The 56,021-nt window shown below is 71.8% G+C and carries 50 protein-coding genes, 1 pseudogene and 1 riboswitch (1 of these 52 running past the window's edge); of the genes and pseudogenes, 26 read left to right on the top strand and 25 right to left on the bottom strand.

Translation table 11 applies throughout. The features are described from left to right. The 5 genes from ACIBKX_RS02590 to ACIBKX_RS02570 all read left to right on the top strand — a co-directional run. A protein-coding gene (locus tag ACIBKX_RS02590; protein WP_399375612.1) for a helix-turn-helix domain-containing protein crosses the window boundary here: on the top strand, positions 1-337 show its 3' portion. It extends 650 nt beyond the left edge of the window; the window shows 337 of its 987 coding nt (coding positions 651-987); its start codon lies off the left edge, out of view; the stop codon is at positions 335-337. Between the two features lie 5 nt (positions 338-342). Then, a complete protein-coding gene (locus tag ACIBKX_RS02585; RefSeq protein WP_363270809.1) occupies positions 343-825 on the top strand; it encodes a VOC family protein in 483 nt (160 codons plus the stop codon). A gap of 7 nt (positions 826-832) precedes the next feature. After that, positions 833-1,019: riboswitch (cobalamin riboswitch) on the top strand. Positions 1,020-1,111: 92 nt separating this feature from the next. Continuing rightward, positions 1,112-2,152, top strand: a complete 1,041-nt coding sequence (locus ACIBKX_RS02580; protein WP_363270810.1) for an ABC transporter substrate-binding protein — start codon at positions 1,112-1,114, stop codon at positions 2,150-2,152. Continuing rightward, entirely contained in the window at positions 2,149-3,177 is a 1,029-nt protein-coding gene (locus ACIBKX_RS02575; protein WP_363270811.1) for an iron chelate uptake ABC transporter family permease subunit, read from the top strand. Before ACIBKX_RS02580 ends, ACIBKX_RS02575 begins: the two co-directional genes overlap by 4 nt. After that, entirely contained in the window at positions 3,174-3,965 is a 792-nt protein-coding gene (locus tag ACIBKX_RS02570) for an ABC transporter ATP-binding protein (protein WP_363270812.1), read from the top strand. The genes ACIBKX_RS02575 and ACIBKX_RS02570 overlap by 4 nt, the downstream gene beginning before the upstream one ends. A 74-nt stretch (positions 3,966-4,039) precedes the next feature. Here the strand turns inward: ACIBKX_RS02570 and ACIBKX_RS02565 are convergent, their stop codons facing one another. Together ACIBKX_RS02565 and ACIBKX_RS02560 are read right to left on the bottom strand one after the other, a co-directional pair. Then, complete coding sequence (locus tag ACIBKX_RS02565) at positions 4,040-6,841, bottom strand: substrate-binding domain-containing protein (RefSeq protein ID WP_363270813.1); 2,802 nt, start codon at positions 6,839-6,841, stop codon at positions 4,040-4,042. A gap of 118 nt (positions 6,842-6,959) precedes the next feature. Beyond that, positions 6,960-7,745, bottom strand: coding sequence for an MBL fold metallo-hydrolase (locus ACIBKX_RS02560; protein ID WP_363270814.1), 786 nt, complete (start codon positions 7,743-7,745; stop codon positions 6,960-6,962). A gap of 83 nt (positions 7,746-7,828) precedes the next feature. Here ACIBKX_RS02560 and ACIBKX_RS02555 point away from each other — a divergent pair, with 83 nt between their 5' ends. Continuing rightward, a complete protein-coding gene (locus ACIBKX_RS02555) occupies positions 7,829-8,449 on the top strand; it encodes an ABATE domain-containing protein (RefSeq protein ID WP_363270815.1) in 621 nt (206 codons plus the stop codon). Here ACIBKX_RS02555 and ACIBKX_RS02550 read toward each other — a convergent pair. Then, entirely contained in the window at positions 8,340-9,749 is a 1,410-nt protein-coding gene (locus ACIBKX_RS02550) for an MFS transporter (protein WP_399375663.1), read from the bottom strand. The genes ACIBKX_RS02555 and ACIBKX_RS02550 overlap by 110 nt on opposite strands. 347 nt (positions 9,750-10,096) lie before the next feature. Here ACIBKX_RS02550 and ACIBKX_RS02545 point away from each other — a divergent pair, with 347 nt between their 5' ends. The 4 genes from ACIBKX_RS02545 (at position 10,097) to ACIBKX_RS02530 (ending at position 13,211) form a co-directional block, all read left to right on the top strand. Beyond that, positions 10,097-10,879, top strand: coding sequence for a helix-turn-helix transcriptional regulator (locus ACIBKX_RS02545; RefSeq protein WP_363270817.1), 783 nt, complete (start codon positions 10,097-10,099; stop codon positions 10,877-10,879). A 209-nt stretch (positions 10,880-11,088) separates the two neighbouring features. Further along, positions 11,089-11,895 carry a hypothetical protein gene (locus tag ACIBKX_RS02540; RefSeq protein ID WP_363270818.1) on the top strand — a complete coding sequence of 269 codons (807 nt, stop codon included), beginning with the start codon at positions 11,089-11,091 and terminating at the stop codon, positions 11,893-11,895. 84 nt (positions 11,896-11,979) lie between these two features. Then, a complete protein-coding gene (locus ACIBKX_RS02535; RefSeq protein ID WP_363270819.1) occupies positions 11,980-12,567 on the top strand; it encodes a hypothetical protein in 588 nt (195 codons plus the stop codon). Then, positions 12,564-13,211: a class F sortase gene (locus tag ACIBKX_RS02530; protein WP_363270820.1), complete on the top strand. Its 648-nt coding sequence runs from the start codon at positions 12,564-12,566 to the stop codon at positions 13,209-13,211. Before ACIBKX_RS02535 ends, ACIBKX_RS02530 begins: the two co-directional genes overlap by 4 nt. A 1-nt stretch (position 13,212) precedes the next feature. Here ACIBKX_RS02530 and eno read toward each other — a convergent pair whose 3' ends face one another. Then, positions 13,213-14,514, bottom strand: coding sequence for a phosphopyruvate hydratase (eno, locus tag ACIBKX_RS02525; protein WP_363270821.1), 1,302 nt, complete (start codon positions 14,512-14,514; stop codon positions 13,213-13,215). A gap of 205 nt (positions 14,515-14,719) precedes the next feature. Here eno and ACIBKX_RS02520 point away from each other — a divergent pair, with 205 nt between their 5' ends. Then, positions 14,720-15,142 carry a MarR family transcriptional regulator gene (locus ACIBKX_RS02520; RefSeq protein ID WP_363270822.1) on the top strand — a complete coding sequence of 141 codons (423 nt, stop codon included), beginning with the start codon at positions 14,720-14,722 and terminating at the stop codon, positions 15,140-15,142. 91 nt (positions 15,143-15,233) lie between these two features. Continuing rightward, entirely contained in the window at positions 15,234-16,001 is a 768-nt protein-coding gene (locus tag ACIBKX_RS02515; RefSeq protein WP_363270823.1) for a methyltransferase domain-containing protein, read from the top strand. Positions 16,002-16,099: 98 nt separating this feature from the next. On the opposite strand, the gene glnA is transcribed toward ACIBKX_RS02515, so the two are convergent. Further along, on the bottom strand, positions 16,100-17,509 hold the full coding sequence (gene glnA / locus ACIBKX_RS02510) for a type I glutamate--ammonia ligase (RefSeq protein WP_362997793.1): 1,410 nt from the start codon (positions 17,507-17,509) through the stop codon (positions 16,100-16,102). Between the two features lie 216 nt (positions 17,510-17,725). On the opposite strand from glnA, the gene ACIBKX_RS02505 reads away from it, so the two are divergent. Next, positions 17,726-18,193 carry an RDD family protein gene (locus ACIBKX_RS02505; protein ID WP_363270824.1) on the top strand — a complete coding sequence of 156 codons (468 nt, stop codon included), beginning with the start codon at positions 17,726-17,728 and terminating at the stop codon, positions 18,191-18,193. 178 nt (positions 18,194-18,371) lie between these two features. Here the strand turns inward: ACIBKX_RS02505 and ACIBKX_RS02500 are convergent, their stop codons facing one another. From ACIBKX_RS02500 to lipB, 4 genes are all read right to left on the bottom strand, one after another. After that, positions 18,372-19,073 carry a DUF4191 domain-containing protein gene (locus ACIBKX_RS02500; protein WP_363270825.1) on the bottom strand — a complete coding sequence of 234 codons (702 nt, stop codon included), beginning with the start codon at positions 19,071-19,073 and terminating at the stop codon, positions 18,372-18,374. A gap of 30 nt (positions 19,074-19,103) precedes the next feature. Next, complete coding sequence (locus tag ACIBKX_RS02495; protein ID WP_160504648.1) at positions 19,104-19,307, bottom strand: hypothetical protein; 204 nt, start codon at positions 19,305-19,307, stop codon at positions 19,104-19,106. A 250-nt stretch (positions 19,308-19,557) separates the two neighbouring features. Next, positions 19,558-20,523: a lipoyl synthase gene (locus tag ACIBKX_RS02490; RefSeq protein WP_399375611.1), complete on the bottom strand. Its 966-nt coding sequence runs from the start codon at positions 20,521-20,523 to the stop codon at positions 19,558-19,560. Between the two features lie 101 nt (positions 20,524-20,624). After that, the gene (gene lipB / locus ACIBKX_RS02485) at positions 20,625-21,449 is read right to left on the bottom strand and encodes a lipoyl(octanoyl) transferase LipB (protein ID WP_363277668.1); all 825 of its coding nucleotides are present in this window, start codon (positions 21,447-21,449) and stop codon (positions 20,625-20,627) included. 220 nt (positions 21,450-21,669) lie between these two features. Between lipB and ACIBKX_RS02480 the strand changes: the two genes are divergently transcribed. Continuing rightward, entirely contained in the window at positions 21,670-23,115 is a 1,446-nt protein-coding gene (locus tag ACIBKX_RS02480) for a regulator (protein WP_363277669.1), read from the top strand. A gap of 143 nt (positions 23,116-23,258) precedes the next feature. On the opposite strand, the gene ACIBKX_RS02475 is transcribed toward ACIBKX_RS02480, so the two are convergent. The 3 genes from ACIBKX_RS02475 to ACIBKX_RS02465 form a co-directional block, all read right to left on the bottom strand. After that, positions 23,259-25,394: a family 20 glycosylhydrolase gene (locus tag ACIBKX_RS02475; RefSeq protein ID WP_363277670.1), complete on the bottom strand. Its 2,136-nt coding sequence runs from the start codon at positions 25,392-25,394 to the stop codon at positions 23,259-23,261. Between the two features lie 276 nt (positions 25,395-25,670). Next, positions 25,671-27,011, bottom strand: coding sequence for an NAD(P)/FAD-dependent oxidoreductase (locus ACIBKX_RS02470; protein ID WP_363277671.1), 1,341 nt, complete (start codon positions 27,009-27,011; stop codon positions 25,671-25,673). 275 nt (positions 27,012-27,286) lie between these two features. Further along, positions 27,287-28,222, bottom strand: a complete 936-nt coding sequence (locus ACIBKX_RS02465; protein WP_363277672.1) for a TIGR01777 family oxidoreductase — start codon at positions 28,220-28,222, stop codon at positions 27,287-27,289. Positions 28,223-28,285: 63 nt separating this feature from the next. On the opposite strand from ACIBKX_RS02465, the gene ACIBKX_RS02460 reads away from it, so the two are divergent. Beyond that, positions 28,286-28,774, top strand: a complete 489-nt coding sequence (locus ACIBKX_RS02460; protein WP_363277673.1) for a GNAT family N-acetyltransferase — start codon at positions 28,286-28,288, stop codon at positions 28,772-28,774. An 82-nt stretch (positions 28,775-28,856) separates the two neighbouring features. Then, the gene (locus ACIBKX_RS02455) at positions 28,857-29,963 is read left to right on the top strand and encodes a PP2C family protein-serine/threonine phosphatase (RefSeq protein ID WP_363277694.1); all 1,107 of its coding nucleotides are present in this window, start codon (positions 28,857-28,859) and stop codon (positions 29,961-29,963) included. On the opposite strand, the gene ACIBKX_RS02450 is transcribed toward ACIBKX_RS02455, so the two are convergent. Next, positions 29,960-30,619: a TetR family transcriptional regulator gene (locus ACIBKX_RS02450; RefSeq protein WP_363277695.1), complete on the bottom strand. Its 660-nt coding sequence runs from the start codon at positions 30,617-30,619 to the stop codon at positions 29,960-29,962. The genes ACIBKX_RS02455 and ACIBKX_RS02450 overlap by 4 nt on opposite strands. Before the next feature lie 195 nt (positions 30,620-30,814). Here ACIBKX_RS02450 and ACIBKX_RS02445 point away from each other — a divergent pair, with 195 nt between their 5' ends. The 3 genes from ACIBKX_RS02445 to ACIBKX_RS02435 all read left to right on the top strand — a co-directional run bounded on the left by ACIBKX_RS02445 (position 30,815) and on the right by ACIBKX_RS02435 (position 33,490). After that, a complete protein-coding gene (locus ACIBKX_RS02445) occupies positions 30,815-31,606 on the top strand; it encodes an SDR family NAD(P)-dependent oxidoreductase (RefSeq protein WP_363277674.1) in 792 nt (263 codons plus the stop codon). Between the two features lie 43 nt (positions 31,607-31,649). Beyond that, positions 31,650-32,537: an SDR family NAD(P)-dependent oxidoreductase gene (locus ACIBKX_RS02440; RefSeq protein ID WP_363277675.1), complete on the top strand. Its 888-nt coding sequence runs from the start codon at positions 31,650-31,652 to the stop codon at positions 32,535-32,537. Between the two features lie 65 nt (positions 32,538-32,602). After that, positions 32,603-33,490, top strand: a complete 888-nt coding sequence (locus ACIBKX_RS02435) for a peptidoglycan recognition protein (protein WP_363277676.1) — start codon at positions 32,603-32,605, stop codon at positions 33,488-33,490. Here the strand turns inward: ACIBKX_RS02435 and ACIBKX_RS02430 are convergent. Continuing rightward, positions 33,487-34,386 (bottom strand): NAD(P)H-binding protein, encoded by a 900-nt coding sequence (locus ACIBKX_RS02430; protein ID WP_363277677.1) that lies wholly within the window; start codon positions 34,384-34,386, stop codon positions 33,487-33,489. The two genes, ACIBKX_RS02435 and ACIBKX_RS02430, sit on opposite strands and share 4 nt — an antisense overlap. A 162-nt stretch (positions 34,387-34,548) precedes the next feature. On the opposite strand from ACIBKX_RS02430, the gene ACIBKX_RS02425 reads away from it, so the two are divergent. Beyond that, positions 34,549-35,649, top strand: coding sequence for an AraC family transcriptional regulator (locus ACIBKX_RS02425; protein ID WP_363277678.1), 1,101 nt, complete (start codon positions 34,549-34,551; stop codon positions 35,647-35,649). Here the strand turns inward: ACIBKX_RS02425 and ACIBKX_RS02420 are convergent. Then, positions 35,610-36,134, bottom strand: coding sequence for a DUF4240 domain-containing protein (locus ACIBKX_RS02420; RefSeq protein WP_363277696.1), 525 nt, complete (start codon positions 36,132-36,134; stop codon positions 35,610-35,612). The genes ACIBKX_RS02425 and ACIBKX_RS02420 overlap by 40 nt on opposite strands. Before the next feature lie 133 nt (positions 36,135-36,267). On the opposite strand from ACIBKX_RS02420, the gene ACIBKX_RS02415 reads away from it, so the two are divergent. Continuing rightward, positions 36,268-37,206, top strand: a complete 939-nt coding sequence (locus tag ACIBKX_RS02415) for an SDR family oxidoreductase (RefSeq protein WP_363277679.1) — start codon at positions 36,268-36,270, stop codon at positions 37,204-37,206. Between the two features lie 31 nt (positions 37,207-37,237). Then, positions 37,238-38,209, top strand: coding sequence for a WYL domain-containing protein (locus ACIBKX_RS02410; protein WP_363277680.1), 972 nt, complete (start codon positions 37,238-37,240; stop codon positions 38,207-38,209). A gap of 119 nt (positions 38,210-38,328) precedes the next feature. On the opposite strand, the gene aceE is transcribed toward ACIBKX_RS02410, so the two are convergent. The 5 genes from aceE to ACIBKX_RS02385 all read right to left on the bottom strand — a co-directional run bounded on the left by aceE (position 38,329) and on the right by ACIBKX_RS02385 (position 47,225). After that, positions 38,329-41,034, bottom strand: coding sequence for a pyruvate dehydrogenase (acetyl-transferring), homodimeric type (aceE, locus tag ACIBKX_RS02405; protein ID WP_363277681.1), 2,706 nt, complete (start codon positions 41,032-41,034; stop codon positions 38,329-38,331). 355 nt (positions 41,035-41,389) lie between these two features. Further along, the gene (locus ACIBKX_RS02400; protein WP_363277682.1) at positions 41,390-42,013 is read right to left on the bottom strand and encodes a GntR family transcriptional regulator; all 624 of its coding nucleotides are present in this window, start codon (positions 42,011-42,013) and stop codon (positions 41,390-41,392) included. A 137-nt stretch (positions 42,014-42,150) separates the two neighbouring features. Beyond that, complete coding sequence (gene sucB, locus ACIBKX_RS02395) at positions 42,151-43,902, bottom strand: 2-oxoglutarate dehydrogenase, E2 component, dihydrolipoamide succinyltransferase (RefSeq protein ID WP_363277683.1); 1,752 nt, start codon at positions 43,900-43,902, stop codon at positions 42,151-42,153. Positions 43,903-43,964: 62 nt separating this feature from the next. Beyond that, on the bottom strand, positions 43,965-45,353 hold the full coding sequence (gene lpdA / locus ACIBKX_RS02390) for a dihydrolipoyl dehydrogenase (RefSeq protein WP_363277684.1): 1,389 nt from the start codon (positions 45,351-45,353) through the stop codon (positions 43,965-43,967). A gap of 321 nt (positions 45,354-45,674) precedes the next feature. After that, the gene (locus ACIBKX_RS02385) at positions 45,675-47,225 is read right to left on the bottom strand and encodes a leucyl aminopeptidase (RefSeq protein ID WP_363277685.1); all 1,551 of its coding nucleotides are present in this window, start codon (positions 47,223-47,225) and stop codon (positions 45,675-45,677) included. Between the two features lie 283 nt (positions 47,226-47,508). Here ACIBKX_RS02385 and ACIBKX_RS02380 point away from each other — a divergent pair. Continuing rightward, positions 47,509-48,252, top strand: a pseudogene (locus ACIBKX_RS02380) (endo alpha-1,4 polygalactosaminidase); the annotation flags it as partial. 3 nt (positions 48,253-48,255) lie between these two features. On the opposite strand, the gene ACIBKX_RS02375 reads toward ACIBKX_RS02380, so the two are convergent. Next, complete coding sequence (locus tag ACIBKX_RS02375) at positions 48,256-49,038, bottom strand: adenosylcobinamide-GDP ribazoletransferase (protein WP_363277686.1); 783 nt, start codon at positions 49,036-49,038, stop codon at positions 48,256-48,258. Between the two features lie 85 nt (positions 49,039-49,123). On the opposite strand from ACIBKX_RS02375, the gene ACIBKX_RS02370 reads away from it, so the two are divergent. Beyond that, positions 49,124-49,882: a hypothetical protein gene (locus ACIBKX_RS02370; protein WP_363277687.1), complete on the top strand. Its 759-nt coding sequence runs from the start codon at positions 49,124-49,126 to the stop codon at positions 49,880-49,882. Here the strand turns inward: ACIBKX_RS02370 and ACIBKX_RS02365 are convergent. From ACIBKX_RS02365 to cobT, 3 genes are all read right to left on the bottom strand, one after another. Beyond that, the gene (locus ACIBKX_RS02365; protein WP_363277688.1) at positions 49,828-50,535 is read right to left on the bottom strand and encodes a hypothetical protein; all 708 of its coding nucleotides are present in this window, start codon (positions 50,533-50,535) and stop codon (positions 49,828-49,830) included. The two genes, ACIBKX_RS02370 and ACIBKX_RS02365, sit on opposite strands and share 55 nt — an antisense overlap. After that, positions 50,532-52,322: a phosphatidylglycerol lysyltransferase domain-containing protein gene (locus tag ACIBKX_RS02360; RefSeq protein WP_363277689.1), complete on the bottom strand. Its 1,791-nt coding sequence runs from the start codon at positions 52,320-52,322 to the stop codon at positions 50,532-50,534. The genes ACIBKX_RS02365 and ACIBKX_RS02360 overlap by 4 nt, the downstream gene beginning before the upstream one ends. 88 nt (positions 52,323-52,410) lie before the next feature. Beyond that, positions 52,411-53,481 carry a nicotinate-nucleotide--dimethylbenzimidazole phosphoribosyltransferase gene (gene cobT / locus ACIBKX_RS02355; RefSeq protein ID WP_363277690.1) on the bottom strand — a complete coding sequence of 357 codons (1,071 nt, stop codon included), beginning with the start codon at positions 53,479-53,481 and terminating at the stop codon, positions 52,411-52,413. A gap of 157 nt (positions 53,482-53,638) precedes the next feature. On the opposite strand from cobT, the gene ACIBKX_RS02350 reads away from it, so the two are divergent. Continuing rightward, positions 53,639-54,376: a class I SAM-dependent methyltransferase gene (locus tag ACIBKX_RS02350; RefSeq protein WP_363277691.1), complete on the top strand. Its 738-nt coding sequence runs from the start codon at positions 53,639-53,641 to the stop codon at positions 54,374-54,376. Here the strand turns inward: ACIBKX_RS02350 and ACIBKX_RS02345 are convergent, their stop codons facing one another. Further along, positions 54,377-55,576, bottom strand: a complete 1,200-nt coding sequence (locus ACIBKX_RS02345) for a bifunctional adenosylcobinamide kinase/adenosylcobinamide-phosphate guanylyltransferase (RefSeq protein ID WP_363277692.1) — start codon at positions 55,574-55,576, stop codon at positions 54,377-54,379. It abuts the gene before it with no gap. An 89-nt stretch (positions 55,577-55,665) separates the two neighbouring features. Here ACIBKX_RS02345 and ACIBKX_RS02340 point away from each other — a divergent pair, with 89 nt between their 5' ends. After that, positions 55,666-55,887, top strand: coding sequence for a hypothetical protein (locus ACIBKX_RS02340; RefSeq protein WP_363277693.1), 222 nt, complete (start codon positions 55,666-55,668; stop codon positions 55,885-55,887). The last annotated feature ends 134 nt before the right edge of the window (positions 55,888-56,021 follow it).

Here is a 56,021-nt window from a genome sequence, read left to right as displayed (position 1 = left end):
GGCCAGACACCGGGGCGCGGGCACGATCGGCGGTCTCTCCCGGCACGTCGCGCTCAGCGAGCGCCGACTGACCGCGCTGTTCCGCGCCGAGACGGGCGTGACCCCGAAGCAGGCGGCCCGCCTGATGCGCTTCCAGCGGGCCCGCACCGCGATCGTCCGCTCCGTCGCCGCGGGTGCCGCGCCCGATCTGGCGGGGGTCGCCGCCGACTGCGGCTACTACGACCACTCCCACCTCGTACGGGACTTCCGGCAGTACACCGGCACGAGCCCCACCGGCTGGGTGGCCGAAGAGTGCCGGAATATCCAAGCCGGGAGCCACGGCGGGGGCGAAGAGTAGGAGCCATGGACACCACTGAGAACGCCACTGAGAACACCACCGAGAACACCACTGAAGACCGGCAGCCCCGGTCCGCCTCCGCCGAGCGCTCTCCGGACGTCTGGCCGACGCTCCAGGCCCATGACGCACCCGCCCTGATCGACTTCCTCGTCGGCACCGTCGGCTTCCTGCGCACCGCCGTATACGAAGACGGCGACAAGGTGGCCCACGCCGAGCTCGACTGGCCCGAGGGCGGCGCGATCATGCTCGGTTCGTACGACGAGACGTCCCAGGACTGGTGCCTGAAGCCGGGCACCTTCGGGGCGTACGTCGTCACGGACCACGTCGACGACCTGTACCGGCGGCTCACCGACGCCGGAGTGAAGATCATCCGGGAGATCGAGGACCAGCCGTACGGCAGCCGGGAGTTCGCGATCGCCGATCCCGAGGGCAACAAGTGGTCCTTCGGGACCTACCGGGGTGCCCCGAGGCCCCAGAAGGCGCCCTGACCTCGCGTGGTAACTTGCGCAAGCCAGTCAACCCACACCAGGGCCAGGGAATCCGGTGCGAATCCGGAACTGACGCGCAGCGGTGAGGGGGAACGGGCGGGGCAACGGCCACTGGGCGTCCGCGGACGCCTGGGAAGGCGCCCCGTCCGGCCGATCCCCGAGTCCGAAGACCTGCTGGCACCTCCGTCCGCGCACCGGGCGGCGGAGGTGACGAAGCAGGCCAGGCTCCGCGTATGAGCCGTGAGACTCAAGGGATCGTGTGTCCTCCACAGCCCGTCAGGTACGTGTGTCCTCCACCGCCCGTCATGTGCGGATATCCGGCGTCCTGGCCGTTTGCCTCGCCCTCACCCTGACCGCCTGCGGCGGCGGCTCCTCCGCGACGTCGGACGGGAAGAAGGCCGCCGGCTATCCGCTGACGCTCACGTCCTGCGGCAAGAAGTCGGAGCTGAAGGCGCCGCCCCGGCGGGCCGTCTCCCTGGACCAGGGCTCCACGGAGATCCTGCTCTCCCTCGGCCTCGCGGACCGCATGGCCGGCACCGGCACCTGGACCGATCCGGTGCTCAAGGGTCTGGAGAAGGAGAACGCGAAGGTCGAGCGGCTCTCCGACCGTTATCCCTCCTTCGAGAAGGTCCTGGACAAGGAGCCGGACTTCGTGACCGCCTCCTTCCTCGCGACGGTCGGCAAGGGCGGCACCGCCGACCGCGCCAAGTTCGCCGAACTGGGCGTCCCCTCCTACGTCTCGCCCACCGACTGCGCGGGCAAGGACAACACCGGCGACGGCGACGGCAGCCGCGTCAAGGCGCTCACCATGGACACCGTCTACGGCGAAGTGCGCGACCTGGCGCGGGCGTTCGGGGTGGAGAAGCGCGGCGAGCGTCTGGTCGCCGACCTGAAGGCGCGGCTCGCCAAGGCCAAGAAGGGCATCGACGCCTCCGACGCGACGCTCCTCTACTGGTTCTCCGACTCCAAGGCCCCCTACATCGCGGGCTGCTGCGGCGCCCCCGGCATCATCACCCGCGAACTCGGCGCGAAGAACGTCTTCGACGACACCCGCGAGGAGTGGCCCCAGATCAACTGGGAGACCGTGGCCGACCGCGACCCCGACGTCCTGGTCATCGGCGACCTCACGCGCAAGGCGCAGAGCGCCGAGTCCGCGAAGAAGAAGATCGAGTTCCTGGAGTCCAACCCAGTCACCAAGAACCTGACCGCCGTGAAGAAGAAGCGGTACGTCCTGCTCAGCGGCCAGGCGATGAACCCCACGATCCGTACGGTGGACGGGGTGGAGCAAGTCGCGGACGCGCTGCGCGAGTTCGGGCTCGCGAAGTGAGGGCCGCCGCCGCGGGCGGCGGGGTGCTCGCCTGGGGAGCGGGTGTGGCGGCGCTCGTGCTCTCCGTGGCGGTCACCGTCACCATCGGCCCCGCCGACATCTCCGTACCGGACGTGTTCTCGGCCGTCATGGCGCACCTCGGCGGCGGAGAGACGGGTCTGACGCCGATCCGGGACGGCATCGTCTGGAACCTGCGGATGCCGCGCACGCTGCTCGCGGCGGTGTGCGGCGCGGGGCTCGCGGTGTGCGGGGCGGTCCTGCAGTCGCTGCTGCGCAATCCGCTGGCCGACCCGTTCGTGCTCGGCGTCTCCTCCGGGGCGTCCACGGGGGCGGTCGCGGTGGTCGTCCTGGGCGTCGGCGGGGGAGTCGTGTCGGTCTCCGCGGGGGCCTTCGCCGGGGCGCTGTGCTCGTTCGCCCTGGTGCTGCTGCTCAGCCACGCGCTGGGCGGGAGCGCCGACCGGGTCGTGCTCTCCGGGGTGGCGGCGATGCAGCTGTTCTCCGCGCTCACCTCGTTCGTGGTCCTCACGGCGTCCGACGCGGAGACGACGCGCGGGGTGCTGTTCTGGCTGCTCGGCTCGCTCAGCGGGGTGGGCTGGACCGACGTATGGATCGGCTCGGCGGTCCTCCTGGTGACGCTCGCCGTGTGCCTGACGCAGGCCCGCACCCTGGACGCGTTCGCGTTCGGCCAGGACGCGGCGGCCACCCTCGGCGTCCACGTGGCCCGCACCCGTCTCATCCTCCTCACCGCCACGGCCCTGCTCACGGCGGTCCTGGTCAGCAGCGCGGGCGCGATCGGCTTCGTGGGCCTGGCCCTGCCGCACGCGGCCCGCGCGGTGGTCGGACCGGGGCACGCCCGGCTGCTCCCGGTCACGGCGCTCGCGGGGGCGGTGCTCCTGGTCTGGGTGGACACACTGGCCCGTACGGTCCTGGACCCGCAGGAGGTGCCGGTGGGTGTCGTCACGTCCCTCATCGGGGTCCCGGCGTTCGTCCTCGTCCTCTACCGCACGCGGAAGGCGATGACATGAGGTCAGACGGCGAGGGCCTGCGGGCGGACCGGGTCAGTCTGCGGGCGGGCGGCCGGCTGATCGTCGACGGGGTGAGCATCGCTCCGCGGCCCGGCGCGACGGTGGGCCTGCTCGGCCCCAACGGCTCGGGCAAGTCCACCCTCCTGCGCCTGCTGTCCGGCGTCCTGTCCCCGGCGTCGGGCGTGGTCACCCTGGACGGCAGCCCGCTGCCGGAACTCGGCCGCAGGACCGTGGCGCGCAGACTGGCCGTGGTCGACCAACACGCCGACACACAGGTCGAACTGACGGTACGTGATGTCGTACGTCTGGGCCGTGTCCCGCACCGCAGGGCCTGGTCGGCGCCCGCCGCGCGGGACGACGAGGCGGTCTCCGATGCGCTGGCCCGCACCGGCCTCGCCGACCGCGCCGCCCAGTCCTGGCACACCCTCTCCGGCGGTGAACGCCAACGCGTCCAGATCGCCCGCGCCCTGGCCCAGGAACCCCGCGAACTCCTCCTGGACGAGCCCACCAACCACCTCGACATCCAGCACCAGCTGGACCTCCTCGCCCTGGTGACGGACCTGCCCGTGACCACGGTCGTCGCGCTGCACGACCTCAACCTGGCGGCGATGTTCTGCGACCACCTCCTCGTCCTGCACGAGGGCACCGCCCATGCGGCGGGCACCCCGGCGGAGGTGATCACCGAGGAGCTGATCGCGAAGGTGTACGGGGTACGGGCGGTGGTGACGCGGGAGCCGGACGGCGCGGGTCCGGACGCCCGGCCGTCGGTCCGCTTCCTGCGGGGCTGAGGTGGTCCGCTTTCCTGCGGGGCTGAGGGCATCGGGCATCGGGCATCGGGACCGGCCGTATCAGGAGCGAGGCGTCAGAAGTTGGAGATCACGCTCGTGATCACGTCATGGATCAGCTTCGGGTTCTTCGCGTCGTACGCCCGTCCGCCGGTCGCCGACGCGACCTCCTCCAGGACGGTCCTGCCACCGGCGTCCTTCTTGTCCGCCTTGTCTCCGTAGGCGATGGTGAACACCCGGATCTGCGGCTGCCCGCGATCACCGATCCGCTTCAGGAGGGCGGGCAGCGAGATGCTGTTGCCGTCCTCGTTGACGCCGTCCGTCAGCAGGACGACGGCGTTGATGGCCCCCGGGTCGTAGTCCTTCCGCAGCGTCCGCACCGCCGCGTCCAGGGTGTCGTACAGACCGGTCGCACCACCCGGTTCGAGCCCGGCGACGTTGTCGGCCAGCTTCTTCGAGCGGGTGCCGCCGGACAGCCGGCCGTCGAACGGGCCGACCGGCACCAGCTCCTTGTAGTCATGGCCGCCGCCCAGGACGTCGGAGTCCGAGAACTTCCAGAGGCCGACCCGGTCGCTCTTGTGGAACTCCCCGAACAGGGCGGGCTCGGCCCGTTTCAGGAGCTCCATCTTCGTGTCGCCGGTGCCGGGCACCTCGCTGTTCATCGACTCGGACGTGTCGATGACGGTGAGGACGTTGGCGCGCCTGCGCAGCGTCGGCCAGCTCTCCAGGATCCGGTCGAGCACGCCGCCTTCCGGCATGTGCATGGGGGTGATGGGGGCCTCGGGAAGGGCGCCGTTGGCCTCGGAGACCTTGTCGGTCCCCTTGAGCACCTTGCCCTCGTGGGTGCGGTAGCCGAACGGCTCGAAGTGCTTCTTGAACACCTCGGGCGTGCGCAGATAGCCGAGGAAGTCGGCGGAGACCGCCCGCTGCGCCGCGTTCATCCCGTTCAGCTCGATGTAGGGGTGCTCGGAGAACATGACGCCGTCCTTCGGATAGAAGGCGGCCAGCGGGGTGTGCGGCTTGCCGGTCTTCCCGCAGCCCTTGTCCGGGCTCGGGGCCCCGCACGGGTATCCGGCGTTGTACGCCACGACGGTGTTCTCCTCGAGCGTCACCGCCGAGATGTACGACATCGCCTTGTCCGGGCCCGCCTGGCTCGCCTCGCGGAGGTTGGCGAGGAACGTCAGCGTCGTGTCGCCGTAGTGCACCGCGGACTGCTCGATGCTCTTGACGAAGTCCTGGTTGGCGGGCTTGTCGACGTGTTCGAGGGCCAGTTCGCCGCTGGTGCCGGTCTTGGCGAAGAAGGCGGCGACCGTGGCGTTAAGACCGGACGTCGAGTACGCGGGATTCGTCTTCCCGAGCTTGAAGTCGCCCCACTCCGGCTGGTTGTGCTCCTTCCAGAACCCGTCGGCGTCCTTCGACCAGTCGGCGAGCTCCTTCCAGCTGATCGTCCGCTCGGGCCAGCCGAGCTCCTGGGCCATGGGCTTGGGCATGGCGATGGTCAGCGGGCTCTGCACGATCGGCTTCGCCTGGTCGAGGGCGGGGAACAGCCCTTTCGTCGACCCCTTCGCGCGGCTGCGGGCCAGCGGCAGCCAGGACGTCCCGGCGGGCGACCACACGTCGGGCTTCTCCCCGTCGGACTCGTCCCAGCCGTCGGCGAGGGCGCGCATCGCGGTGCCCGAGTTGACCCCCATGACCTGGACGCGGGTGCACTTGCCCTGGCCGGAGCGGCTCCCGTACTCGTCGGCCGCCGCGCGCAGCGACTCCGAGAGGTCGACGGAAGCGGCGATCCGCACGGTGGCGTCCGCGTCCGCGCACCTGGGGAGCGCGGCCTGCGACGCGGAGCCCTTGCCGTCGTCGCCGCCGCCCTGAAAGGAGGCGAAGATGCCGGCGCCGACGCCGAGGAGGGCCACCGCGGAGGCGGAGTACAGCAGTTGTCTGCGTCTGCGGCGCAGGAACGGCAACGGCACCGGCGCCGGCACGGGAACTGACGTCGGTGTCGGTGTCGGCTCCTGTGCCGGCGGGACGCTGCCGACTGGGGCGCTGCCGACCGGGGCGCTCTGCGGCTTCTCGGGAATCGGCTCGCTCCGCGCCTGGCCGTCGGGCGATGCCGCGGGGGTGCGCTCGTGGCCGGTTTCGCCGGGCGGCGCGGGCTTGAGCACGCTCAGTACGGCGAAAGCGGCCTCGGCGGCCTTCGTGGCCGCGCTCTTCTGGGAGCCCCCGGCGTCGGCGAGGTGCTTGTGGCCGTCGGCCTTGTCGCTGATGCCGCGGATGGTGAGCCAGAGCGCGCTCGCGAGGTGCGCGGCCTCGGCGACACCGGCGCTCTCCATCTCGATGGCCACGGCGTCGTTGTAGTGCGTGTCGAGCTGCGCGGCCAGCGCGGACTCCGCGCTGTTGAGCACGACTTCACCGGCCGCGACCGGCTTGAAGTGCGCGGTGCCGTTCCACTCGGAAGGACGCAGGGCGAACCTCGCGGCCTGCAGCAGCCGGTGCGAGGCCTCCCAGCTGTGCGGGCGCGCCTTGAAGCCCTCCGCGGACTCCTTGCCCCCGTGGTACGCGTGCACGCGGGTCGCCACGACGACGTCATCGAGCTCGATGTCGTCCTTCAGGCCACCGGCGACCCCGACGAAGAACATCGCGTAGGGCTGCAGCCAGGACTGCAGCCGGCCGGTCAGCGCGGCGGCGGCCTGGTTGCCGTCGCCCAGTTCGGCCAGCGCGACCTGCCACGTGGCGTGCTGGCCCTGGTGCCGGCCCACTTCCACGCCCGTGCCGTCGGGGTGCCACTTCGTCTCGAGGTCGGCGAGACGTTCTCGTACGGCGTGGTACTCGAGCGGGAGCGCCGTGAGGATGACCACCGTGTGAACCGGAAGAGCTGCTGCCACCTGACCAACCGAATCTCGATGCCGATCTGCCCAAGAGACTCACCGTAGAGCATCTGTCACGGTAACTCCGCCTGTTGAAAGGGGACATGGGTGATCGGCGACGGATTCGGCCGGGGCTTCAGCGGGAGTCGAGGCGGTCGGCGAGTCCCGCGGCGGCGAAGGCGGCCGCCACGGCGTCGCGGCCCTCGGTGAAATGGGACCAGCTGTCGCAGTGCACGGGGACGACATGGCGCGCCCCGAGGATCTTGGTGGCCTCGGCGGCCTGGGCGCTGTCGAGGACGATCGGGGCGCCGTCGAAGAGGAACGGGAAGCGGGGCGCTCCGGCGAACAGGACGGCGGTGTCGACCGACCCGAAGCGGTCCGCTATCTCCGTGACCACGTCGAGCGAGGCGTTGTCGCCGCTGACGTACACCGTGGGCAGTCCCTGCCCGGTCAGCACGAAACCGACGACCTCGCCGGTCAGCGGCTCGACCTGCTCGCGCGGTCCGGGTCCGTGCACGGCGGGTACGCCGGTCACCGTCACCCGGCCGCCGCCGGGCCGGTCGAGCTCGACGGACTCCCAGTCGGCGAGGCCCTTCGCGCTGCCCCCGAGCCGGCGGCCGCCGCCGGGTGTGGTGAAGGTGAGCGGCACGTCGGCGAGGAGCGCGCGCCCGGAGTCGTCGAGGTTGTCGGGGTGTTCGTCGTGCGAGAGCAGGACCACGTCCACGCGGCCGAGTTCGGCGGGGGTGGCGGCGGCGGGCGCGGTCTTGGTCAGGCCGGGGCCGCCCGACACCGGGAAGTACTCGCCGGGCTCGTCGAAGGTGGGGTCGGTGAGGAAGGTGAGCCCGCCGTAGTCGAAGAAGGCGGTGGGCCCGCCGATGACGCGGACGTGGAGCTGGTCGGGGGGCGTGCCGGCAGCAGTCATGAAGGAACAGCACCTCACGGATGGTTGTCGATGTATCCGTGAGAGACCGTAGTCCTGTCTCACGGATAAGTGCAAGGCGTACCATGAGACGCGTGACCGAGACAGTGACTGCTGAGCCAGCCTTGCCGCCCGCGCCGGGGGCGGAGCGGTACGCCGCCCTGGATCTCGCCAACAGCGCGGTCGCCCTGCCCGGCGGCCAGTTCACCGATCTGCTCGGCACCCCGGCCGCCGCCAACCACTGGCTCCACGAACGCGACCTCGCCCCGGTCGACGCGGGCCTCGCGGAGATGTGTACGGCGCAGCTGCGCACCCTGCGCGAGCAGATCAGGGCGCTGCTGGCCGCACGGGTCGACGGCTGCCCGCCCCCGGCGAGCGCGATCGCCGCCGTCAACGAAGCCCTGACCAGGGCGCCCGCCGCCTCCTTGCTGCACTGGGACCCGGCCCGCGGCCTGCACCGCGCCGCCGCGCACCCCACGACACAGATCGTCGAGCACGCCCTGGCGACCCTCGGCGCGGACGTCGCCGACCTGCTCACGGGCCCTGACGCCGAGCGCCTCACCGCCTGTGGCTCCCCGCCCTGCAACCGCTACCTGCTCAGGCACGGCCGCCGCCACTGGTGCTCGACCCGCTGCGGCGACCGCGCCCGAGCGGCCCGCGCCTACGCCCGGCGGACTCGTCCGGCGGACCCGGCCGACGGAGCATGACGGCGACGAGCACCGCCCCCGCGGCGAGCAGCGCGGCGCCCACGGTGAGCCCGAGCGAGAACCCCTCGGTGGCCGCGGCCGGGGAACCGCCGGCCTCCGCGCCCCGCCGCGCGGCCAGGGCGACGAGCACTGCCAGCCCCACGGCTCCGCCGACCTGTTGGACCGCGCTGAGGACGGCAGAGCCGAGCCCCGCGTCGTCCTCGGTGGTGCCCGTGACCGCGGCGATCGCGAGCGCGGGATGGCTGAGCCCGCAGCCGAGGCTCGTGACGACGAGACCGGGCAGCACCCCAGAGACGTAACCGTCGTCCGGCACCACACCCGACAGGAGCAGCAGACCCGCGGCACTGACCGCGAACCCGGCGACAAGCGTCGTCCGCAGCCCGAGCCCGATCACCGCGCGGGACGAGAGCCACATCCCGGTGAGGATGCCGCCCCCGAAGGGGAGATAGGCCAGCCCGGCCGCGAGCGGGCCGTAGCCGAGCACGGTCTGCAGGTGCAGCATCAGCAGGAACGCCATCGCGAAGAAGGCGGCGGAGAACAGCAGGGACGCGCCGTTCGCGACCGCGCGGACCCGGAAGGACAGGAACGCCGGCGGCACGAGCGGCTCGGCGGTGCGCCGCTCGACCACGACGAACGCGGCAGCGAGGACGACCGCCAGCAACAGCGGTCGTACGGTGGCAGGTTGACCCCAGCCCGACTCCCCGCTCCGCAGCAGCCCGTAGACCAGGGCGAGCAGGGCACCGGTCCCGAGCAGCGCGCCCGGCACATCGAGCCGCGTCCGGCGGGGCGCCCGGCTCTCGCCGACCAGACGCGGCATCAGTACGAGGGTCACCAGCGCCACCGGCAGATTGATGAGGAAGATCCAGCGCCAGGACGCCAACCCGGTCAGCGCCCCCGAGATCACCAGGCCCGCGGAGCCGCCGAGGCCCGCGATGCCGCCCCACAGACCGAGCGCCTTCGCCCGCTCCTCCGGGCCGGGGTACAGCAGCGTGATCAGCGCGAGCGCGGCGGGACTGGCCAGGGCGGCGCCGGCCCCCTGCACGAACCGCCCGGCCACCAGCTGCCACGGCTCCTGGGCGACCGCGCAGCCCAGGCTCGCGAGACCGAACAGCGCCACACCGCAGAGGAAGACCCGGCGCCGCCCCAGCAGATCTGCCGCGCGGCCGGAGAGCAGCAGCAGTCCGCCGAAGGCGAGGAAGTACGCGTTGGAGACCCAGGCGAGGCCGGCGACCCCGAACCCGAGGTCGTCCCGGACGCTGGGGAGCGCGACGCTGACCACGGTGTCGTCCAGGACGAGCATGAACTGCACGAAGCAGAGGACGACGAGGGCGGCCCGTCGGCGGCCGGTGACGGCGGTTTCCGAGGGGGCGGTTCCTGCGGCAGTGGGTGTGGGTCCTGGGGCGGCGGGTCCTGGGTCGGCGGGGCCTGAGGAGGCGGGTCCCGAGGAGGCGGATCCCGAGGAGGCGGATCCCGAGGGCGTGGTGATCGGCATACGTCGACGCTATGGACCGGCCGCGCTGGCCGCGATGCGCTACAGGGCCACGTCGTATCGCCTTGAGGACACTCGTCGCCTTGAGCACACATGTCGCCTTGAGCACACACGCAGCCTTGACGACACACGCTGATCGCGGGCCTACGCTGAGGCGCATGCCCGAAGAGGTGCTGCGCGCCCACCCCACCGCAGCCCCGACCGGCGTCGGGGCGATCGTCGTGGGGAGCTTCCCGCTGTCGTCGGGCCAGTGGTTCGAACCGCACAGCCATCCCCAGCATCAACTGGCCTGGACCCGCAGCGGAGTTCTGGGCGTCGCCGTCGGCGAGGCCTACTGGGTGCTGCCGCCCACGCGGGCACTGTGGCTGCCCGCGGGCGTCGTCCACCGCACGGGCGCGACGCGCGACGCCGTGCTCTGCAGCCTCTACCTCGAACCGGACCGATGCCGCCTCGACTGGACCGAGCCCACCCCGGTCGGCGTCGACGGCCTCCTCGCCCATCTCATCCTCCACCTCGCCCGCGAGGACCTCACCGACGACGTACGGCTGCGGGCCGAGGTGGTCGCCCTGGACCTGCTGCACCCGCTGCCGACCACCCCCATCGACGTACCGGAACCGGCCGACGAACGCGTCAGGGCGGTGACCGACGCGCTCCTTGCCGACCCGGCGGACCCGCGCGGACTCGAGGCCCACGCCCGCGCCGTCGGGGTCAGCAGGCGCACCCTCACCCGGCTGTTCGTGGCCGACACGGGCATGGCCTTCGACCGCTGGCGCACCCACGCCCGGCTGCGCGCCGCCCTGCCGCTGCTCGCCGAGGGGCAGCCCGTGTCGAGGGTCGCGCACACCGTGGGGTACGCGACGCCGAGCGCGTTCCTCGCGGCGTTCCGGCGCACGGTCGGCACATCGCCGAGCCGCTATCTCGGGGGCGGGACGCTGAGCTGACGCGGGGCGCGGCGCAGCGGCGCAGGCCGTCAACCTGACGCTCCGGCTCGGGGCCGTACGGCTCCGTCCCGGCACCCCTTTCGAGGCGGCGGCACGCGTCGCCACGGCGGTGGCCCGGCCTCGCCGATCAAGATCATAATTATGTCTGCCGCACTGTCTGCCGCACTGTCTGCCGCCCCCGCCGCTCCTCGTTCCCCGGGAGCCGGCTCATGATCACCGTACTGATCGTCGCCGTCCTCGCCCTCGTCGGCAGCGTCGCCGCCAACCACTATCTGCGCCCGCGCATCGTCGACGAGGACGACGACAAGGGCATGAGCGTGCGCGACCTCGTCGGCCCGCTACAGACCCTGACCATCCTGCTGCTCGCCTTCACCCTGGTCTCCGCGTCCGCCTCGTACGGAAAAGCCGAGAACGCGGCCCGTGGCGAGGCGCACGCCCTCGACCATCTCGCGGAGATCGCCGAGTTCGCGCCGCGGCAGCAGACGGAGCGGCTGCAGGCCGACGCCATCTGCTACGCCCGCGCCGTCCGTACCCAGGAGTGGCCCGAGATGTCGGACGGCAAGGGATCGACCGCGCCCAACGTATGGACGAAGGACTTCCGGCGTACCTTCGCCGAGCTCAAGGGGCAGCCCTCGTTCGGGATGCTGGTGGCCTCCGACAACAAGCGCTCGGAGGAGCGCGAGGAGCGCCTCGTGCAGTCCAGCGCCTCCATCGCCAACCCCATCTTCTACTTCCTCCTGGTTGCGCTGGCCCTCACGATCATCGCCCTGGGACTCTCGCTGCCCCGCCGCAACAACCGCGGTCAACTGGCCGCGCTCATCGTCATCACGGCCCTCCTGACGACGACCCTGATCATCATCCGCGACGTGGACCGCCCCTTCGGCGGCATCATCGACGTCTCTCCGACGGCCCTCTCGGACGTCGAGCGCCAGATCACGAAGGACCTGACCGCGCATGGCGCCGTGTCGGACATCCCGTGCGACGAGGACGGCGACAGGACGAAGAAGTCGGCCTGAGCCGTCCCCGCCGGCCAATCGACGAACCCGCAAACCGATGAACCCGCAAACCGACGAACCTGCAAACCGACGAACTGGAGACCCATGAAGAAGTTCCTCACGGGCATGGGGGTCGCCCTCCCCCTGGCGGCGACCCTCGTCGCCGTACCCGGCGCGCAGGCCGCGCCCGGTGACGACGGAGACATCAAGGTCCACAAGGTCACCACGGGGATCGACGACGAGCGCAACGACCCGCAGGTGTGCCGCTTCTACCTGGACGCGTTCAACTTCGACGGGGTCCGCCGGGTGCTGTGGCGGATCTACGAGATCGCGCCCACCGGCGACGACCGGGTGATGCGCGGCACGCTGCGCATCCGCGACGGGCGGGGCTACACCTATCCGATGACGCTGCCTCAGGGGCACTACAAGGTGACGTGGACGTATCCGCGCGAGAACGGCGCGGGCAAGTCCAAGGTCTTCCAGGTGACGTGCGACAACCCGTGGACGCCGCCGAGACCGAACCCGCCGGTGCCTCCGAACCCGCCGAACCCGCCGAACCCGCCGACCCCTCCGGGCCCTCCGGGCCCGAATCCGCCCACACCGGACGGTGGCGGCGGCACCGACGGCGGCACCGACGGCGGCTATCCCGCGGGCGGCGTGGACGCCGGCGGGGGCGGCCTGGCCGCCGGGTGACCGAGCCCCGCACCGGCACGCGCGCCCCCGTCCGCCGGGCGGGGCGCGCCCTGGCCGTACTCCTGACGGCGCTGGTCCTGGCGCTGACGGTACCGACGGGCACGGCCCGCCACGAGCACGCGACGACCGCGGCACCTCCCGCGCAGGCGGCTGCCGCCCTGCCCCGCTCGGAGCCGCGCCGCATCGTCATCCCGCGGATCGGCGTCGACGCCCCGCTGACGCCGGTCGGCCTCGACCGGGCCCGCCGCCTGATGCCGCCGCCACTGGACCGCCCCGCGCTGGCCGGCTGGTACACCGGGGCGCCGACGCCCGGAAGCGCGGGCACGGCGGTGACCGTGGGCCACCTCGACAGCGCGACGGGCCCCGCGGTCTTCCACCGGCTGCACCGACTGCGCCCCGGCGACCGGCTCGACGTACGCCGCGGGGACGGCCGCACGGCCGTGTTCCGGGTCGACGCGGTACGTACGTACGCCAAGAGCGCCTTCCCGACGGTCGAGGTCTACGCCCCCCGGCACGGCAACCGCCCCGAACTGCGCACGATCACCTGCGCGGGCCCCTACGACCCGGCCACCGGCTACGCATCGAATGTCGTGGTCTTCTCCCACCTCGCCGGGGTACGGCCGACCGCCGCCTCGGGGCAGTAGCTCAGGAGCGCCGGAGGACCGATCCGCCCGCGTACACCGCGGAGTCCCCCAACTCCTCCTCGATCCTGATGAGTTGGTTGTACTTCGCGGTGCGGTCGGAGCGGGAGAGCGAGCCCGTCTTGATCTGGCCGCAGCCCGTCGCCACCGCCAGGTCCGCGATCGTGGTGTCCTCCGTCTCGCCCGAGCGGTGCGACATGACGACCGTCCAGCCCGCCCGGTGCGCGGTGGTGACGGTGGCGAGGGCCTCGCTGAGGGTGCCGATCTGGTTGACCTTGACCAGCACGGAGTTGCCGACGCCGGTGCGGATGCCCTCGCGCAGCAGGCCCTCGTTGGTGCAGAACACGTCGTCGCCGGTGAGCTGACAGCGCTCGCCGACCCGCGCGGTCAGCTCGCGCCAGCCGTCGAGGTCGTCCTCGGCCATCGGGTCCTCGACGGAGACGACCGGGTACGCGTCGATCAGCTTGGCGAGGTGCTCCGCGTGCTCGACGGGCGTACGGCGCACGCCCTCGCCCTCATATACGTACACACCGTCCCGGAAGAACTCGGACGAGGCCGGGTCCATCACGAGCCCGATGTCGGCGCCGGGGCGGTACCCGGCGCGTTCGACGGCCGCCATGACGAAGTCGAGCGCCTCCTCGGCGGTACGCAGCGCGGGCGCGAAGCCACCCTCGTCACCGACGCCCGTGGAGTGCCCGGCGGACAGCAGGTCACGGCGGAGCGTGTGGAAGACCTCGGATCCCATGCGGACCGCTTCCGCGAAGGTCTCCGCGCCCACCGGCGCGATCATGAACTCCTGGAAGTCCAGCGGATTGTCGGCGTGGGCACCGCCGTTGACGATGTTCATCATCGGCAGCGGGAGGAGCCGGGCGCCGGCGCCGCCGAGGTAGCGGTAGAGCGGCTGGCGGTGGGCCGCCGCGGCGGCCTTGGCGGTGGCGAGGGAGACGCCGAGGAGCGCGTTGGCGCCGAGCCGCGCCTTGTCGGGGGTGCCGTCGAGGGCCACGAGGGCGGCGTCGAGGCCCGCCTGGTCGTCGGCGTCACGCCCCACGACCGCCGCCGCGATCTCGCCGTTGACGTGGGCGACGGCACGGTCCACGCCCTTGCCGTGCCAGCGGCCGGGGTCGCCGTCGCGCAGCTCCACGGCTTCCCGCGCGCCGGTGGAGGCGCCGGAGGGGACGGCCGCCCGGCCGAGGGAACCGTCGGCGAGGCGGACATCGGCCTCGACGGTGGGGTTGCCGCGACTGTCGATAACCCGGCGGGCGGTGACGGACTGGATGACGGTGGAGCCAACTGCGTTGCTGAACATGGGAGTTCCTTCGCATCGCTGCACGCCGCGGCTTGCTGCGACGACGCTGGCGCGTGCCGCGGCAGAGAAAACTCTACAGCAAGGCTGTTCAGTTCAGCTGTTCAGTTCTGCTGTACATCCTCTCTGCACGCTGCTCATCAAGGGTTAATGCGCGCTGCTCATCGAGGGTTTGATGCACGCTGCTCATCACGGGTTAAGGTGCCTCATGCCCACCCCGGAACCCGCCGCTGTCGCCGCTGAACTGCGTACCGCGATGGGCAGGCTCACGCGGCGCGTGAAGCACGAGGACCTGATCCCGCTCGGCCAGGTGGCCGTGCTCGGCACCCTCGACCGCAACGGGGCGATGACGACCAGCGATCTCGCCGCGGACCAGCGCGTACGCCCTCAGTCGATGGCCCGCGCCGTCGGACTGCTCATGGAGCAGGGCCTGGTCTCCCGCCGCGCCCACCCCACGGACGGCCGCAAGTCGCTGGTCGAACTCTCCGACGCGGGACGGGCCGCCCTCGACGCGGAGCGCGGCCGCAGGGTCGGCTGGCTGGCCCAGGCCATCGAGACCGAACTCACCGCCGAGGAGCGCGAGACGCTGGCCCGCAGCGCCGCCTTGATGGAACGCCTCGCGGCCCGCTAGGCGGCGGTCGTCCCGGGGCGGAGACATCGCCCCCGCCCCCGGCTCCGGTTCCGGTTCCAGCTCCGGCCCAGGCCCGTAAGGCGAGGTCCCCATGGTCATGCGCACCTACGACAGCAGTGCCGACGGAGTCGACCACCGTGCTCCCGCCGCCGTCCACCACCGCCCCGACGAGCGCATCGCCCGCGTGATCGCCAGGGCCCTCGGCGGGGCCCGCACCGTCCTGAACGCCGGGGCCGGCACCGGCGCCTACGAGACCGCGGCGCACACGGTGACGGCGGTGGAACCCTCCCTGGCCCTGCGCGCCCAACGCCCCGCGCAACTCACCGACGCCATCGACGAGCCCCCCGACGAACTCCCCTTCGACAACGGCCACTTCGACGCCTCGATGGCGCTCTTCAACGTCCACGAGTGGCCCGACGTCGAGGCGGGCCTGCGCGAGATGCGCCGCGTCACCCGCGGCCCCGTCGTAGTCCTGACCCGCGACCCGGCCCGCGTCCGCGACTTCTGGCTCTACGAATACGCCCCCGAGGTCCTGGACACCGAGGCCCGCCGCCACCCACCCCTGGACCGGCTCACCGCGGCACTCGCCGGCACCACCACGATCGAGCCGGTCCCCATCCCGCTGGACCGCGCGGACGGCTTCAACGAGGCGTACTACGGCCGCCCCGAAGCCCTGCTCGACCCGGCGGCCCGCCAGCCCTGCCCGACCTGGAGCTTCATCGACGACCGCGCCCGCCGGGACTTCGACATCTCCCTGCGCCGCGCCCTGACGTCCGGAGCCTGGGACGAGGCCTTCGGCCACCTCCGCAACCGCCCCACCCACAACGGATCCCTCGTCCTGCTCCGCTCACTGCCCTGACCCCACCCCCAGAACAACGCCCGAAGGCCGCCACCTGACGGTGACGGCCTTCGCGGGTGAGGCTGACGCGGCGGACATCCGCGTCTTGGGTCCTCGATTTAGATGTCGAAGTAGAGCTCGAACTCGTGCGGGTGCGGCCGCAGCTGGATCGGGGCGATCTCGTTCGTGCGCTTGTAGTCGATCCACGTCTCGATCAGGTCGGACGTGAAGACGCCGCCCGCCTGCAGGTACTCGTTGTCCGCCTCGAGGGCGTCGAGGACCGCGGGGAGGGAGGTCGGGACCTGCGGGACGCCCGCGTGCTCCTCGGGCGCCAGCTCGTAGAGGTCCTTGTCGATCGGCTCCGCCGGCTCGATCTTGTTCTTCACGCCGTCCAGGCCGGCGAGGAGAAGGGCCGAGAAGGCGAGGTACGGGTTCGAGGACGGGTCCGGCGCGCGGAACTCGACGCGCTTGGCCTTCGGGTTCGAGCCCGTGATCGGGATACGCATGGCCGCGGAGCGGTTGCGCTGCGAGTAGACCAGGTTGACCGGGGCCTCGAAGCCGGGGACCAGGCGGTGGTACGAGTTCACCGTGGGGTTGGTGAAGGCGAGCAGCGACGGGGCGTGCTTGAGGATGCCGCCGATGTAGTAGCGCGCGGTGTCCGAGAGACCGGCGTAGCCCTGCTCGTCGTAGAACAGCGGGTCGCCGTTGGCCCACAGCGACTGGTGGACGTGCATGCCCGAGCCGTTGTCACCGAAGATCGGCTTCGGCATGAAGGTCGCGGTCTTCTCGTTGCGCCAGGCGACGTTCTTCACGATGTACTTGAAGAGCATCAGGTCGTCGGCCGCGGCGAGCAGCGTGTTGAACTTGTAGTTGATCTCCGCCTGGCCGGCCGTGCCGACCTCGTGGTGCTGGCGCTCGACCTGAAGGCCGTTCTTGTCCAGCTCCAGGGAGATCTCCGCGCGCAGGTCGGCGAAGTGGTCGACCGGCGGGGCCGGGAAGTAGCCGCCCTTGTAGCGGACCTTGTAGCCGCGGTTGTTCTCGACCGCACCGGTGTTCCAGGCGCCCGCCTCGGAGTCGATGTGGTAGAAGCTCTCGTTCGCCGACGTCTGGAAGCGGACGTTGTCGAAGACGTAGAACTCCGCCTCCGGGCCGAAGTACGCGGTGTCCGCGATGCCGGTCGAGGCCAGGTACGCCTCGGCCTTCTTCGCCACGTTGCGCGGGTCACGGCTGTACTGCTCGCCCGTGATCGGGTCGTGGATGAAGAAGTTGATGTTGACAGTCTTGTCGCGGCGGAAGGGGTCGACCCGGGCGGTCGACAGGTCCGCGCGCAGCGCCATGTCGGACTCGTGGATGGCCTGGAAGCCGCGGATCGACGAACCGTCGAAGGCCAGCTCCTCGTCCGGGTCGAACGCCGCCGCCGGGATCGTGAAGTGCTGCATCACACCGGGCAGGTCGCAGAAGCGGACGTCGATGAACTTGACGTCCTCGTCCGCGATGAACTTCTTTGCGTCGTCGGCGTTCTGGAACATCCAACTCCTCCTACTCCCGGCCCGGGGTGGGACGGGGTTGCAGCTCGTTGTGCGGCCAGTGCGGTGGCACACGCTGGGACCCGACCATAGGGACGGGGGATTTCTCAAGCATGACCCATTTGTTTCGCCGAAGTTAACCGGGCCGGGGCCGGGCGGGGTGCCATTCGCCCTACCCCGCCCGTCCTCGTACGAAATCGGGCGCAGTACCGTGGACGGGTGGACAACAGGCAAGCAATCGGATCGTGGCTCTCCGGCCCGCGCGCGGCCGCGGAGGACGCGGGCGTCGACTTCGGCTATCGGGGTGAGCAGCTCGGCCTGCCGGAGGAGGGGCCGGGCTCGATCGCGCGGCCCGGCCGGCGCATCGGCGCCCTCGCCGTCGACTGGGCCCTGTGCATGGTTATCGCATACGGCCTGTTCGCTCGCGGTGACCAGCAGGCGATGGGCAACTGGGCGCTGGGGATCTTCTTCGTGCTCAACGTACTGACCGTGGGCACGGTCGGCTGCACCCCGGGCAAGGCCCTGTTCAGGCTCCGCGTGGTCGCCGAGAACGGCGGCCGTCTCGGCTTCGGCAAGGTCCTCGCCCGCAGCGTGCTGCTCTGCGTCGCCATCCCGGCGCTGATCTGGGACCGCGACGGCCGGGGTCTGCACGACCGCCTCGCCCGTGCGGTCCAGGTGCGGATCTAGAGGACCTAGAGGACCTAGAGGACCTAGAGGAGCTAGAGGCGGATCTAGAGATCGGGATCGGGAAGAAACTCCCGCCGTACGTAGATCGGGCTCGGGAGAAACTCCCGCCGTACGTAGATGGGGCGCCCGGAACCAATCGGTTCCGGGCGCCCCATTGTCAGTGAAGCCGGCGGCAGCCTTACCGCATCTTCGGGCCACCACGAGGCATCCGCATGCCCTTCGGCATCGGACCCTTCGGCAGCGGCATGTTGCTCATCAGGTCGCCCATCGCGCGCAGCCGGTCGTTGGTCGCCGTGACCTGCGGGCCCTGGAGGACGCGGGGGAGCTTCAGAAGCGTCGTACGCAGCTTCTTCAGCGGGACCGTGCCCTCGGCGGTGCCGACGATCACGTCGTGCACCGGGACGTCCGCGACCACGCGCGCCATCCGCTTCTTCTCGGCGGCCAGCAGGCTCTTCACCCGGTTCGGGTTGCCCTCGGCGACGAGCACGATGCCGGCCTTGCCGACCGTGCGGTGCACGACGTCCTGGCTGCGGTTCATCGCCACCGCCGGAGTGGTCGTCCAGCCGCGGCCGATCTTGTCGAGCACCGCGGCCGCCGCACCGGGCTGGCCCTCCATCTGCCCGAAGGCGGCACGCTCGGCCCTGCGCCCGAAGACGATCGCCATCGCGAGGAAGGCGAGCACAAAGCCGAGAATGCCGAGATAGATCGGGTGACCGATCAAGAAGCCGATCGCGAGGAAGACACCGAAGGTGACGATTCCCACAGCCGCGATGACAAGCCCGATCCGCGGATCGGCCTTGCGGGTCATCTTGTAGGTCAGGGCGATCTGCTTGAGTCGCCCGGGGTTCGCGGCGTCCGCCGCGGTTTCCTTCCTCGCCATGTCCTGAAGTCTACGTGTCCCTGGAAGTGACTACGACGTGCGGGTTGTCATCGCCTCTTCGAGCACGCGCAGCGCCTCGGCCCGGTCCTTGGCGCGGCGCCGGTCGTCGAGCACGGACGTCCAGGCGTTGCGGCGCGCGGTGCGCTGACCGCTGCTCATGAGCAGCGACTCGACGGCGCGCAGTGCGTCGGTGACGGACGGGATGGCGGTGGCGCGTACGGGCGCGGCCTGCATGGTGGGCCCCTCCTGAGCGGCTATGGGTAGGGCTGTACGTGGGGTAATTCCAGGGTCACTGATTGGTGTTACCAGGGCGTGACCGACCGGTCAAACACCGATGAAACCTTGACGCGGAGCCCCCGAACGCTGACGCGGCCCGTACGGCCCCCCTCACCTGCGGGGACCGTACGGGCCGCGTCATATCGGCCGCTACCCAGCGGTAGCCACTTGTGCGCCGATTCACACAGTCCTTGTGTACGTACGCGGATCAGACCGCCTGCGCCGCCACGTACGAACCGCGCTTCTCGATCGCCATCTGGTAGAGGCGTCCGGCACGGTAGGAGGAGCGGACCAGCGGGCCGGACATGACTCCGGAGAAGCCGATCTGTTCGGCCTCCTCCTTCAGCTCCACGAACTCGGCGGGCTTGGCCCAGCGCTCCACGGGGTGGTGGCGCGGGGTGGGGCGCAGGTACTGGGTGATCGTGATGAGCTCGCAGCCCGCGTCGTGCAGGGCGTGCAGCGCCTCGCTGATCTCCTCGCGCTCCTCGCCCATGCCCAGGATGAGGTTGGACTTGGTGACCAGACCGGCCTCGCGGGCCTTCGTGATGACCTCAAGGGAGCGCTCGAAGCGGAAGCCGGGACGGATCCGCTTGAAGATCCGCGGCACCGTCTCCACGTTGTGCCCCAGGACCTCGGGGCGCGAGGAGAACACCTCGGCCAGCTGGTCGGGATCGGCGTTGAAGTCGGGGATGAGCAGCTCGACCTTGGTCTGGCCCTCGGCCCGGTCGGCGGTCATGGCGTGGATCTGGCGCACGGTCTCGGCGTACAGCCAGGCGCCGCCGTCCGCCAGGTCGTCGCGGGCGACGCCGGTGATGGTGGCGTAGTTCAGGTCCATCGTGACGACGGACTCGCCCACGCGGCGCGGCTCGTCACGGTCCAGGGCCTGCGGCTTGCCCGTGTCGATCTGGCAGAAGTCGCAGCGCCTGGTGCACTGGTCGCCGCCGATGAGGAAGGTGGCCTCGCGGTCTTCCCAGCACTCGTAGATGTTGGGACAGCCCGCCTCCTGGCAGACCGTGTGCAGGCCCTCGCTCTTCACGAGGTTCTGCATCTTGGTGTACTCGGGGCCCATTTTCGCCCGGGTCTTGATCCACTCGGGCTTGCGCTCGATGGGGGTCTGGGCGTTCCGGACCTCCAGGCGCAGCATCTTGCGTCCGTCGGGTGCGACTGCGGACACATCGGCTCCCTGTAGCTTCGATTCTTCGGCGTACATCAGGGTACGCCCGTGATGTCGTGGGGTGTACGTCCGGCCAACCTCTCGCCGAACGGGTCCATTCCCTAGACGGCGGCCTTCTCGGTCTCGGGCTGCTCGGCGGGCTTCTCGATGAGACGCGGCTTGAGCTCCGCGTTCTCCAGGATGTCCCGCAGGTGCCGTTCGGCGACAGGCAGTACGTCGGCGATCGTGACCTCGCGGCCCAGTTCGTACGAGAGCGAAGTCACGCCCGCGTCGCGGATGCCGCACGGGATGATCTTGTCGAACCAGGTGCTGTCCGGGTTCACGTTGAGCGCGAAGCCGTGCATCGTCACGCCCTTGGCGACGCGGATGCCGATCGCGGCGATCTTGCGGTCCTCGCGGCGCTGGCCCGCGTTGGACGGCGCGTACTCCGGGCCGTTGAGCCGGGGGTCGAACTCATCGTCCGCGACCCGCGGGTCGAAGTCGAGGTTCAGCCCGCCCAGCGCCGCGCGCTGCTCCACCGGGTCGCCCAGGACCCATACGCCGCTGCGGCCCTCGACCCGGGTGGTCTCCAGGCCGAATTCCTTACACGTACGGATAAGTGCCTCTTCCAGGCGGCGCACGTGTGCTACGACGTCCACCGGGCGCGGCAGCTTCTGGATCGGGTAGCCGACCAGCTGTCCCGGACCGTGCCAGGTGATCTTGCCGCCGCGGTCCACGTCGATGACGGGGGTGCCGTCCAGCGGGCGCTCGCTGGGGTCGGTGCGGCGTCCCGCCGTGTAGACCGGCGGGTGCTCGAGGAGCAGACAGGTGTCGGGGAGCTCGTCGGCGAAGCGGGCGGCATGCACCCGGCGCTGCTCGTCCCAGGCCTCCTGGTACTCGACGGAGTCTGGCCCGAAGCCCATCCGGACGAACTCAATCTCACTCACGGCTAGTGCCTCCCTAGAACCTTCACCGTGCACATATCGCGCCCCCAGCCACTGTACGGGCAGCGGATTCCCGTCAGTCCTCCGGTCAATCCTCACACGATCGGATGAATGCGGGTCGAACGTCGCGATGAGGGCGGTGAGGGTCGCTACATTCACGCCGTTCACAGGGCCATAAGGGCTGCTCAAGGCAACGCCCGAAAGGCAGGAGACCGCACAGCTGATGACGGAACGACCTCCGCAGCGCACCCCCAACCGCCAGCTAGCCGCGCTCATCTCAGAAGCCGGGTTCTCCAATGCGGGGCTCGCGCGCCGCGTCGATCAGCTGGGGCTCGAGCACGGACTCGATCTGCGGTACGACAAGACATCGGTGACCCGCTGGCTGCGCGGGCAGCAGCCGCGCGGCACCACGCCCGCGCTGATCGCCGAGGTCTTCACCCGGCGGCTCGGGCGGCGCCTCTCCGCGCAGGACCTGGGGCTCGACGCGTGCGCTCCGGTGTACGCGGGGCTCGAGTTCGCCGCCACCCCCGAGGAGGCCATCGACATCGTCGGCGGGCTCTGGCGCAAGGACTCCGGGAGCCATGCCGAGCTGCGGAAGATCGCGTTCACCCCGGCCGGGCTCGTCGTCCCCAGCAGGGACTGGCTGATCGGCCGCGCCGACGACCGGGTGGGCCGCGGCGACCAGGGGCCGCACAGCGGCCGGGTGCCCACGCAGGGCCGCCCCGCCATACCGCGTCAGCGCAAGGAGCCCGAGCGCGGCGTCGGCGCGAGGGTGTCCAGCGGCGACATCGCCGCCCTGCGCTCCGTCGGCGAACTCTTCCGCGCGCTCGACCACGCGTACGGCGGCGGCCACGCCCGGCAGGCACTCGTGCGCTATCTGGAGCACGAGGCCGAGCCGATGCTCCGCGGCAGCTACGGCGAGCAGGCCGGGCGGCGGCTCTTCGCGGCGGCCGCCGACCTGACCCGGCTCGCGGGCTGGACCTCGTACGACATCGCGGCGCACGGCCTGGCCCAGCGGTACTACGTGCAGGCGCTGCGGCTCTCGCAGGCGGCGGGCGACCGGGCGTACGGCAGTTATGTCCTGGTCACGATGAGCCGCCAGGCCGTCTATCTCGGGCACGGCCGCGAGGCGGTGCAACTGGCGCGCGTCGCCCAGCAGGGCGTCGGCTCCTCGGCGCCGCCCGTCGTGCAGGCCCTGCTGCACTCCGTGGAGGCGCGCGGGCACGGGGTGCTCGGCGAGGTGCGGGCGTGCACGGCGTCGATGGTGCGGGCCGAGCGGGCCCTTGAGGCGGCGCGGCCCGGCGATGAAGTGCCCTACTGGGCGCGGTTCTTCGACGAGGCCCAGCTGGCCGACGAGTTCGGCCACTGCCACCGCGACCTCCAGCAGTACCGGGTGGCCGCCCAGCACGCGGAGCGCTCGCTCCAGCTGCGGGCGGCCGGCTACGCACGCAGCCGGCTCTTCTGCCGGGTGGTGCTCGCCACCGCGCGGCTCGGCCTCGGCGAGCTGGAGCAGGCCTGCCAGCTGGGCGCGGAGGCGGCGCAGGCGGCGGGCGAGATGCGCAGCGTCCGGGCGGTCGAGTACGTACGGGACTTCGAGCGGCGGCTCGAGCCGTACCGGGACGCGGCGCCGGTGCGGGGCTATCGGGACAAGGTGGCGGCGCTGGGCTGAGGTCCGGGGTGCCGGCATGCGGCGCGATGTAAGGGGCGGGGCACCAGGTGCCCCGCCCCTTACACGTCATTCCGTAGTGCGTCACTCTGTGGTGCGCGACTCCGTAGTACGTAACTCCGTAGTACGTGGTGTCTGAGCGCGCCTCACTTCAGCTTCGCCACCGCCTCCGGAGTCAACGCCTCGTCCCACGTGACCAGTTCGTCGAGGTCGCCCCGCAGGCTCGCGGTCTCCGTGCCGATGGACCGCAGGGGAAGCGGAATCGACGCCGCGACCGACCCGACCCGCTCCCCGTCGGCGTACAGAGTGGTGTGATCCGGGGCCGTCACCCAGGTCAGCCGTGTCCAGCGGTCCAGCGGGAGCGTGTAGTCGAAGCTGTGGTCGGCCGCTCCGTAGCGGGTGAAGCCGACCTTGCCGGTGCCGTGCTGCATCAGCTTCAGGGCGCCCGCCCTGGAGCTGAGGAGCACCTGGTCGGCGGTCCTCGCCGACGGGCGGACCTGGACCGACACCGTCCACGGCTCGGCTACGTCGAGACCGCCGAAGCCCACGCCGTCCCGGTCGGAGTCGAAGCGCCAGGCCTGGCCGCTCACACCGGGCACGGGCGTCGGGTTGTTGATGATGTAGGAGGTGCCGGGCAGGTCACCCGCCTTGTCCTCGGCGAGGATCGTGTTGCCGGGGCTTCCCGCGTACGTCCAGCCACTGGGGTACGTCGCGTCGTCGAAGGTCCAGTGGTGGCTCGGCCGCCCCTCGACGCGCGGCGGAACGGGCGCCGGTGTCGTGCCCGGCGGGTCGCCGATCAGCGCCGCGCGGGCCCTGAAGTCCGCGAGGGTGTCCGGGGTCGGGGACTTGTTCCACGCGCGGTCGGCGAGGATCGCCCGGGCGCCCGCCATGCTCTTCTCGAAGTAGCCGTCGTCGGCCCAGAAGTTGTAGTCGGCCCAGTTGGGGAGGCCGGAGCCGAGCATGTCGGGCTCGGTGCTGGGAGCCCACTCGTCGTACATCCAGGACTCGTCCGGGTAGAGGTGGTGGTAGTTGTTCGGGGTGTCGTAGAAGGGGCCGATGGCGATCTCGTCGTGGCCGGGGACCACGGGCTCGGCCTCCGAGCCCTCCCAGGTGAGGAAGACGACGGGGGCGTGCACCTTTTGCTGGGGCGCCGTCAGGTGCTCGGAGCCGTTGTAGACGGCGGTGCGCTTGCCGCGCGAGGCGACCACGTCGTCCAGGGTGTTGATGTAGCGGTTGAGCAGGTCGCCGAGCGTGGAGACGTCGGGGGCCGACGCCAGATAGTCCTTGACGCGCGGGCACTCGGCCAGCTGCCCCGGGACTTCCTCCGCGCCGATGGAGAAGAGCGGCGCGTCGAACCAGCCGGCGAACTCCGCCACGATCTCCTTCGACTTCTTGATCGCCTTCTCGCTGGTCATGTCGATGATCCAGTCGGGCGTGAGATGCGAGTGCGTGTGCGCCCCCGTGCAGGGGTTCGCGCCGGACCCGAAGCCGATGCCGAAGGCCTCGCTGATCACGGTGGCGTGGCCGGGCATCTCGAGACCGGGCATCAGCTGGACGTGGTGGCGCGCCGCGAACGCCTTCAGATGTTCGATGTCGGCGCGGCTGTAGCTGTGGTCGGGGTCGGCGAGGCCCGGGAACTTGGGGCTGTAGAGGCGGAAGCCCTCGGACTCGGAGAGGTGCAGGAGGAGGGTGTTGAGCTTCTGGTCGCCCATCCTGCGGATGAGGTTCTCCAGGTAGGGGATCTTCCAGTACTTGCGGCCCGCGTCGAGATGGACCATGCGGACGGCCTGCGCGGGGCGGTCGGTGGAGCGCGCGCGGGGAACCTGTCGGTGGTCCTTCTGGTCGGTGGCGCGCAGGAGTTGGAGCAGCGTGCGCGTGCCGTAGTAGAGGCCGTGCGTGGAGGCGGCCTTGATGTGGACGGGGCCCGTGCTGTCGAAGGTGTAACCCTCGGCGCCCAGTTGTCCCTCGGCGGTGAGGCCGAGGGTGATGTCGCCGTCGGCGGGGCGCCCGGTGTCGTCGCTGATCCGGGGCTCGATGCCGGTGACCTGCTTGATCTCCGTACGGAGCTGGGTGGCGAGCTGGCGTACGGACTGCCGCGCGGGGCCCGGCAGTTCGGCGCGCCCCGCGGGGAGCCCGGTGCTGGAACCGGTGCCGGGCGCGATCAGGATGCGGGTCCGCTCGGTCAACTCCGTGCGGCCGTCGAGTGCCGTCCAGTCGGTGGGGCGGGGCACCACGGAGGGGGCGTTCGGAGCTGCTGTCGTGTCGGCGTGGGCGGTTGGCAAAGCTAGACCTCCCATGAATAGGCCGAGGATGAGCGATATCACCGGCATGGTGCGACGCACGTCGAGTCCTCCCGCGGCTTGGCGATCCGGTGGGACCGTAGCCGTGGGATACCGGTGTGGCAAGGGGAGTTGCAGAGGTGGCTGGGGTCCTTTTCGGTGTACGTCGACAGAGTGCACGGCGATGACCGGGCAGAGGGAAGCCCTCGCGTGGGGGCGCGAGGGCTTCCAGGGGTTGGCCTATAGATCGGATGGGTTGTGTGCGAGGGGGCGCTGCGGTCAGGCCGCGAGGGGCAGGGTGCCCGTCCCGTGCGAGGGGTCCACCCCGAAGTCCGCGAGCGCGGCCCGCGCCGCACGGCGGCCCGAGTGCAGGGCGCCCTGCACCGTGCTGGTGTCCCGGTGGTCGCCGCACACGTAGAGCCCGGAGAGCAGCCGCACCGGGCGGTGCAGGTCGTGCGGGGGCGGCATCGCGGGCACGGCCTCGCGGGTGTGGTGGACGGCCAGGGTCTCCCAGCGGGCGGTCGACGTGCCGTAGAGCACGGCGAGATGGGCGAGGACGGCGCGCTCGTCGGGCGGCGGGCCGAGGACCGTCGACGAGACCAGGGTGCGGCCCCCAGGCGCGCGCGAGGGGTCTACGTGACTGACGACGGCCGTGTGCGCGACGGGCCCCGAGCGGTCGGCGTCGAGCAGCAGCGCGGGCTCGGTGAGCGGCGGCTCGGGAGCCGCGTGGTGCAGGACGCTCACCTGGTGGAAGGGCGGCACGCGCAGGCCCGGCAGGAGCTCGGCGGCGGCCCGTGCGTCGGTCGCCAACAGGACGGCCCGGCAGGACAGTTCGCCGTGTTCCGCCGTCGTGACCGAGGTGGTGGAGACGTCGGTTACGCGTACGCCGGTGCGCACCGTCCCCGGCGGCAGCGCGGCGGCCAGGAGCTCGGGCAGCATCTCCGCGCCGCCCTCCGGCAGGCAGAGGCGGCCGCGGGCGTAGGCGTGCAGCGCGAGGTCGGCGCACCGGCTCGACGTCGTCAGGCCGGGGTCGCAGAGCAGCGCCGAGAGCAGCGGGCGCAGGAAGCCGTTGATGGTGCGGGACGGCAGGCCGCGCGCGAACAGGGCCTCCGCCGCCGGGAGTTCGGGGCGCGCGAGCAGCCGCTCCACGGGCGTCGCCGCCAGCCTCGCGAGCGCCGCGCCCAGGCGGGCCTGGTCAAGGGCGCCGCCGAGCGGGGCGGCGCGGGGCGCGGTCCTTGCCGCTCGCGGCACCCGGGGGGCGCTCGCGAGGGCGCGCGCCGCCGTGAGTGCGCCCCTTGCGCCCCGTGCACTCGCGGGCTCGACCGCGCGGTGGTGCCTTCCGTCGCTGTGCACCAGGATGCCGGGGGCGAAGGGCCGCAGCACGAGGGCGTCGAGCGCGGGCGTATGGCGCAGTTCGGGGTACGACGTCGTGAGCAGCTGGCCGATCCTGTCGAGCCGGAACCCGTCGACCTTCTCCGTGGACATCCGACCGCCCACGTAAGGGGCGGCCTCCAGGACTACGGTCGTTACACCGGCGCTGGTCAGCTGGTGGGCGGCCGCCAGTCCCGCGACCCCCGCTCCCACGACGACGACATCCGCTTGGTGCGCAGGGTGTAGCACGTGCCCCTCCCCGACGTTGCGCGGCTGCTGGGGACGTCATGCCCTCAACAGGGCTCCGGAATACCCGAGTTCCGCACGAGGGTAGGAGCCGGACCGGTCGGCGGCAGTCGCGCATCGACCGGGCACGGTCGCACGACGGTCGCACGCCGGGCGACGGCTCCGCAGCGCCGATACCGCGGTGCCGCGCGGACGGACCCTCCGCGGATGGACCCCTACTACCGCAATTCCGCGCGGATGGACCCTGACTGCCGCGGTGCCGCGCGGACGGACCCCGATTACCGCAGTGCCGCGCGGATCGTCTCGTCGATGCCCGGGAACGCGAACGAGAAACCGGACTCCAGGAGCCGCGTCGGCAGCACCCTCAGGCTGCCGAGCACATCGCCGGCCATCTCGCCGAGGACGATCTTCAGCGCGGGCTTCGGGGCGGTGAAGAGCGTCGGCCGGTGCAGCACCCGCCCCATGGCGGCCGTCACCTCGCGGTTGGTGAGCGGATCGGGCGCCGTCAGGTTGAACGGGCCCGACAGATCGTCCCTGTCGATGAGATGCCGCAGCGCGGCGACCTCGTCGTGCAGCGAGATGTAGCTCCAGTACTGCCGCCCGTCGCCCATGCGGCCGCCAAGACCCGCCTTGAAGAGCGGGAAGAGCCGTCCCCAGGCACCGCCCTCGCGCGCCACCACCAGGCCGTTGCGCGCGAAGACCGTACGGATGCCCGCCTCCCGGGCCGGGGCCGCAGCGCCCTCCCACTCCACGCACAGGGACGGCAGAAAGCCCTCTCCGGAGGGTGCGCTCTCGTCCACCGCGTGCTGACCGGTGTCTCCGTAGTACCCGATCGCGCTCGCGCACAGGAACACCCTCGGAGGCTCGTCGAGGGCCGCCGCCGCGGTCGCGAGCGTCGCCGTGCCGAGCACCCTGCTGTCGCGGATCTCCCGCTTGTAGGCGGCCGTCCAGCGGTGGTCTCCCACCCCGGCCCCCGCCAGGTTCACGACCGCCTCGCAGCCCGCGAGCCCCGCCGGGTCGACGTACCCCTCCTTGGGGTCCCAGCGCACCTCGTCCCGCGTCCGGGGCGCCCGGCGGACGAGCCGCACCACCTCGTGCCCGTCGTCGGCGAGGGCGCGCGTCAGCGCCGTCCCGATGAGGCCGGACGCGCCGGCCACCGCGATGCGGAACCGCCGCGTGGACGGTGCTGACTGCCTGGGCTCGGTGGGCTCCATGGGGGCCATCCTGCCGTGAAACCGCCCCGTCGGGCCTCAGGGAGCCGCCGTACAGTGGCGCTCATGCCGGAAACGCACATACGCACCGCACGACCGGACGACGAAGAAGCCCTCGGCCGCATCGACCGCGTCACCTGGTCCACGCTGCACGCGGTGCAGCCGCGGCCGCAGCCGCCCCATCCGCCCTTCTTCAACGAGCGCTTCGGCCCCCGCGACCATCTGGTCGCCGAACTCGACGGCGAAGTCGTCGGCTACATCCGCATCGGCTACCCCACGCCCCTCCTCGCCAACGCCCACGTACGCCAGATCCTCGGCCTCGCCGTCTCGGACGCGGCGCGCGGCACGGGAATCGGCCGCGGGCTCGTCCGGGCCGCGGTGGCGGAGGCCCGGCGGCAGGGCGCGCGGCGCATCACGCTGCGGGTGCTCGGCCACAACAAGCCGGCCCGGACTCTCTACACGTCCGAGGGCTTCGTGGTGGAGGGCGTACTGCCCGGCGAGTTCTTCCTGGACGGGGTCTACGTGGACGACGTGCTGATGGGCCGGTCCCTCTGAGCCTCCGAAGGACCGGCCCGGCGTGCGCTCTCCACGCGCGCGTAGGAGCGTGAAGACGGACCCCGGAAGGAGCGAACCGATGATGAGGGCCGCGGCCAGTCGTCGGGAGAGGGAGGAGCCGAGCCGGCTGCACGGCGCGCCGCGTCCGCGCTGGCTGCGCTGGCCCCCGCCCGTGCTCCTGGCCGTGATCTGCGCGATCCAGCTGGCCACTCCGGAGACCGTCGATCTCAGCTTCCTGCTCGCGGCCGTCCCGCCGCTGGCCGCTCTGTCGTACGGCGCGTCCGCCACCGCCCTGTTCGGCGGCACCGTGATCATGCTGCTCTCCCTGCCGCGCTTCAACCTCGGCCGCCCCGGAGACAGCGACCTGCTGACCGTTGCCTTCGTGGCGCTGCTCAGCATCCTCTTCGCCTGGGTACGCAGCCGGCGCGACGCCCAGCTCGTGAGCGTCCGCACGGTCGCGGAGGCGGCCCAGTTCGCCGTCCTGCCGCCGCTCCCGGAGCGGGTGGGGCCGGTGCGCTGCGCGGGCCTCTACCGCGCGGCCCAGGGCGGCACCCTCGTCGGCGGCGACCTCTTCGACGTACGCAAGGGACCCTGCGGCGTACGGGCGCTGGTCGGCGACGTGCAGGGGCACGGGCTCGCGGCGGTGGGCACGGTCGCCTCGCTGCTCGGCGCCTTCAGGGAGGCGGTGCTCGACCAGCCCGACCTGGAGGGCGTCGCGAACCGGCTCGACCGCCGTCTCGTGGTCGACTCCGAGCAGGACGAACAGACCGAGCACGCCGAACTCTTCGCCACCGCCGTGCTCCTGGAGTTCCCCGGCGACGCCTCCGAGGTGCGGCTCGTCTCTTGTGGGCACCCGCCACCGCTGCTGCTGCGCGGCGGCACCGTTGAGGAGGTCGACGTGACGCCGGGCGCCCCGCTGGGCCTGGGCATCGCCGGTGTCGCACCGCCCGAGGAGGTGACCGTGGGGCTGAAGCCGGGCGACCGGCTGCTCGCGGTCACCGACGGGGTGACCGAGGCGCGCGACGCCTCCGGTGCCTTCTATCCGCTGGCCGAGCGCCTGTCGTCGTTCCCCGTCGAGGTGTGGGACGACCCGGCGCTGCTGACGTCCGCGGTCTGGCGGGACCTGGTGCGGTTCTCCGGAGGGGTCAGGGACGACGTGGCGCTGCTGGCGTTCGCGGTGGAGGTCTAGGCCGGGGGCCGGTCCCGGGGAGTGGCGAGGAGGCGGAGCCCGCCCGCCAGTTCCCGCAGGCAGCGCACCGCGAGGGCGGCGGGGGAGCCGGGGCCTTCGGCGGGCGCGTCCGAGGCGGCCCAGGTCTCCAGGGCGAGCCGGACGGCGTCCGTGGCCGCCGCGGCCGCCAGGCGTACGTCGAGTTCGTCCGCGTCCGCGCCGGCCAGCCGGGCGAGGACGGGCACCAGCTGCTCCTCGGACTCCTGGTTCACGCGGTACCAGACGGCCCGCAGCGCCGGATCGTCCTGCGCGGCGCGCAGCAGGCCCCGCGTCCACTCCAGCGACTCGACGGCACGGTCGTCCGCGGCGGCGAGCGAGTGGGCGATGGACCGCTCCAGGGCGGTCGGCACCCCGGCGGCCGGGTCGAGCGACGCCAGATGGGCCCGCCACTCGGCGCCGCCGCCCGCGAGCAGCGGTCCGACCGCGTCCTGCTTGTTGCGGAAGTACCGGTAGAAGGTGCGCAGCGCCACCCCGGCCCGGCCCGCGATCTCCTCGGCCGTGGTGCCGTCGGGGCCGCGCTCGGCGAAGAGCTCGGCGGCGGCGCGGGCGATGTCCAGTTGCGTGGCCGCTTTCCGGCGCTCGGTCAGGGAGGGCCCCGGGCGCTGGGCGGGCGCCACGGGTTCTGCGGACTGCGAGGGCGGCGACGGCTGCGGCGGTTGAGTGCTCACCCCCGCAGCCTACGCGCGAACGTCACCCTGATACATGAATTGTCGACCTGGCAAAACGTGCCAGGCAGGCGTACATTGAAATGGAACCGGGAAGGGCCGGGTCCAGGACGGATCCGGGAGCCCGGAGCTGATCGGAGGCAATTCATGAACCGCTATGAAGGACGTCGCGCACTCATCACCGGCGGCGGATCGGGCATCGGCCAGGCCACCGTCCTGCGGATCCTCGCGGAGGGCGGCAAGGTCGTCGCGGCCGACGTCAGCGAGGCCGGCCTGAAGGACACCGCCGAGAAGGCGGGCGCCGCGGCCGACCGGCTCACCACCCTCGTCGTCGACATCTCGGACGAGACCTCGGTCCGCGAGGGCGTGGCCGCCGCGGTCACCGCGCTCGGCGGCCGCGGCCTTGACGTACTGGTGAACGCGGCGGGCGTGCTCCGCTCCTCGCACACCCACGAGACCAGCCTGGACTCCTTCAACCGCGTCATCCAGGTCAACCTGGTCGGTACGTTCCTGGTGATCCGCGAGGCCATACCCGCCCTGCTGGAGGGCGATGACGCGGCCGTCATCAACTTCAGCTCCACGTCCGCGACGTTCGCCCACCCGTACATGGCGGCGTACGCGGCGAGCAAGGGCGGCATCCAGTCCATGACGCACGCGCTCGCGAGCGAGTACGCGAAGCGGGGCATCCGCTTCACCGCCGTCCAGCCCGGCTCCATCTCCAGCGGCATGACCGACGGCAGCGGCGCCAGCAAGCAGAGCGTGGGCCCCGGCCTGCCCGAGGACGCGGACATGAGCCTGTTCATGAAGCTGGCCCCGGCCATCGGCGAGGGCTTCGCGGGACCCGAGTCCGTTGCCTCGGTGGTCGCGATGCTCGGCTCCGAGGACGGCAAGTTCATCACCGGCACCGAGATCCGTATCGACGGCGGCACCCACTTCTGAGGGCCGGGCCGACCAGGAGGGCACCATGAGACCGGAGCACGCCATGAGCAACGCGAGTGAGACCACTGAGAGTGAGACCACTGCGGGCGAGGCCACTGCGGGCGAGACCTTCGCCGACAAGGTCGTCGTCATCACCGGGGCGTCCGCGGGCATCGGCTCCGGCTTCGCCCGGCATGCCGCCTCCCTCGGCATGAAGCTGGTCCTCGCCGACATAGCCGCCGACCGGCTCGCGGCGCTTGCCGACGAGCTGCGGGCCGCCGGGGCGGAGGTGGAGCCGGTCGTCACGGACGTGTCCGACCCGCGCTCCGTGGACGCCCTCGCGGACCGGGCGTACGACCGCTTCGGCACGGTCGACATGCTGATCAACAACGCCGGGATCATGGCCATGGGCTACTCCTGGGAGATCCCCGCCGAGCGCTGGGACGCCGCGCTGCGGATCAACATCGGCGGCTATGTGAACGGCATACGGTCCTTCGTGCCGCGCCTGCTCGAGCAGTCCACGCGGACCTGGGTGCTCAATGTGTCCTCGGTCGGCGGACTGCTGCCGAGCCCGCTGATGGCGCCGTACAGCGTCACCAAGTTCGGGACGCTCGCGCTGAGCGAGTCCCTCGCCCACGAGATGCGGATGAAGCAGGCGGAGGTGCAGGTCTCGGTGGTCCTGCCGGACTCGGTCAAGAGCGAGATATTCAGGGCCGCGCGGCCCGGTGACGGCACACCGCCGGAGATAGCGGGGTTCAACGAACAGCTGCAGCAGCGCGCCGACACCCAGGGCATCACGCCCGAGGAGCACGCCCGCCGGGTCTTCGAGCAGGCGGCACAGGGGCGGTACTGGATCACCCCGCAGCCCGAGATGATCGACGCGGCGCTCCAGCCGCGGACGGACATGATCCTCTCGCGGACGAACCCGGGCGAGGTCCCGAGCGGCGGCTGAGGCGGGTTCCACCGAGTGGCCGACCGTGGCTCGCGGGTGGTGGGGGCCGGGCGGAGAGTCGGAGCATGCGTGTCCTCCGTGGGATGTCCGCGGCGCGTGTGCCGGCGGCGGTGCGCGCGGCGGGCCCGCGTGCCCGCACCGTCCTGTGCTGGGTGCCCGGCGCCGCGGCGGCGGGGCTGCTGCTGGTCTGCGCCGTGTGCGTGGGGCCGGGGACCTCGGGGGAGGCGGGGCGGTCGGGCGACCGGGCGGTGGCGTTCGTCGGAGGCGGTGAGCGGACGGGGGTGACCGGGCGGCGCGCCATGATGCCGGCGGCCGCGGCGCCGGTGCGGCGGCAGTGGGGGCATCCGGGCCGGCAGCCGAGGGTGGTGCCGCGGGCGGCGTGGCTGGTGGAGACGGTGCGGGAGCGGCCGCAGGCCCGGTATGCCGAGCGGGTCGAGGCGGTGTTCGTGCACCACACGGACTCGCCGAACGGGTACGACTGCGCCGACGTCCCGCGCATCATCCGCTATCTGTACGCCGGGCAGGCCGAGGGGAGGCAGTGGGACGACATCGGCTACAACTTCCTCGTCGACCGCTGCGGGACCATCTATGAAGGGCGGGCGGGCGGCATCGACAAGGCCGTGGTTGGGGCGCACACACAGGGGTTCAACCGGGGGTCGGTGGGGATCGCGGCGATCGGGACGTTCACCGCGGGGGCAGTCGTTCCCAAGGCGATGACGGACGCGGTGGCGGCGCTGGCAGCGTGGAAGCTCGGTCTTGCGGACGTGGACCCGCGTTCCACGGTGCGGCTGGTCTCCACGCACAGCCTCAGCAAGTACGCGGCGGGGACGAGCGGGGTGTTCAGCGCGGTCTCCGGGCACAACGACGGCTATTACACCCAGTGCCCGGGTGCGGCACTGACGGCCGCGCTCCCCGCCATCAGGGAGACGGCCGCCCGGCTGCAGAACCGCTAGCCCGCGCACCGGCCCGGCGGCGCGGGGGCCCAGGTCCAGGTGGATGCGGCGGCTGCCTCGCGTACATAGGCGGCGAAGTCGCGTGGCTCACGGCCCAGGACGTGGCGTACTCCGTCGTGCAGGGGTGCGTAGGCGCCGCGGCCGAGGGCGTCGAATGTCTCCACGGACCAGGCCAGCGCCGGTGCCGGGACGCCCGCAGCGCGCTGCTCGGCCAGCCATGACTCCAACGGGATGTGCTCATAGCGCACTTGGCGGCCCACGGCGTCGCCGATCGTGGCCAGGGCCTCGGCGAAGGAGAGCGCGCGGGGCCCCGCGAGGTCGTAGACATGGCCCGCGTGCCCGTCGCGGGTGAGGGCGGTGACGGCCACGTCGGCGATGTCCCGTACGTCGATATAGGCGCTGTACGCGCCGGGGCCCGGCCCCAGCGGCATCCGCAGGACGCCGTCGCTTACGGCCGTGAGGTAGGGCTCGGCGGCGAAGTTCTGGATGAAGGCGCCGGGGCGCAGGACGGTCCACTCCAGGGTGGAGGCGCGGACGGGGCGTTCGCGGTCGAGCATCGGCGCGCTGCCGTAGCCGGCGCTGAGGCCGGAGAGGAGGACGACGCGGCGGACGCCCGCGGCCGTTGCGCGGGTGATCAGTTCGTCGACCAGGAGGGGAGAGAAGTCGGGGTCCATGGGGGTGACGAGATAGAGGGCGGAGGCGTCCGTCAACGGCCTTTCCCAGGTGGCGGGTTGGCGCCAGTCGAAGTGCGCCGAGTCCGGGCCGTCGGCCAGCGATCGGGCGGCGCGGCGCACGGCCACGCCCCGGTCGCGCAGCCCCGCGGCGACCAGGCCGCCGGTCTTGCCGGTCGCGCCCAGGACGAGGACGGGGGAGGAGAGAGGACGAGTTTCTGTCATGGGGAACAGCCAAGTCGCGGTCGGCGGTGCATGCCATGGGCCGGCTGCTCAAGATCCTTTGCGTGCGTCTCACGGGCCCGGGGCTCGGTACGCTCACCGCGTGGAGGAGGGGGAGGAGGGGGAGTAGGGGGAGGAGGGGTAGGTAGAGGGGAAGGGGAGGAAGTGGAGGGACACGACGTGCTCGGCGACGTGCTCGGCGACGTGCACGCGCGCGGTGCCGTGCTGTGGCGGGCCGACCGGACACCCCCATGGGCCTGGGTCAGCGACGAGGCCGCCCCGCTCACGCTGTACGCCGTGCTGCGCGGCTCCGCGGTGATCACCGCCGAAGGGGCCCCGCCGGCGGAACTGGCCGTGGGCGACACCGCGTTGGTCCGCGGCCCCCGCCCGCACACCGTCTCCGACGACGGCCGCACCCCGCCCCAGGTCCGGGTGCATGCCTCCCGGCACTGCACCCCGCTGCACGGCGCGGCGACGCCGGAGCACCCCGGAGGCGAGGCCCCGTCCACCGTCGTCGTCGCGGGGGCTTACCAGGCGCGGGACGAGATCGGCGGCCGGCTCCTCGACGTCCTGCCCCCGCTGCTCACCGTGCCCGCGGCCGAAGCCGCCTCCGAAGCCGAGCCATCGGCCCTGAGGCTCCGCGGGCTCCTCAAGCTCCTCGGCGAAGAGATCGACGTACCCGGTGCGGCCGGGCGGCGCGAGCGGCGGGCCGATCTCGACCGGCTCCTCGACCTGGTCCTCGTACGCACGCTCACGGCATGGTTCGAGCGGCGGGCCTGGTCCGAGCGGGGCGAAGCCGCGGTTCCGGGCTGGTTCGGGGCGCTCGCCGACCCCATCGCCGGACCCGCCCTGCGCGCCGCGCACGCGGACCCCGCCCACCCGTGGACGGCCGAGGGGCTCGCCGCCCTCGCCGGAGTCTCCCGCGCGACGCTGTACCGCCGCTTCACCGACCTGGTGGGCGAGCCCCCGCTGACGTATCTCACCGGACTGCGCATGAGTCTCGCGGCCGAGCTGCTGCGCGATCCCCGCGCGACGGTCGAGAGCGTGGCGCGCAGGGTCGGCTACCGGGACCCGTTCGCGTTCAGCACCGCGTTCCGCCGGGCCCACGGCCACTCACCGAGCACCCGGCAGCGGACCGGAGAACAGCGGACCGGAGAACAGCAGGCCGGAGAGCAGCAGACCGAAGCCCCTCAGCCGCCCCAGCCATCCCAGCCGCCCCAGCCGACTCAGTCCACGCCGCCGAACGCCGCCCAGAGCTTCGGATAGCGCTGCGCCATCACGCCGTCGTTCTCGAAGTCGATCGGTGTGCCCTCCGGCTCCGGTGGCGCCGGAGCGATGCCGAGGTCGGGGGTGACGACACCGGTGAGCTGCTCGTACGCCTCGTCGGCGGCGTACCCCAGCTCCTCCCCGTCGCCGTCGACCTCCTCCTCGAAGTCCTCCAGGAGATCCGCGAGCGCGTCCGGATCGTGCAGCGCTCCCTCGAAGACCTCACGCCCCTGGCCGATCAGCCAGCAACGGAAATAGTCGAAGGCGTCGTCGCTCGCGCCGCCGAGCAGGATCCAGGCCGCACCCCACAGATCCCAGCGGTACGCGCGGTTGTAGCGCGCCTCGAAGTGACGGGCGAAGTCGAGCACCATGTCCGGCTCCAGCTCGAGCAACCGCTCGGTGAGCAGGTCGGCGTGGTACTCGGGGTCGCCCTCGGCGGCCACGCGAGTGCGGTCCACGATCTCCCAGAACTCCGTCTCGTCCATCACGGGACAAGCATCGGTCCTGGGGGAGGGGTACGCACGCGGAGTGGGGCGGATGCGACTGTCTCGTTATGCGTGCACATGCCCATGGAAAACCCGACAGCAGATGTCGGCATTGGGTGGCAGCCTCGAAGACATGGAGAGCACAAGCGCACCCTCACAGCCACTGACCGGGAAGATCGCCCTCGTCGCCGGTGCCACCCGTGGCGCGGGCCGGGCCATGGCGGTCGAGCTCGGCCGCGCCGGGGCCACCGTTTACGCGACGGGCCGCACCACCCGCGAGCACATCAGCGAGGTCGGCCGGAGCACCGAGACCATCGAGGAGACCGCCGAGCTGATCGACGCGGCCGGCGGCAAGGGCATCGCCGTACCGACCGACCATCTGGAGCCGGAGCAGGTGGCGGCGCTGGTCGAGCGGATCGACCGCGAGCAGGGCCGCCTGGACATCCTGGTCAACGACATCTGGGGCGGCGACGTCCACGTCGAGTGGGACAAGAAGATGTGGGAGCACGACCTCGACAAGGGGATGCGGATCCTCCGCCTCGGCATCGAGACCCACATCATCACGAGCCGGTTCGCGCTGCCGCTGCTCGTCCGCAACCGGGGCGGCCTGGTCGTGGAGGTCACGGACGGCACACAGGAGTACAACGGCCACAACTACCGCAAGCCCTTCTACTACGACCTCGCCAAGGCGGCCCCGCTGCGGATGGCGCACAACCTCTCCGTGGAGCTGGCGGAGTACGGCTGCACGGCGCTCTGTCTGACCCCCGGATGGCTGCGCTCCGAGGCGATGCTCGACACGTACTTCAAGGTCACCGAGGAGAACTGGCTCGACGGCCGTAAGCAGAACCCGCACTTCGCGATCTCCGAGACCCCGACGTTCGTCGGCCGGGCCCTGGCCGCGCTCGCCGCCGACCCCGAAGTGGCCCGCTGGAACGGGAAATCGCTCTCCAGCGGCGGCCTGGCCAAGGAGTACGGCTTCACGGACGTGGACGGCTCGGCGCCCGACGCCTGGCGGTACATCACGGAGGTCGACCAGGAGAGCAAGGAGGCGGACGTCACCGGCTACCGGTAGCGGCCGCGCGGTCGACGGCATCATGGAGAGCATGCGCGCTGCCCGCCTCATCAAGATGGTGCTCCTGCTCCAGGCCCGGCCCTCCATGACCGCCGCCGAACTCGCCGCCCAGCTCGAGGTCTCCGAGCGGACCATCACGCGGGACGCCCAGGCCCTGTCGGAGGCGGGCGTCCCGGTCTACGCGGACCGGGGCCGCACCGGCGGCTACCGCCTCATCGGCGGTTACCGCACCCGCCTCACCGGCCTCGGCCGCAGCGAGGCGGAGGCGCTGTTCCTGTCCGGAGTGCCGGGCGCGCTGCGGGAGATGGGCCTGGAGGACGCCTCGTCGGCGGCCCGTCTGAAGGTGTCGGCGGCCCTGATGCCCTCGCTCCGCGACGCCTCGCAGAACGCCTCGCAGCGGTTCCATCTGGACGCGCCGGGCTGGTTCAAGGAGACGCCCGCGCCCGAGCTGCTGCCCGCCGTGGCCGACGCGGTCTGGGACGACCGGCGGGTCACCGCCCGCTACCGGCGCCAGGACGCCGAGGTGGAGCGGGAGTTGGAGCCGTACGGGCTCGTGCTCAAGGCGGGCGTCTGGTACCTGTGCGCGCGGGTGCCGGACACGGGTTCGTTCCGGGTGTACCGCATCGACCGGTTCACCGCGGTCGCCGTCGGCGAGGACCGCTTCGTACGCGACGAGGAATTCGATCTGCCGGGCTTCTGGGACGAGCGGGCCGCGCAGTTCGCCCGCGCGATCCTGCGCTCCGAGGTCGTACTGCGGCTCTCCGAGGCGGGCCTGCGGCAGCTTCCGTACGCCACGGATTCCGCGTCCGTCCAGGAGGCACTTCAGTCGGCGGGCGAGCCGGACGCCGAGGGCTGGGTGACGCTGACCCTGCCGGTCGAGAACGAGACGGTGGCCTACACCCAGCTGATGTCACTGGGCCCGGAGGTGGAAGTGCTTGAGCCGCCGACACTGAGACAGCGCTTCGCGGAGGCGTCCCGCGAGATGGCGGCCCGATACAGGTAGCCGAGCGGGTGGGTGGGCGGGAAAAAGCCGCGAAGCGGAGAAAGCCCACAACGCACCCGCACACGGGAACGGGCCCCTGCCAGAACGGCAGAGACCCGCACCCACATCAAGCCGAAGGCTTACAGCCCGTACTTCTCCCGCGCTTCCTTCACCGCGGCAGCGGGAACCTCGCCCCGCCGCGCCAGCTGCGCCAGCGCCGCGACGACGATCGACTCCGCGTCGATGCCGAAGTGACGACGCGCCGCGTCCCGCGTGTCGGAGAGGCCGAAGCCGTCCGCGCCCAGCGAGGAGTAGTCCTGCTCGACCCACTGCGCGATCTGGTCGGGGACCTGACGCATGTAGTCGGAGACCGCGAGCACCGGACCCTGCGCACCCTCAAGTGCCTTGCGCACGAAGGGAGTCCGCTCCTCGCCGCGCAGCAGCGCCTCGTCCGCCTCCAGGGCGTCACGCCGCAGCTCGGTCCAGGACGTCGCGGACCACACGTCGGCGGCCACGCCCCACTCCTCGGCGAGCATCTGCTGGGCCTTGAGGGTCCAGTGGATGGCCGTACCCGAACCGATCAGCTGGAGGCGGGCGGCGTTGGCGGCCGGGGAGAGCCCCGCCGACTCCGCCGTGTTGAAGCGGTACAGACCGCGCACGATGCCCTCGTCCACACCCGCGGGCTTCGCGGGCTGCGGCATCGGCTCGTTGTAGACGGTGAGGTAGTAGAAGACGTTCTGGTCCTCGCCCTCGGCCGCCTCGCCGTACATCCGGCGCAGACCCTCCTTGACGATCGCCGCGACCTCGTAGGCGAAGGCCGGGTCGTACGTCAGGGCCGCGGGGTTCGTCGCGGCGATCACCGGCGAGTGGCCGTCCGCGTGCTGCAGACCCTCACCCGTCAGCGTCGTACGACCGGCGGTGGCGCCGACGAGGAAGCCGCGGCCGAGCTGGTCGCCGAGCTGCCACATCTGGTCGGCCGTGCGCTGCCAGCCGAACATCGAGTAGAAGATGTAGAAGGGGATCATCGCTTCGCCGTGCGTCGCGTACGACGACGACGCGGCGATGAAGTCCGCCATGGAGCCGGCCTCGGTGATCCCCTCGTTGAGGATCTGGCCGTCCTTGGCCTCCTTGTAGTACATCAGCTGGTCGCGGTCGACCGGCTCGTACGTCTGGCCCTTGGGCGAGTAGATGCCGAGCGACGGGAAGAGCGACTCCATGCCGAAGGTGCGCGCCTCGTCGGGGACGATCGGCACCCAGCGCTTGCCGGTCTGCTTGTCGCGTACGAGATCCTTGACCAGGCGTACGAACGCCATGGTCGTCGCCACCGACTGCGAGCCGGAGCCCTTGTCGAAGGCGGCGAAGGTCTTGTCGGCGGGGGCGGGCAGCGGCGCGAGCGGCTGCGTGCGACGGGCCGGGGCCGGACCGCCGAGCGCCGCGCGGCGCTCCTGGAGGTAGCGGACCTCGGGGGAGTCGGCGCCGGGGTGGCCGTAGGGCACCTGGCCGTCGACGAAGTCGCTGTCCGGGATCGGCAGCCCGAGCAGGTCGCGCATGTCCTTGAACTCGTCCACCGTCAGCTTCTTCATCTGGTGGTTGGCGTTCTTGGACTCGAAGCCCTTGCCGAGGGTGAAGCCCTTGACCGTCTGCGCGAGGATCACGGTCGGCGCGCCCTTGTGGGTGAGCGCCGCACGGTAGGCCGCGTAGACCTTGCGGGCCTCGTGGCCGCCGCGCGAGAGGTGGAAGCACTCGCTGATCTTGTCGTCCGTGAGCAGCTGGCCGAGAGCCACGAGCGCGGGCTCGGAGCCGAAGAAGTGCTCGCGGATGTAGGCGGCGTCGCGCGTCGCGTACGTCTGGAACTGCGCGTCCGGCACCTCACGCAGGCGGCGGACCAGGGCGCCGGTGGTGTCGAGCTGGAACAGCTCGTCCCAGGCGTTGCCCCACAGGACCTTGATGACGTTCCAGCCGGCGCCGCGGAACTGGGCCTCCAGCTCCTGCACCACGCGGAAGTTGGCGCGGACCGGGCCGTCGAGGCGCTGCAGGTTGCAGTTGATGACGTAGGTGAGGTTGTCGAGACCCTCGCGCGCGGCCAGTGCGAGGGCCGCCGTCGACTCGGGCTCGTCCATCTCGCCGTCACCGAGGAACGCCCACACGTGCGAGGCGGAGACGTCCTTGATGCCGCGGTTGGTCAGGTAGCGGTTGAACCGCGCCTGGTAGATCGCCGACAGCGGGCCGAGGCCCATGGAGACCGTCGGGAACTCCCACAGCCAGGGCAGGCGCCGCGGGTGCGGGTAGGAGGGCAGGCCGTTGCCGCCCGCCTCCTGGCGGAAGTTGTCGAGCTGCGCCTCGTTCAGGCGGCCGTCGAGGAAGGCGCGGGCGTAGATGCCGGGCGATGCGTGACCCTGGATGTACAGCTGGTCGCCGGAACCATCCGCCTCCTTGCCCTTGAAGAAGTGGTTGAAGCCCGTCTCGTACAGCCAGGCCGCGGAGGCGAAGGTGGCGATGTGGCCGCCGACGCCGTGCTTCGAGCCTCGGGTCACCATGGCGGCCGCGTTCCAGCGGTTCCACGCGGTGATCTTCCGCTCCATCTCCTCGTCGCCGCCGATGTCACCGACGGACGGCTCGGCGGAGGTGGGGATGGTGTTGACGTAGTCGGTCTCGAGGAGCTTGGGCAGCGCCAGGCCCGCGCCCTCGGCGCGCTCCAGCGTGCGCCGCATCAGGTATGCGGCTCGGTGCGGCCCGGCCGCCTGCGTAACGGCGTCCAGGGAGGCCTGCCATTCGGCGGTCTCCTCGGGGTCGCGGTCCGGGAGCTGGTCGAGCTCGCTCGGCTGGATTGCGGAGGGGTCGGTCATGTCGCCGCCTTCCTGAGTCGGAGGGGGTCCCCTGTTCGGTAAGGGGTGGGGTTGCCCTAGGTCTTTGGCAGGACAGGGCAGGGGACTCCGGTGAGAGCCCGTCGGAGACTCTAACTCCGTGATCGATGATCGATCAAAGGGTTGAAGGGGAAAACCTCTCAAGACCGAGAAAGTAGGCATCCGGTGCCAGCAAAGCGGGCACCGGGTGCCTTGGATTTGAAGGGTTTACGCAGGTCGGAGCACGTCTGCAAGAGCGCGGCCACGGATGAGCGGGACCCCTGAGGAGCCCCCACAGGACCCCTGCGAGACCCCGCGGGAGGCCTGCGCAACCCCTGCGGGACCGCTGCGGCAGGCCTCAGGCCCGCGGCGCGCAGCCGAGCACGTGAGCCTTCACCAGTTCCGCGATCGCCGGATCCCGGCGCCGGAACGCCGACACCAGGGCCTCGTGCTCCTCCGCGTACGACTGCTGGACGGTCCCCAGCCAGCGGATGGAAAGCGCCGTGAAGACCTCGATGCCCAGGCCCTCCCAGGTGTGCAGCAGGACCGAGTTGTCGGCCGCCCGCACCAGCTCCCGGTGGAAGGCCACCGTGTGCCGCACCTGACCCGTGCCGTCCGCCGCGCGGTCCGCCTCGTACAGGGCGGCGACATGCGGCTCCAGGGCCGAGCAGTCCTCGGCCAGGCTCTCCGCCGCCAGCTCCGCGGCGATCGCCTCCAGGCCGGCGCGGACCGGGTAGCTCTCCTCCAGGTCCGCCGCGGTCAAGTTCCGCACGCGGACGCCCTTGTTGGGCGCCGACTCGATGAGCCGCAGCGTCTCCAGCTCGCGCAGGGCCTCACGGACGGGGGTCTGCGAGACCTCCAGTTCAACGGCGATCCGCCGCTCCACGATCCGCTCGCCCGGCTTCCAGCGCCCGCTGACGATCCCTTCCACGATGTGCTCGCGGATCTGTTCGCGCAGCGAGTGAACAACGGGCGCGGTCATGTGGGCTCCTCCGGCAGGGGCAGCGCCCCAGGGCGTGGTGACCCCTAGACAATACGGCGACGCCCCCGTCCGGAAACCTCCGAACGGGGGCGTACGCGCTGATGAGACGAGTCTTACAGCCCTACGGGGCGGTAGGACTACAGACCGAGCTCGACCTCGAACTCGCCGGCCTCGAGGATCGCCTTGACCGCGGTCAGGTAGCGGGCGGCGTCCGCGCCGTCCACCAGACGGTGGTCGTAGGAGAGCGACAGGTACGTCATGTCACGGACGGCGATGGTCTCGCCGAGGTCCGGGTGGTTGATGACGACCGGACGCTTCACCGTGGCACCGATGCCGAGGATCGCGGCCTGGTTCGGCGGCACGATGACCGTGTCGAACAGGGCGCCGCGCGAACCGGTGTTGGAGATCGTGAAGGTGGCACCCGACATGTCGTCCGGGGTGAGGCCACCGCCACGGGCCTTGCCGGCCAGCTCGGCGGTCTTCTTGGAGATACCGGCGATGTTCAGGTCGCCCGCACCCTTGATGACCGGCGTCATCAGACCCTTCTCGGCGTCAACGGCGATGCCGATGTTCTCCGAGTCGAAGTACGTGATGGTGCCTTCGTCGTCGTTGATCCGGGCGTTGATGACCGGGTGGGCCTTCAGCGCCTGGGCGGCGGCCTTGACGAAGAACGGCATCGGGGAGAGCTTGACGCCCTCGCGAGCCGCGAACGAGTCCTTCGCCTTGGCGCGCAGCTTCATCAGCTTGGTGATGTCGACCTCGACGACCGAGGTCAGCTGGGCCTGCGAGTGCAGGGCCTTCATCATGTTGTCGCCGATGACCTTGCGCATACGGGTCATCTTGACCGTCTGGCCGCGGAGCGGAGAGACCTCCAGGGCCGGGGCCTTCGACGCTGCCGGGGCAGCGGCGGCGGCCGGAGCCGGGGCGGCCTTCTTGGCCTCGGCGGCGGCGATGACGTCCTGCTTGCGGATGCGGCCACCGACGCCGGTGCCCTTGACGTCCGCGAGGCTCACACCGTGCTCACCCGCGAGCTTGCGGACCAGCGGCGTGACGTACGCGCCGTCGTCGGCGGGGGAGGCCGGAGCGGCCGGGGCAGCCGGAGCGACCGGGGCCGGGGCGGCGGGCGCGACCGGAGCGGGCGCGGCCGGAGCCACCGGAGCCGGAGCGGCAGCGGCGGGCGCCGCGGGGGCGGCCGGAGCAGCGGCGGGAGCGGCCGGGGCGGCCGGAGCCGGAGCCGGAGCCGGGGCCGGAGCGGCCGGGGCAGCCGGAGCGGCGGCGGCCGGAGCGGCACCCGCGGCGCCGACGACGGCGAGCCGGGCGCCGACCTCGGCGGTCTCGTCCTCGCCCACGATGATCTCGAGCAGCACGCCCGCGACCGGGGAGGGGATCTCGGTGTCGACCTTGTCCGTGGAGACCTCGAGCAGGGGCTCGTCCTCCGCGACCTCCTCGCCGACCTCCTTCAGCCAGCGGGTGACGGTGCCCTCGGTGACCGACTCGCCCAGGGCGGGCAGCGTCACGTCGGTGCCGGTGGCGCCACCGGCCGGGGCGGCGGGCGCCTCGGCGGCGGGGGCCGGAGCCGGAGCCGCGGGGGCCTCAGCGGCCGCCGGAGCGGGCTCGGCGGCCGGCGCCGGGGCGGCGGCGGGGGCGCCGCTGCCGTCGTCGATGACGGCCAGCTCGGCGCCGACCTCGACCGTCTCGTCCTCGGCGACCTTGATGGACGCCAGGATGCCGGCGGCCGGCGACGGGATCTCGGTGTCGACCTTGTCGGTCGACACCTCGAGCAGCGGCTCGTCGGCCTCGACGCGCTCGCCCTCGGCCTTCAGCCAACGGGTGACAGTGCCCTCGGTGACGCTCTCGCCGAGCGCCGGAAGGGATACGGAAACCGCCATGGTTTCTGTTGCTCCTTACGAATTTGCGGAAAGTCTGGTCGTCGCGCCCGTGTGACTGAAGGTCAGTCGTGGGAGTGCAGCGGCTTGCCCGCGAGGGCCAGGTGCGCCTCGCCCATCGCCTCGTTCTGCGTCGGGTGGGCGTGGATGAGCTGCGCGACCTCGGCCGGCAGCGCCTCCCAGTTGTAGATCAGCTGGGCTTCGCCGACCTGCTCGCCCATGCGGTCGCCGACCATGTGGACGCCGACCACGGCACCGTCCTTGACCTGGACGAGCTTGATCTCGCCCGCGGTCTTCAGGATCTTGCTCTTGCCGTTGCCCGCCAGGCTGTACTTGAGGGCGACGACCTTGTCCGCGCCGTAGATCTCCTTGGCCTTGGCCTCGGTGATGCCCACGGAGGCGACCTCGGGGTGGCAGTACGTCACCTTCGGCACGCCGTCGTAGTCGATCGGGACGGTCTTGAGACCGGCCAGGCGCTCCGCCACCAGGATGCCCTCGGCGAAGCCGACGTGCGCGAGCTGGAGGGTCGGCACCAGGTCGCCCACGGCCGAGATGGTCGGGACGTTGGTCTGCATGTACTCGTCGACCAGGACATAGCCGCGGTCCATCGCGACGCCCTGCTCCTCGTAGCCGAGACCGGCGGAGACCGGGCCGCGGCCGATGGCGACCAGGAGGACCTCGGCCTCGAAGGTCTTGCCGTCGGCGAGGGTCACGCGGACGCCGTCCTGCGTGTACTCGGCCTTCTCGAAGAAGGTGCCCAGGTTGAACTTGATGCCGCGCTTGCGGAACGCGCGCTCAAGAAGCTTCGAGGAGTTCTCGTCCTCGACCGGCACGAGGTGCTTGAGGCCCTCGACGACGGTCACCTCGGCACCGAAGGACTTCCACGCCGAGGCGAACTCGACGCCGATGACGCCGCCGCCCAGGATGATCGCGGACTTCGGGACGCGGTCCAGGACCAGCGCGTGGTCCGAGGAGATGATGCGGTTGCCGTCGATCTCCAGGCCCGGCAGCGACTTCGGCACGGAGCCGGTCGCGAGGAGCACGTGGCGGCCCTGGATGCGCTGCCCGTTCACGTCCACCGAGGTCGGGGAGGAGAGCTTGCCCTCACCCTCGATGTACGTCACCTTGCGCGAGGTGATGAGTCCCTGGAGGCCCTTGTAGAGGCCCGAGATCACGTCGTCCTTGTACTTGTGGACGGCCGCCATGTCGATGCCCTCGAAGGTGGCCTTCACGCCGAACTGGTCGGCCTCGCGCGCCTGGTCGGCGACCTCGCCGGCGTGCAGCAGCGCCTTCGTCGGGATGCAGCCGTTGTGCAGGCAGGTACCGCCGACCTTGCCCTTCTCGATCAGGGCGACGTCCAGGCCCAGCTGCGACGCGCGCAGTGCCGCGGCGTAACCGCCGCTACCGCCGCCGAGGATCACTAGGTCGAAAACGGTGCTGGCGTCGTTCGCCACGTCACGTCCTCCATGCATGTGCGCCGTACGCCGGACCCCTGTTTCTCGGGGGACGACCGGTCGGTCGGCTGGTATTCGGCCGCTCTTTTTTCGGCCCTGTGGTGGGGGCCCTGTCCTGCCGAGAACCCATCTTCGCACTTGTCGGCGAGAGGTGGGACGGCGGGCCGGGCTGTGAGACGTCTGATTCGCCACGTCCGGGGGTTACGGCTGCGTACGAACCTACGGATTTCGTTGAGGGCGAAACCGGTCGGGTCCCCGGACGGGAACGGGTCGGGGCCCGGACATCTGGACGTCCGGGCCCCGACTTCAGACGGCAGGTGCTCAGCCGAGGTCGCCCGCGGCGGTGCGCTCGGCGAGTCGGACCAGGGTGCGGACGGCGGTGCCGGTGCCGCCCTTGGGGGTGTAGCCGAACGGTCCGCCCTCGTTAAAGGCCGGGCCCGCGATGTCCAGGTGCGCCCAGGTGATGCCCTCGCCCACGAACTCCTTGAGGAAGAGACCGGCCACCAGACCGCCGCCCATCCGCTCGCCCATGTTGGCGATGTCGGCGGTGGGGGAGTCCATGCCCTTCATCAGGTACTCGGGCAGCGGCATCGGCCAGGAGTCCTCGCCCGCCTCCAGGGAGACGTCGTGGATCGAGGCACGGAACGCGTCGTCGTTGGCCATGATGCCGAAGGTGCGGCTGCCCAGCGCCATCATCATGGCGCCGGTCAGGGTGGCCACGTCGACGATCGCGTCGGGCTTGTCCTCGGAGGCCTTGGTGATCGCGTCGGCCAGGACGAGGCGGCCCTCGGCGTCGGTGTTGAGGACCTCGACGGTCTTGCCGCTGTACATCCGCAGGACGTCGCCGGGGCGGGTCGCGGAGCCCGAGGGCATGTTCTCGGCCAGCGCCAGCCAGCCGGTGACGTTCACCTGAAGGCCCAGGCGCGCGGCGGCGACGACGGAGGCGAACACGGCCGCGGCGCCGGCCATGTCGCACTTCATCGTCTCGTTGTGGCCGGCGGGCTTCAGCGAGATGCCGCCCGAGTCGTAGGTGATGCCCTTGCCGACGAAGGCGAGGTGCTTCTTCGCCTTGGCGTGCGTGTACGACAGCTTGACCAGGCGCGGCGGGGCCTCGGAACCGGCGCCGACGCCGAGGATGCCGCCGTAGCCGCCCTTGGTGAGCGCCTTCTCGTCCAGGACCTGGACCTTGATGCCGTGTTCCTTGCCGGCCGCGGTGGCGACGGCGGCGAAGGCCTCCGGGTTCAGGTCGTTCGGCGGCGTGTTGACCAGGTCACGGGCCCGGTTCAGCTCCTCGGCCACCGCGGTGGCACGCTCGACCGCGGCCTTGAACGCCTTGTCGCGGGGCTTGCCGCCGAGCAGCGCGATCTCGGCGAGGGGCGCCTTGGCGTCCTTGCCGTTCTTCTTCGCGGACTTGGCGTCGCCCAGGCCCTTGTAGGCGTCGAACGAGTACGCGCCGAGCAGCGCGCCCTCGGCGATCGACCCCGCGTCCTCGGCGTCCTCGGTGGGCAGCGCGAACGCGGCCTTCTTCGAGCCGGTCAGGGCGCGCGCGGCGGTGCCGGCGGCGCGGCGCAGGGCATCCGTGCCGTACGTCTCGTCCTTCTCCGGCACCGTGCCGAGGCCGACCGCGACGACGACCGGGGCCTTGAAGCCGGACGGCGCGGGCAGCTTGGTCACCTCGCCCTCGGCGCCGGTGGCACCGAGGGTCTCCAGGACGGACGCGAGCTTGCCGTCGAACGCCTTGTCCACGGCCTCGGCGCCGGGCGCGACGACCAGAGTCCCCTTGGATGCGGCAGCGCCCTTCGCTACGCCGACGACGATCGCGTCGGCACGGACGCCGGAGGCGGCGGCAGTGCTGAGAGTCAGAGCAGTCACGGTGGTGAATTCTCGCTTCCGTTGAGTTCCTCGGCCGATGGGGTTGGGTCGACCGGCCCGGCGCCAGCCTAGAACGGGCCGGAAGGGCGCCGGACATGAGCCTACGCGCGTCGCGCCGATTCGATCGTGTCGGCGCAGATTCATCCGAACGTGTCGTCCATTTCAGGTTTGGCTCCGCGTTCACCAGATGTACGCAGCGTGAGTGGGTACGACGTACGGTGAGGCAGTGTCAGCCGATCCACGCGCCGCCCGCCGCAGATGCCTCGCCACTCTCCTCGCCCTGATGGTCGTCGCGGGCTGCGCCGCGCCCGCCGACGAGAAACCGGACGGGGCCCGCTGGCAGCCGCGCCCGGGCACCCCCTGGCAGTGGCAGCTCAGCGGAAAGCTCGACCCGTCCGTCGACGTCCCCGTCTACGACATCGACGGCTTCGACCACTCCGAGGCGACCGTCAGCGATCTGCACCGGCGCGGCCGCAAGGTCATCTGCTATCTCTCCACCGGCGCCTGGGAGGAGTTCCGCCCCGACGCGGACGAGTTCCCCAAGTCCGTCATCGGCAGGAGCAACGGCTGGGACGGCGAGCGCTGGCTCGACATCCGACGCGTCGACGTACTCGAACCGCTCATGCGGGCCCGCATCGACATGTGCCGCGAGAAGGGCTTCGACGCGGTCGAGCCGGACAACATGGACGGCTACACGAACCGCACCGGCTTCCGGCTCACCGCCGCCGACCAGCTCCGCTACAACCGGCTGATCGCCCGCCTGGCCCATGAGCGCGGGATGGCCGTCGGCCTGAAGAACGACCCCGAGCAGATCCAGCGCCTGGTGCGGGACTTCGACTTCGCGGTGAACGAGCAGTGCGCGCAGTACAAGGAGTGCGACCGCTGGAAGCCGTTCATCGCCGCGGACAAGGCGGTCTTCCACGTCGAGTACGAACTGCCGACGCGGCGCTTCTGCGGCGAGGCACGGAAGCTGCGTTTGTCGTCGATGCTGAAGAAGTACGACCTCGGGGTGTGGCGCGAGGCGTGCGGCTCAGCCGAGCGCCAGCACGACCAGGGCCGTGGTCGCCGCGGTCTCGGCGAGGGCGCCGAACACATCGCCGGTGATCCCGCCGAAGCGGCGTACGCAGTGGCGGAGCAGCAGTTCGGCGGCGCAGAGCGCGAGGACGACGGCGGCCGCGTACCGGATGACGTCGTACGTCCCGAAGGGCACGGCGGCGGCAGCGGCGGCCCCGGTGACGACGGACGCGGCGAGTAGCGCCGCCGTCTTGGGGACGACTCCCGCGACGGCGGCGCCGAGGCCTTCCGGGCGGGCCGGGGGTACGCCCGTGCGGGCGGCCAGGGTGAGTGCGAGGCGGGCCGCGGTCGCGGAGACGACGGCGGCCAGGGCGCCGCGGGTCCAGGAGGCCTCGTAGAGCTGGAAGAGGACGGCCACCTGGGCGAGCAGCACGAAGAGCAGCGTGATGACGCCGAACGGGCCGACGTCCGACTGCTTCATGATCCGCAGCGCGTCCTCGGCGGGCTTCGCGCTGCCGAGCCCGTCGGCGGTGTCGGCGAGCCCGTCGAGGTGCAGGCCGCGGGTGAGCGCGGCGGGGGCCGCTGCGGTCGCCACGGCGGCGAGCAGCGGGCCCGCGCCGAGCGCCAGGAGTCCGCCGCCGAGCGCCGCGGAGAAGAGCCCCACCGTGAGGCCGGCCAGGGGTGCGGCGAGCATGCCCGCGCGGGCCGCGTCACGGTCCCACCTGGTCAGGCGGACGGGGAGGGCGGTGAGGGTGCCGAAGGCGAAACGGAGGCCGTCGGCGGCGGAGGGTCTGGGCACCGCGGAAGGGTACCTGGGGGCGGTCGCCGTGCCGCCGGGCGGGCGTGCGGGTGCGCGGGAGCACACCCCGGCCCAGGATGACCCCATGGCCGACTGGTGGACGAGGAACATCACGGAGCCGGGAAAACTCCCGCTGCTCCTGGCCCTGCTCTCCTTCGTCCTCACCTTCCTCGTGACCCGCACGATCACCCGCCTCATCCGCGCGGGCAAGGGCCCCTTCCGGAACATCAGCTCGGGCGACGTGCACATCCATCACGTCGTACCCGGCATCTTCCTCATGCTCATCGGCGGCTTCTGGGCGGTGGCCGCGGGCCGGCACAGCGGCGGGCCGGCGATCGCGGCGGTCGTCTTCGGCGTCGGCGCGGGCCTGGTCCTGGACGAGTTCGCGCTGATCCTCTATCTCGACGACGTCTACTGGAGCGAGCAGGGCCGCAAGAGCGTCGAGGTCGTGATGCTCACGGCGGCCCTGGTGGTGCTCGTCCTCACCGGATTCACCCCGTTCGGCGTGAACGACCTGACGGCCGACGAGCGGACCAACCGCGCGGCGCTCGCCCTGAACGTCGGCGTCAACTGCTGCTTCGCCGTGGTCGCCCTGGCCAAGGGCAAGCTGCGGACGGCGCTGATCGGCATCGTGATCCCGCTGGTCGCCCTGGTCGGCGCGGTCCGTCTCGCCCGCCCCGGCTCGGCCTGGGCCCGGCGCTTCTACCGCAACCGGCACCGCGCCCGTGCCAGGGCCGGGCTGCGCGCCTACCGCCACGACCGCCGCTGGGCGGGCCCGCGCCGCAGGTTTCAGGACTTGATCGGCGGCAAGCCCGACGACGAGCTGGCGGGCTCGCGCCGCTGAAGCACCGTCGTGACCGCGCACAGCACCAGGACCGCGGCGATCGCCGCGAGATGCTCCTTGCCGGCGAGGTTGTTCTTGAGGAACACCTCGAGGACCATCAGCGCGATCACGAGCCCGGCCGTGAACCAGGCCCGGTAGCGCCAGCAGACGTACACCGCGAGCCCCACGACGGCGGCGGACGGACCGGTGTCGACGACCCGCGCGTCGGACGCGGGAAGCCCCAGCGGATGGTCGGGACCCCAGGCGATGCCCACCCGCGCGTAGAGCGTGCCGGCGAGGGTGGCCGCGTAGCCGATGACGAGCGTGCGCCGCCACCCGACGCAGATCTCGGCGATGCCGAACACCACCAGGATCTGCGCGAGCGCACCCCAGACGGGCAGGTCGAGCGCGGGCACGAAGAGCGAGAGCGGCGTGCGCAGGAGGGCGAGCCAGAGCGGGTCCTCGGCCCGCACGGAGCCGATGTCCTGCACGAACTGATAGCCCCACGACTGGTTCTGCACGAACTGGCACAGGGCGGTGAGACAGACCGCGGCCAGCGTCATCGGCGCGGCCCGCCACCGCCGTTCGACGATGCCCTTTCGTACGGCGGTGAAGAGCGGCCCCCATTCGCGGCGGGACAGCCGGGACAGGCGGTCCAGGGCCGGTGTGCTCATCGTCGGGACTCCAGATGCTTGCGGTGCAGCCGCCCCCAAGTTCTCGACTTCGCTCGAACAGGGGGGACCCCCCTCGGCAGGGTCGGCGCTTCCAGGAAGCCCTCCGCGCGGGCCGACGCGATGCCGATGCGGGGCAGGTCGCCGCTCTTCTCGAAGAGAAGGAAGCGAGGCTCCCAGATCGGGCGGTACTTCGCGTTGGCCCGGTAGAGCGACTCGATCTGCCACCACCGGGAGAAGAAGGTGAGCAGCGAGCGCCACAACCGAAGGACCGGGCCCGCGCCGAGCCGCGAGCCACGTTCGAAGACGGACCGGAACATCGCGAAGTTGAGCGAGACCTGAGTGATCTTGATCTCCGGGGCGCGCTGGAGCAGCTCGATGACCATGAACTCCATCAGGCCGTTCTCGGAGTCGCGGTCGCGTCGCATCAGGTCGAGGGAGAGCCCGCTGGGCCCCCAGGGCACGAAGGAGAGCACAGCTTTCAACTCGCCCTCGCCATCGGTGCATTCGAGCATCACGCACCGCCCGTCCGCCGGATCGCCGAGCCGCCCGAGCGCCATGGAGAAGCCGCGTTCGGTCGCTCCGTCACGCCAGTCGTCGGCACGGTCGAGCAGATACGCCATCTCATCGGCCGGAATGTCCTCGTGCCGCCGGATCTTCACCTCGTACCCGGCCCGCTTGACCCGGTTGTAGGCCTGCCGGACGGTCCGCATGGCCCGCCCTTCCAGCGTGAACTCCGCCGTCTCGACAATGGCTTCGTCACCCAGCTCCAGGGCGTCGAGCCCGTGCCGCGCGTAAATGGTCCCGGCCTCCTCGCTGGCGCCCATGACGGCCGGGATCCAGCCGTGCTCACGCGCGTCGGCCAGCCAGGGCTCGATGGCACCGGGCCAGGCCTCGGGGTCCCCGATGGGATCACCGGAGGCCAGCGACACGCCCCCGACGACCCGGTAGGCGACCGCGGCCTTACCGCTCGGCGACCACACGACGCTCTTCTCCCGGCGCAGCGCGAAGTAGCCGAGCGAGTCGCGCTCGCCGTACTTGTCGAGCAGGGCGTGCAGCTTGGTCTCGTCGTCCTCGGTGAGCGGGTCGACGGCCTTGCGGGACCGGAAGGCGGCGTACAGGACGGCGAGCAGGAGCAGCGTGCTGAGCACGTTGATGGTGACGTTGACCCAGCCGGGCGTGGCGATGCCCTCGAAGCGGGTGTCGTCGGCGGCCAGCGAGACGAGGCGCATGGTGCCGTAGCGCCAGCGGTCGAGGAAGGTCGAGCGGTACTCGTCGTGCGCGTGGTTGGTGACGGTGACCAGGAGCGCGGCGATCAGGCTGGTCACCAGGAGCCCGCCGACCGCGACGGCCGCGGCGAGCTTCGGGTTGGACCGGTCGCCCTTGGCGTAGAACTCCCGTCGCCCGACGAGCAGCGCGGCGACGAAGGCGGCGGTCAGGACCAGGGAGATCCAGTTCTGGGCGTGCTGGCGAATCTCCGGGAACACCATCGCGAAGGCGAACAGCAAGAGGAAGAGCCCGCTGAGCACGAGGTTGAGGATCCACGCGGCGCGTTTGCGGCGGCGCATCGTGATCGCCAGGAACATCGTGAACGCCCCGGACGCGAAGCCCGCCGTCAGCAGATATGGGGTGAAGTAGTTCTCGGTGTTGTGCCGCCGCAGATCCTGCCCGAGGGAGACCCAGACCGCGCTCAGAAAGTTGATGAAGGTGACAGCACGCAAATACCAGACGCTGAACCCAGCAGCGATCCGCCGATTCCGCCCAACAACAACATCAGCCTCATCTCCCATGAAAAGGGATCATATGGGTGTGCTGTCCCAGTTCGGGGCAGGCGTCCCGCACGGCGCATCCCGCCCCGACCGCGGCAGGGGCCCAGCCCTACTCCGAGTCCGGCGCCGCCGCTTCAGCCGCAACCGGCAGCTCCGCGGACAAGGCGGCGGCGGCCCGCACCACCGGCACCGCCAGCAACGCCCCCACGCCCTCGCCCACCTTCACGCCCTGTTCAAGGACGGGATCCAGCGCCATCCGGTCCAGCGCCTTCGCCTGCGCCGGCTCCCCGCTGCCATGCCCCGCAAGCCACCAGTCCGGCGCCCGGAAGGCGACCCGCTGGGCCACCAGCGCCGCCGCCGAGGCCACGACGCCGTCGAGGATCACCGGCGTACGCCGCACCGCGCACTGCAACAAGAACCCCGTCATCGCGGCGATGTCCGCACCACCCACCGCCGCCAGCAACTCCAGCTGATCCCCAAGCACGGGCCGCGCCCGCCGCAGTGAATCCCGCACGGCGGCACACTTCCGCATCCAGGCGAGATCATCGATCGGCGAGCCGCCCCGCCCCGTCACCACCGACGCATCCGTCCCGCACAGCGCGGCGACCAGCGTCGCCGCGGGCGTCGTTCCGCCGACACTGACATCGCCGAGCACGACGAGATCCGTACCGGAGTCGGCCTCCTCGTCGGCGACGGCCATCCCCGCCCGCACGGCGGCCTCGGCCTCTTCGACGGTCAGCGCGTCCTCGATGTCGACGCGCCCCGAACCGCGCCGCACCCGATGCCCCGCCACCTCCTTGGGCAGCTCGGCCGGGTCGCAGTCCAGCGCCATGTCGACGACCCGCACGGGCACGTCAAGGCGCCGCGCGAGCACCGCGACGGGGCTCGCCCCGGACAGCACCGACCGCACGAGCTCGGCCGCACCCCCGGCGGGCCGCGCGGAGACGCCGAGCCCGGCGACCCCGTGATCACCCGCGAACAGGACCACGCGCGGCCGCTCGATCGGCTTGACCGGCACCGACGACTGCGCGGCGGCCAGCCACTCGCCCAGCTCGTCGAGGCGCCCGAGCGCCCCGGGCGGCAGGCCCTGCCGCTCCCGGCGCTCTTCGGCGTCGCGGCGCACCCCGCCGTCGGGCCGCTCGATCAGGTCCGTGAAGTCGTCGAGATTCAGCGAGCTCATTCGCCGAACAGTACCGGGAGGGTCGGGCCTCCGTGAGGTCGCCTCCGTGGTGTCATTGCCGCGGTGTCGATCATCCCTTACGTACCGTTTGAGAAGGATTGCCGCTCCACTCGAACCCTCCCCCGGCAACCGCCTGACACAGGAGCCCGCCACGCCCATGGACGCCGCCCAGGCCGCCGCCGCCCAGGCCCAGAAGATCCTCGACGCCCCGCACTCCGACCGCCGCCACCGGGCGCGGGCCCGCGCGATGGGCCGCTACATCGAGCCGGAGAGCTGGCTCGACGTGGACACCGGGCACGGGCACTTCCCCGCCGCCGCCAGGGACGTGTACCCGTACACGGCATTCGACGGCCTCGATGCCACCGGCCGGGTGGAGCAGGGCCGCGAGGCGGGCCGCGTGGAGGAGGCGCACCAGGGCCTGCTCGCCGACCTGGCACCCCGGCTCGCGGGACGCTACGACGCGCTGAGCATGTTCCACTACCTGGAGCGCAGCGAGGACCCGCGCATCGAACTCATCGCCGCCCGCACGGTGTTGCGCCCCGGCGGCCATCTGATGATCGAGGTCCCCGAGCCGGGCAGCCGCTACGCCCGATTCCTCGGCAAGGGCTGGCACCGGCCCGAGCCCCAGCACCGCATCCCGCTGGCCGGCCTGCGCCGCGAACTGGAGAGCCTCGGCTACACCGTCGTCGCCACCGACCGGCGCGAGCCCCACATCCCGCTCGACCTGACCGCGGGCCTCGCCCTGGCCCTCGGCCGGGTCCGCGCCGCGGCCCGCGTCGCCACCCCGCTGCTCGCCGCCGCGGCCTTCGCCGACCGGCTCCTCGCCCCCTTGGTCAGCCGCACCCGGTTCGCCAACGCCTACCGGATCATCGCCCGCCGCGACCCGGAGGCCTGATCAGCCCCGCAGGACGAGCGCCTGCCCCGCCACGACCATCAGCACCTGCTCGCACTCGGCCGCGAACGCCGCGTTGAGACGGCCCAGTTCATCGCGGTAGCGGCGGCCCGAAGCGGTCGCGGGGACGATGCCCGAACCGACCTCGTTGGACACGGCGACGACCGTGCGCCGGGTCGCCCGCACCGCGTCGGTCAGCTCGGCGACCCGTTTGCGCAGCGCACGTTCGCCGCCGCCCGCCCATTCGGCGTCGTCCCACGCGTTCACCTCGTCCATGGCGTACGTCAGCCACAGCGAGAGGCAGTCGATCAGCAGCGGAGGCCCGTTCCGGGCGAGCAGCGGCACGAGGTCGCAGGTCTCGCTGGTGCTCCACGAGCCGGGCCGCCGCTCCCGGTGCGCCCGCACCCGCTCGGCCCACTCGGTGTCCCCGCCGCGGGTCCCGCCCGTCGCCACGTACAGCACATCGGGGAACGCCTCCAGGCGTCGCTCGGCCTCCACCGACTTGCCCGACCGCGCGCCGCCCGTCACGAAGGTGCGGCGCGGCACGTCCGGTACGTCCTCGTAGGCGCCGACCACCAGCGTCGAACCGTCCGGCACGGCCCGCGCCCCGGCGGCGGTGAGCCTGCGCGTCAGCTCCGCGCCCGGCGGCACCTCATGGCTCAGATGGACGGCGACGACATCGGTGGTGGGCCCGACGGCGCCCGCCGCCCGCAGCCGGGCCAGACCGTCGGGGCGCCCGATGACGTCGGCCACCACCATCTCGTACGCCGGATGGTCGTCCGGCACTCCTGACGGCGCCCCGCCCGGCGGCAGATACAGCAGCCGCTCGCCGTCCGGCCCGACGACCTCGTACCCGGTGCCCGGGTGGTCCATCGCCACCGCGCGCACCCGGTGCCCGGTGAGCAGCGCGAGCTCACGCCCGTCGGGCACCCGGCCCGGCTGCGGAAGCCCCGCGGGGACCTCGACGGACGGTCCGTCGTGCGGATGGGAGAGCAGGACCTGGCGCACACCGCCGAGCGAGTGCCCGGAGCGGGCGGCGGCCAGGGCGGCGCCCGGCGTGAGGTCGAGCAGCAGCACACCGTCGACGAGCAGCGCCGTCGCGGCACGTGCGGCGTCGCCGAGCGCGGTCGCGCAGGCGGCACAGGGGCAGCCGGGGACGGGCAGGCCCTCGGGGGCACCGGTGCCGAGCAGAGTAAGTTCCACAGGAAGATCCTCCCGCGCCGCCGCGAGCGGCGCTCGCCCGGATAGGCTTCGAGCGGCTTCACACAGTGTCGGACCATCGGGAGGCTGGCATGGCGGCATGGACGTGGCGGTTCGAGAAGGCGGACGGGACGGAGGTCCAGCCCGCGCTGCAGCCCGAGGAGTTCACGACTCAGGGCGACGCGGAGTCCTGGGTCGGCGAGTACTGGAAAGAGCTCGCCGACGGCGGCGCCGACCAGGTGTCGCTCTTCGAGGACGCGACCAAGATCTACGGGCCGATGAGCCTGCACGCGGAGGACGCGGCGCAGGGCTGAGCGGCACCCGGACATGAGGTGAGGGGGGGGGGGGCGGCGGGCCCCCCCCCCCCCCCCCCCGGGGCCGCCGCCCCCACCCCCCCCCCCGCCCCCCCGCCCGCGGCGCGGGGGCCCCCCCCACCTGACGGTCCCCC

Source organism: Streptomyces sp. NPDC050658 (assembly GCF_044457025.1).
GTDB lineage: Bacteria > Actinomycetota > Actinomycetes > Streptomycetales > Streptomycetaceae > Streptomyces.
The sequence above is the reverse complement of the archived record's forward strand: the minus strand, read 5'-3'. Positions and strand labels throughout refer to the sequence as shown.

Coding starts and splice junctions, on each gene's coding strand:
- ACIBKX_RS02495 (WP_160504648.1), bottom strand. CDS start 19,307: ATGCAGGCCGCGCCCGTACGCGCCACCGCCATCCCGTCCGTCACCGAC.
- eno (WP_363270821.1), bottom strand. CDS start 14,514: ATGTTCAGCAACGCAGTTGGCTCCACCGTCATCCAGTCCGTCACCGCC.
- cobT (WP_363277690.1), bottom strand. CDS start 53,481: ATGAGCTCGCTGAATCTCGACGACTTCACGGACCTGATCGAGCGGCCC.
- ACIBKX_RS02445 (WP_363277674.1), top strand. CDS start 30,815: ATGAACCGCTATGAAGGACGTCGCGCACTCATCACCGGCGGCGGATCG.
- ACIBKX_RS02350 (WP_363277691.1), top strand. CDS start 53,639: ATGGACGCCGCCCAGGCCGCCGCCGCCCAGGCCCAGAAGATCCTCGAC.
- sucB (WP_363277683.1), bottom strand. CDS start 43,902: ATGGCGGTTTCCGTATCCCTTCCGGCGCTCGGCGAGAGCGTCACCGAG.
- ACIBKX_RS02480 (WP_363277669.1), top strand. CDS start 21,670: ATGACGGAACGACCTCCGCAGCGCACCCCCAACCGCCAGCTAGCCGCG.
- ACIBKX_RS02430 (WP_363277677.1), bottom strand. CDS start 34,386: ATGACAGAAACTCGTCCTCTCTCCTCCCCCGTCCTCGTCCTGGGCGCG.
- ACIBKX_RS02455 (WP_363277694.1), top strand. CDS start 28,857: ATGAGGGCCGCGGCCAGTCGTCGGGAGAGGGAGGAGCCGAGCCGGCTG.
- ACIBKX_RS02520 (WP_363270822.1), top strand. CDS start 14,720: ATGCCCACCCCGGAACCCGCCGCTGTCGCCGCTGAACTGCGTACCGCG.
- ACIBKX_RS02500 (WP_363270825.1), bottom strand. CDS start 19,073: ATGGCGAGGAAGGAAACCGCGGCGGACGCCGCGAACCCCGGGCGACTC.
- ACIBKX_RS02560 (WP_363270814.1), bottom strand. CDS start 7,745: ATGACTGCTGCCGGCACGCCCCCCGACCAGCTCCACGTCCGCGTCATC.
- ACIBKX_RS02410 (WP_363277680.1), top strand. CDS start 37,238: ATGCGCGCTGCCCGCCTCATCAAGATGGTGCTCCTGCTCCAGGCCCGG.
- glnA (WP_362997793.1), bottom strand. CDS start 17,509: ATGTTCCAGAACGCCGACGACGCAAAGAAGTTCATCGCGGACGAGGAC.
- ACIBKX_RS02340 (WP_363277693.1), top strand. CDS start 55,666: ATGGCGGCATGGACGTGGCGGTTCGAGAAGGCGGACGGGACGGAGGTC.
- ACIBKX_RS02555 (WP_363270815.1), top strand. CDS start 7,829: ATGAGACGCGTGACCGAGACAGTGACTGCTGAGCCAGCCTTGCCGCCC.
- ACIBKX_RS02585 (WP_363270809.1), top strand. CDS start 343: ATGGACACCACTGAGAACGCCACTGAGAACACCACCGAGAACACCACT.
- ACIBKX_RS02460 (WP_363277673.1), top strand. CDS start 28,286: ATGCCGGAAACGCACATACGCACCGCACGACCGGACGACGAAGAAGCC.
- ACIBKX_RS02370 (WP_363277687.1), top strand. CDS start 49,124: ATGGCCGACTGGTGGACGAGGAACATCACGGAGCCGGGAAAACTCCCG.
- ACIBKX_RS02540 (WP_363270818.1), top strand. CDS start 11,089: ATGATCACCGTACTGATCGTCGCCGTCCTCGCCCTCGTCGGCAGCGTC.
- ACIBKX_RS02570 (WP_363270812.1), top strand. CDS start 3,174: ATGAGGTCAGACGGCGAGGGCCTGCGGGCGGACCGGGTCAGTCTGCGG.
- ACIBKX_RS02535 (WP_363270819.1), top strand. CDS start 11,980: ATGAAGAAGTTCCTCACGGGCATGGGGGTCGCCCTCCCCCTGGCGGCG.
- ACIBKX_RS02415 (WP_363277679.1), top strand. CDS start 36,268: ATGGAGAGCACAAGCGCACCCTCACAGCCACTGACCGGGAAGATCGCC.
- ACIBKX_RS02440 (WP_363277675.1), top strand. CDS start 31,650: ATGAGCAACGCGAGTGAGACCACTGAGAGTGAGACCACTGCGGGCGAG.
- aceE (WP_363277681.1), bottom strand. CDS start 41,034: ATGACCGACCCCTCCGCAATCCAGCCGAGCGAGCTCGACCAGCTCCCG.
- ACIBKX_RS02360 (WP_363277689.1), bottom strand. CDS start 52,322: ATGGGAGATGAGGCTGATGTTGTTGTTGGGCGGAATCGGCGGATCGCT.
- ACIBKX_RS02420 (WP_363277696.1), bottom strand. CDS start 36,134: ATGGACGAGACGGAGTTCTGGGAGATCGTGGACCGCACTCGCGTGGCC.
- ACIBKX_RS02400 (WP_363277682.1), bottom strand. CDS start 42,013: ATGACCGCGCCCGTTGTTCACTCGCTGCGCGAACAGATCCGCGAGCAC.
- ACIBKX_RS02515 (WP_363270823.1), top strand. CDS start 15,234: ATGGTCATGCGCACCTACGACAGCAGTGCCGACGGAGTCGACCACCGT.
- ACIBKX_RS02550 (WP_399375663.1), bottom strand. CDS start 9,749: ATGCTCGTCCTGGACGACACCGTGGTCAGCGTCGCGCTCCCCAGCGTC.
- ACIBKX_RS02545 (WP_363270817.1), top strand. CDS start 10,097: ATGCCCGAAGAGGTGCTGCGCGCCCACCCCACCGCAGCCCCGACCGGC.
- ACIBKX_RS02435 (WP_363277676.1), top strand. CDS start 32,603: ATGCGTGTCCTCCGTGGGATGTCCGCGGCGCGTGTGCCGGCGGCGGTG.
- ACIBKX_RS02365 (WP_363277688.1), bottom strand. CDS start 50,535: ATGAGCACACCGGCCCTGGACCGCCTGTCCCGGCTGTCCCGCCGCGAA.
- ACIBKX_RS02465 (WP_363277672.1), bottom strand. CDS start 28,222: ATGGAGCCCACCGAGCCCAGGCAGTCAGCACCGTCCACGCGGCGGTTC.